Origin of the sequence: Sanguibacter inulinus, assembly GCF_013415325.1 — a bacterium.
Lineage (GTDB): Bacteria > Actinomycetota > Actinomycetes > Actinomycetales > Cellulomonadaceae > Sanguibacter > Sanguibacter inulinus.
This window is the reverse complement of the sequence record NZ_JACBYE010000015.1, coordinates 1-55,217: the sequence shown is the minus strand read 5'-3', so window position 1 is coordinate 55,217 and position 55,217 is coordinate 1. Positions and strand designations below refer to the sequence as shown.

At 69.7% G+C, this 55,217-nt stretch carries 53 protein-coding genes and 1 tRNA gene (1 of these 54 running past the window's edge); 33 read left to right on the top strand and 21 right to left on the bottom strand.

The features are described from left to right. The 12 genes from HZZ10_RS08220 to HZZ10_RS08165 form a co-directional block, all read left to right on the top strand. Positions 1-13, top strand: partial view of a segregation and condensation protein A gene (locus HZZ10_RS08220; RefSeq protein ID WP_179913166.1) — the final stretch only. The gene continues 1,025 nt to the left of window position 1, outside the view; only the last 13 of its 1,038 coding nucleotides appear in the window; its start codon lies off the left edge, out of view; its stop codon occupies positions 11-13. Further along, positions 10-681: an SMC-Scp complex subunit ScpB gene (scpB, locus tag HZZ10_RS08215; RefSeq protein ID WP_179913155.1), complete on the top strand. Its 672-nt coding sequence runs from the start codon at positions 10-12 to the stop codon at positions 679-681. The genes HZZ10_RS08220 and scpB overlap by 4 nt, the downstream gene beginning before the upstream one ends. A 4-nt stretch (positions 682-685) precedes the next feature. Further along, on the top strand, positions 686-1,477 hold the full coding sequence (locus tag HZZ10_RS08210) for a pseudouridine synthase (protein ID WP_056133260.1): 792 nt from the start codon (positions 686-688) through the stop codon (positions 1,475-1,477). 83 nt (positions 1,478-1,560) lie between these two features. Continuing rightward, positions 1,561-1,923 (top strand): chorismate mutase, encoded by a 363-nt coding sequence (gene aroH, locus HZZ10_RS08205; RefSeq protein WP_056133258.1) that lies wholly within the window; start codon positions 1,561-1,563, stop codon positions 1,921-1,923. Between the two features lie 20 nt (positions 1,924-1,943). Continuing rightward, positions 1,944-2,708, top strand: coding sequence for a (d)CMP kinase (gene cmk, locus HZZ10_RS08200; protein WP_373367324.1), 765 nt, complete (start codon positions 1,944-1,946; stop codon positions 2,706-2,708). 245 nt (positions 2,709-2,953) lie between these two features. Then, positions 2,954-3,661, top strand: coding sequence for a lysophospholipid acyltransferase family protein (locus HZZ10_RS08195; protein ID WP_179913154.1), 708 nt, complete (start codon positions 2,954-2,956; stop codon positions 3,659-3,661). 113 nt (positions 3,662-3,774) lie between these two features. Then, positions 3,775-5,346, top strand: a complete 1,572-nt coding sequence (gene der, locus HZZ10_RS08190; protein WP_228087280.1) for a ribosome biogenesis GTPase Der — start codon at positions 3,775-3,777, stop codon at positions 5,344-5,346. A gap of 219 nt (positions 5,347-5,565) precedes the next feature. After that, positions 5,566-6,963 carry a UTP--glucose-1-phosphate uridylyltransferase gene (locus HZZ10_RS08185; protein WP_179913153.1) on the top strand — a complete coding sequence of 466 codons (1,398 nt, stop codon included), beginning with the start codon at positions 5,566-5,568 and terminating at the stop codon, positions 6,961-6,963. A gap of 89 nt (positions 6,964-7,052) precedes the next feature. Further along, positions 7,053-7,126: transfer RNA gene (locus tag HZZ10_RS08180), tRNA-Pro, on the top strand. Between the two features lie 372 nt (positions 7,127-7,498). Next, a complete protein-coding gene (locus tag HZZ10_RS08175; RefSeq protein ID WP_179913152.1) occupies positions 7,499-8,329 on the top strand; it encodes a DUF4747 family protein in 831 nt (276 codons plus the stop codon). After that, positions 8,326-8,988, top strand: a complete 663-nt coding sequence (locus tag HZZ10_RS08170) for a hypothetical protein (RefSeq protein WP_179913151.1) — start codon at positions 8,326-8,328, stop codon at positions 8,986-8,988. The genes HZZ10_RS08175 and HZZ10_RS08170 overlap by 4 nt, the downstream gene beginning before the upstream one ends. Before the next feature lie 539 nt (positions 8,989-9,527). Beyond that, positions 9,528-10,346, top strand: a complete 819-nt coding sequence (locus HZZ10_RS08165; RefSeq protein WP_179913150.1) for a hypothetical protein — start codon at positions 9,528-9,530, stop codon at positions 10,344-10,346. Positions 10,347-10,456: 110 nt separating this feature from the next. Here the strand turns inward: HZZ10_RS08165 and HZZ10_RS08160 are convergent, their stop codons facing one another. Next, complete coding sequence (locus HZZ10_RS08160; protein WP_179913149.1) at positions 10,457-10,780, bottom strand: hypothetical protein; 324 nt, start codon at positions 10,778-10,780, stop codon at positions 10,457-10,459. 521 nt (positions 10,781-11,301) lie between these two features. Between HZZ10_RS08160 and HZZ10_RS08155 the strand changes: the two genes are divergently transcribed. After that, positions 11,302-11,904 (top strand): hypothetical protein, encoded by a 603-nt coding sequence (locus HZZ10_RS08155; protein WP_218928562.1) that lies wholly within the window; start codon positions 11,302-11,304, stop codon positions 11,902-11,904. Between the two features lie 29 nt (positions 11,905-11,933). Here the strand turns inward: HZZ10_RS08155 and HZZ10_RS08150 are convergent, their stop codons facing one another. Further along, positions 11,934-12,737, bottom strand: coding sequence for an SDR family NAD(P)-dependent oxidoreductase (locus HZZ10_RS08150; protein ID WP_179913147.1), 804 nt, complete (start codon positions 12,735-12,737; stop codon positions 11,934-11,936). Between the two features lie 101 nt (positions 12,738-12,838). Here HZZ10_RS08150 and HZZ10_RS20040 point away from each other — a divergent pair, with 101 nt between their 5' ends. Both HZZ10_RS20040 and HZZ10_RS08140 read left to right on the top strand, forming a co-directional pair. Then, a complete protein-coding gene (locus tag HZZ10_RS20040; protein ID WP_179913146.1) occupies positions 12,839-13,705 on the top strand; it encodes a helix-turn-helix transcriptional regulator in 867 nt (288 codons plus the stop codon). Positions 13,706-13,890: 185 nt separating this feature from the next. Then, positions 13,891-14,814 (top strand): LysR family transcriptional regulator, encoded by a 924-nt coding sequence (locus tag HZZ10_RS08140; protein WP_179913145.1) that lies wholly within the window; start codon positions 13,891-13,893, stop codon positions 14,812-14,814. Here HZZ10_RS08140 and HZZ10_RS08135 read toward each other — a convergent pair. From HZZ10_RS08135 to HZZ10_RS08125, 3 genes are all read right to left on the bottom strand, one after another. Continuing rightward, positions 14,811-15,500, bottom strand: a complete 690-nt coding sequence (locus HZZ10_RS08135; RefSeq protein ID WP_179913144.1) for a type 1 glutamine amidotransferase domain-containing protein — start codon at positions 15,498-15,500, stop codon at positions 14,811-14,813. The genes HZZ10_RS08140 and HZZ10_RS08135 overlap by 4 nt on opposite strands. Before the next feature lie 186 nt (positions 15,501-15,686). Next, positions 15,687-18,263, bottom strand: coding sequence for an excinuclease ABC subunit UvrA (locus HZZ10_RS08130; RefSeq protein WP_179913143.1), 2,577 nt, complete (start codon positions 18,261-18,263; stop codon positions 15,687-15,689). A 137-nt stretch (positions 18,264-18,400) separates the two neighbouring features. Continuing rightward, positions 18,401-18,784, bottom strand: a complete 384-nt coding sequence (locus HZZ10_RS08125) for a cupin domain-containing protein (RefSeq protein ID WP_179913142.1) — start codon at positions 18,782-18,784, stop codon at positions 18,401-18,403. A gap of 153 nt (positions 18,785-18,937) precedes the next feature. Between HZZ10_RS08125 and HZZ10_RS08120 the strand changes: the two genes are divergently transcribed. From HZZ10_RS08120 to HZZ10_RS08105, 4 genes are all read left to right on the top strand, one after another. Beyond that, complete coding sequence (locus HZZ10_RS08120; protein ID WP_179913141.1) at positions 18,938-19,999, top strand: ankyrin repeat domain-containing protein; 1,062 nt, start codon at positions 18,938-18,940, stop codon at positions 19,997-19,999. Positions 20,000-20,125: 126 nt separating this feature from the next. After that, a complete protein-coding gene (locus tag HZZ10_RS08115) occupies positions 20,126-20,767 on the top strand; it encodes a CDP-alcohol phosphatidyltransferase family protein (protein WP_179913140.1) in 642 nt (213 codons plus the stop codon). Further along, on the top strand, positions 20,764-21,687 hold the full coding sequence (locus HZZ10_RS08110; protein WP_179913139.1) for a phosphatidate cytidylyltransferase: 924 nt from the start codon (positions 20,764-20,766) through the stop codon (positions 21,685-21,687). The genes HZZ10_RS08115 and HZZ10_RS08110 overlap by 4 nt, the downstream gene beginning before the upstream one ends. After that, positions 21,684-22,889, top strand: coding sequence for a lysophospholipid acyltransferase family protein (locus HZZ10_RS08105; protein WP_179913138.1), 1,206 nt, complete (start codon positions 21,684-21,686; stop codon positions 22,887-22,889). The genes HZZ10_RS08110 and HZZ10_RS08105 overlap by 4 nt, the downstream gene beginning before the upstream one ends. A gap of 33 nt (positions 22,890-22,922) precedes the next feature. Here HZZ10_RS08105 and HZZ10_RS08100 read toward each other — a convergent pair whose 3' ends face one another. Beyond that, entirely contained in the window at positions 22,923-23,591 is a 669-nt protein-coding gene (locus tag HZZ10_RS08100; protein WP_179913137.1) for a phosphatase PAP2 family protein, read from the bottom strand. A gap of 140 nt (positions 23,592-23,731) precedes the next feature. Between HZZ10_RS08100 and HZZ10_RS19465 the strand changes: the two genes are divergently transcribed. From HZZ10_RS19465 to HZZ10_RS08080, 4 genes are all read left to right on the top strand, one after another. Beyond that, a complete protein-coding gene (locus HZZ10_RS19465) occupies positions 23,732-24,949 on the top strand; it encodes a sensor histidine kinase (protein ID WP_179913136.1) in 1,218 nt (405 codons plus the stop codon). Beyond that, a complete protein-coding gene (locus tag HZZ10_RS08090) occupies positions 24,946-25,608 on the top strand; it encodes a response regulator (RefSeq protein WP_179913135.1) in 663 nt (220 codons plus the stop codon). The genes HZZ10_RS19465 and HZZ10_RS08090 overlap by 4 nt, the downstream gene beginning before the upstream one ends. Before the next feature lie 218 nt (positions 25,609-25,826). After that, complete coding sequence (locus tag HZZ10_RS08085; RefSeq protein ID WP_179913134.1) at positions 25,827-26,465, top strand: TetR/AcrR family transcriptional regulator; 639 nt, start codon at positions 25,827-25,829, stop codon at positions 26,463-26,465. Between the two features lie 147 nt (positions 26,466-26,612). Then, entirely contained in the window at positions 26,613-27,455 is an 843-nt protein-coding gene (locus HZZ10_RS08080; protein ID WP_179913133.1) for an NAD(P)H-dependent oxidoreductase, read from the top strand. On the opposite strand, the gene HZZ10_RS08075 is transcribed toward HZZ10_RS08080, so the two are convergent. Continuing rightward, a complete protein-coding gene (locus HZZ10_RS08075; protein ID WP_179913132.1) occupies positions 27,418-27,975 on the bottom strand; it encodes a hypothetical protein in 558 nt (185 codons plus the stop codon). The two genes, HZZ10_RS08080 and HZZ10_RS08075, sit on opposite strands and share 38 nt — an antisense overlap. Positions 27,976-28,145: 170 nt before the next feature. On the opposite strand from HZZ10_RS08075, the gene HZZ10_RS08070 reads away from it, so the two are divergent. After that, positions 28,146-28,646 (top strand): hypothetical protein, encoded by a 501-nt coding sequence (locus HZZ10_RS08070; protein WP_179913131.1) that lies wholly within the window; start codon positions 28,146-28,148, stop codon positions 28,644-28,646. A 94-nt stretch (positions 28,647-28,740) separates the two neighbouring features. Here HZZ10_RS08070 and HZZ10_RS08065 read toward each other — a convergent pair whose 3' ends face one another. From HZZ10_RS08065 to HZZ10_RS08050, 4 genes are all read right to left on the bottom strand, one after another. Then, positions 28,741-29,121, bottom strand: coding sequence for a DUF1801 domain-containing protein (locus HZZ10_RS08065; protein ID WP_179913130.1), 381 nt, complete (start codon positions 29,119-29,121; stop codon positions 28,741-28,743). Between the two features lie 194 nt (positions 29,122-29,315). Continuing rightward, complete coding sequence (locus HZZ10_RS08060) at positions 29,316-30,107, bottom strand: lysophospholipid acyltransferase family protein (RefSeq protein ID WP_179913129.1); 792 nt, start codon at positions 30,105-30,107, stop codon at positions 29,316-29,318. Next, a complete protein-coding gene (locus HZZ10_RS08055; RefSeq protein ID WP_179913128.1) occupies positions 30,104-30,949 on the bottom strand; it encodes an SDR family NAD(P)-dependent oxidoreductase in 846 nt (281 codons plus the stop codon). The genes HZZ10_RS08060 and HZZ10_RS08055 overlap by 4 nt, the downstream gene beginning before the upstream one ends. Positions 30,950-31,004: 55 nt before the next feature. After that, on the bottom strand, positions 31,005-31,883 hold the full coding sequence (locus HZZ10_RS08050; RefSeq protein ID WP_179913127.1) for a T6SS immunity protein Tdi1 domain-containing protein: 879 nt from the start codon (positions 31,881-31,883) through the stop codon (positions 31,005-31,007). Positions 31,884-32,148: 265 nt separating this feature from the next. Here HZZ10_RS08050 and HZZ10_RS08045 point away from each other — a divergent pair, with 265 nt between their 5' ends. After that, the gene (locus tag HZZ10_RS08045) at positions 32,149-34,635 is read left to right on the top strand and encodes a beta-glucosidase (RefSeq protein ID WP_179913126.1); all 2,487 of its coding nucleotides are present in this window, start codon (positions 32,149-32,151) and stop codon (positions 34,633-34,635) included. 220 nt (positions 34,636-34,855) lie between these two features. Then, on the top strand, positions 34,856-35,551 hold the full coding sequence (locus tag HZZ10_RS08040; RefSeq protein ID WP_179913125.1) for a hypothetical protein: 696 nt from the start codon (positions 34,856-34,858) through the stop codon (positions 35,549-35,551). Here the strand turns inward: HZZ10_RS08040 and HZZ10_RS08035 are convergent. Together HZZ10_RS08035 and HZZ10_RS08030 are read right to left on the bottom strand one after the other, a co-directional pair. After that, complete coding sequence (locus HZZ10_RS08035) at positions 35,526-36,710, bottom strand: SGNH/GDSL hydrolase family protein (protein ID WP_179913124.1); 1,185 nt, start codon at positions 36,708-36,710, stop codon at positions 35,526-35,528. The two genes, HZZ10_RS08040 and HZZ10_RS08035, sit on opposite strands and share 26 nt — an antisense overlap. Before the next feature lie 73 nt (positions 36,711-36,783). Beyond that, entirely contained in the window at positions 36,784-37,353 is a 570-nt protein-coding gene (locus HZZ10_RS08030; RefSeq protein ID WP_179913123.1) for a TetR/AcrR family transcriptional regulator, read from the bottom strand. A 309-nt stretch (positions 37,354-37,662) separates the two neighbouring features. Between HZZ10_RS08030 and HZZ10_RS08025 the strand changes: the two genes are divergently transcribed. After that, positions 37,663-38,268: a DUF8467 domain-containing protein gene (locus HZZ10_RS08025; RefSeq protein ID WP_179913122.1), complete on the top strand. Its 606-nt coding sequence runs from the start codon at positions 37,663-37,665 to the stop codon at positions 38,266-38,268. 341 nt (positions 38,269-38,609) lie between these two features. Further along, a complete protein-coding gene (locus tag HZZ10_RS08020) occupies positions 38,610-39,620 on the top strand; it encodes a LacI family DNA-binding transcriptional regulator (RefSeq protein ID WP_179913121.1) in 1,011 nt (336 codons plus the stop codon). On the opposite strand, the gene HZZ10_RS08015 is transcribed toward HZZ10_RS08020, so the two are convergent. Beyond that, a complete protein-coding gene (locus HZZ10_RS08015) occupies positions 39,596-42,304 on the bottom strand; it encodes an alpha-L-rhamnosidase (protein WP_179913120.1) in 2,709 nt (902 codons plus the stop codon). The two genes, HZZ10_RS08020 and HZZ10_RS08015, sit on opposite strands and share 25 nt — an antisense overlap. A gap of 70 nt (positions 42,305-42,374) precedes the next feature. Then, positions 42,375-43,697 carry an MFS transporter gene (locus HZZ10_RS08010; RefSeq protein ID WP_179913119.1) on the bottom strand — a complete coding sequence of 441 codons (1,323 nt, stop codon included), beginning with the start codon at positions 43,695-43,697 and terminating at the stop codon, positions 42,375-42,377. Between the two features lie 235 nt (positions 43,698-43,932). On the opposite strand from HZZ10_RS08010, the gene HZZ10_RS08005 reads away from it, so the two are divergent. Beyond that, positions 43,933-44,829, top strand: coding sequence for an NmrA family NAD(P)-binding protein (locus tag HZZ10_RS08005; protein ID WP_179913118.1), 897 nt, complete (start codon positions 43,933-43,935; stop codon positions 44,827-44,829). Between the two features lie 61 nt (positions 44,830-44,890). Here HZZ10_RS08005 and HZZ10_RS08000 read toward each other — a convergent pair whose 3' ends face one another. Beyond that, positions 44,891-45,124 (bottom strand): putative antibiotic biosynthesis monooxygenase, encoded by a 234-nt coding sequence (locus HZZ10_RS08000; RefSeq protein ID WP_179913117.1) that lies wholly within the window; start codon positions 45,122-45,124, stop codon positions 44,891-44,893. Between the two features lie 90 nt (positions 45,125-45,214). Between HZZ10_RS08000 and HZZ10_RS07995 the strand changes: the two genes are divergently transcribed. Both HZZ10_RS07995 and HZZ10_RS07990 read left to right on the top strand, forming a co-directional pair. Further along, complete coding sequence (locus HZZ10_RS07995; RefSeq protein WP_056133038.1) at positions 45,215-45,802, top strand: TetR/AcrR family transcriptional regulator; 588 nt, start codon at positions 45,215-45,217, stop codon at positions 45,800-45,802. Positions 45,803-45,991: 189 nt separating this feature from the next. Further along, the gene (locus tag HZZ10_RS07990) at positions 45,992-47,038 is read left to right on the top strand and encodes an NAD(P)-dependent alcohol dehydrogenase (protein ID WP_179913116.1); all 1,047 of its coding nucleotides are present in this window, start codon (positions 45,992-45,994) and stop codon (positions 47,036-47,038) included. Between the two features lie 246 nt (positions 47,039-47,284). On the opposite strand, the gene HZZ10_RS07985 is transcribed toward HZZ10_RS07990, so the two are convergent. Both HZZ10_RS07985 and HZZ10_RS07980 read right to left on the bottom strand, forming a co-directional pair. Continuing rightward, positions 47,285-48,262 (bottom strand): NAD-dependent epimerase/dehydratase family protein, encoded by a 978-nt coding sequence (locus HZZ10_RS07985; RefSeq protein ID WP_179913115.1) that lies wholly within the window; start codon positions 48,260-48,262, stop codon positions 47,285-47,287. A gap of 72 nt (positions 48,263-48,334) precedes the next feature. Beyond that, complete coding sequence (locus HZZ10_RS07980) at positions 48,335-48,595, bottom strand: hypothetical protein (protein WP_179913114.1); 261 nt, start codon at positions 48,593-48,595, stop codon at positions 48,335-48,337. Between the two features lie 248 nt (positions 48,596-48,843). Here HZZ10_RS07980 and HZZ10_RS07975 point away from each other — a divergent pair, with 248 nt between their 5' ends. Then, positions 48,844-49,236 (top strand): barstar family protein, encoded by a 393-nt coding sequence (locus tag HZZ10_RS07975; protein WP_179913113.1) that lies wholly within the window; start codon positions 48,844-48,846, stop codon positions 49,234-49,236. A gap of 162 nt (positions 49,237-49,398) precedes the next feature. On the opposite strand, the gene HZZ10_RS19140 is transcribed toward HZZ10_RS07975, so the two are convergent. Together HZZ10_RS19140 and HZZ10_RS07965 are read right to left on the bottom strand one after the other, a co-directional pair. Further along, positions 49,399-50,748 carry a hypothetical protein gene (locus HZZ10_RS19140; protein ID WP_218928560.1) on the bottom strand — a complete coding sequence of 450 codons (1,350 nt, stop codon included), beginning with the start codon at positions 50,746-50,748 and terminating at the stop codon, positions 49,399-49,401. Between the two features lie 161 nt (positions 50,749-50,909). Then, entirely contained in the window at positions 50,910-53,549 is a 2,640-nt protein-coding gene (locus tag HZZ10_RS07965) for a helix-turn-helix transcriptional regulator (protein WP_179913112.1), read from the bottom strand. Between the two features lie 99 nt (positions 53,550-53,648). On the opposite strand from HZZ10_RS07965, the gene HZZ10_RS07960 reads away from it, so the two are divergent. Beyond that, positions 53,649-54,638 (top strand): TIGR03557 family F420-dependent LLM class oxidoreductase, encoded by a 990-nt coding sequence (locus tag HZZ10_RS07960; protein ID WP_056133019.1) that lies wholly within the window; start codon positions 53,649-53,651, stop codon positions 54,636-54,638. A 52-nt stretch (positions 54,639-54,690) separates the two neighbouring features. Here HZZ10_RS07960 and HZZ10_RS07955 read toward each other — a convergent pair whose 3' ends face one another. Beyond that, on the bottom strand, positions 54,691-55,176 hold the full coding sequence (locus HZZ10_RS07955) for a GNAT family N-acetyltransferase (RefSeq protein WP_179913111.1): 486 nt from the start codon (positions 55,174-55,176) through the stop codon (positions 54,691-54,693). Positions 55,177-55,217 lie beyond the last annotated feature (41 nt).

The window sequence follows — 55,217 nt, the reverse complement described above, 5'->3', positions numbered from 1 at the left end:
AGCCACCTCATGACCGTCGACGCCGAGCACGTCCCCTTCGAAGACCGCCCCGGCGGTGTCCTCGCGGCGATCGAGGCGATCCTCATGGTCGCCGACGAGCCCGTCTCAGTCGTGCGCCTGGCGGCGGCCCTCGGCATCCCCGTCGACCGCGCGGCCGACCACCTGTGGCGGCTCGAGAGCGAGTACAAGGCTGCCGAGCGCAGGCCTGGTTTCGAGCTGCGCGAGGCCGGCGGCGGGTGGCGGATCTACTCTGCGCCGGACTTCGCGGACGTCGTCGGGCAGTTCGTCACGGAGGGACAGTCGGCCCGGTTGTCGCAGGCCGCGCTGGAGACCCTGGCCGTCATCGCGTACCGTCAGCCGGTCACGCGTGGTCAGGTCTCGGCCGTCCGTGGCGTGAACGTCGACGGCGTGGTGCGCACGCTGACCATGCGTGGTCTGATCGTCGAAGACGGCTCCGACGAGTCCAGTGGTGCGCTCTTGTACCGGACTACGGGATACTTCATGGAGCGAATGGGCCTGTCGTCACTCGACGAGCTGCCCGCACTGGCTCCGCACCTGCCCGAGATCGACGCCCTGGAGCTGCCCGACGACCCCGGTCGTGGTCAGCTGACAGGTCGCTGGGCGCAGGGTCAGACCGCCGAGGCGGCAGAACAGCCCGCAGTGGCACAACTGGAGGATTGAGTACATGAGCAACACCCGTGGCGGACGCAAGAAAGCCCGCCCGCAGGAAGCGCCCCGCGACGTCCACGTCCCTGACGGTGTGCGCCTGCAGAAGGTCCTCGCGACGGCAGGGCTGGGTTCTCGCCGTGCGTGCGAGAACCTCATCACGGCCGGTCGCGTGACGGTCGACGACGTGCCCGTGCACGAGCTCGGCGTCCGCATCGACCCCGACAAGAACGTCGTGCACGTGGACGGTCTGCGCATCCAGCTCGACATGTCTCTCCTCACGCTGGCGCTCAACAAGCCGCTCGGCGTGGTCTCGACCATGCACGACCCCGAGGGCCGCCCGACGCTCGCGCAGTTCGTCGCGGACCGCCCGGAGCGCCTGTTCCACGTCGGCCGTCTCGACGCCGACTCCGAGGGTCTGCTGCTCCTGACGAACGACGGCGAGCTCGCGAACCGTCTGACGCACCCCAAGTACAAGATCACCAAGACGTACACCGTGCAGGTCGAGGGCCGCGTGCCCGCGAACCTCGGTGCCCAGCTGGTCAAGGGCATCGAGCTCGAGGACGGCGTCGCGACCGTCGACAAGTACAGGCTGATCGACGCGACCCCGCAGGCGAGCCTCGTCGAGGTCGAGCTGCACGAGGGCCGCAACCGCATCATCCGCCGCATGTTCGAGTCCGCCGGGTACCCCGTGACCCAGCTGGTCCGCACGAAGATCGGCCCGATCCGCCTCGGCGACCTGCGCCCCGGGCGCGTGCGCGTCATCGGACAGACCGAGCTCGGCACGCTCATGGCCGAGGTCGGCCTGTAGCAGGACCATCCAGACGGCCGCCGGGAGACCGGCGGCCGTCTGTGCATCACAGCCCCGAACCCGCCTGACCGAACGGAGTCACCATGACGGTGCGCGCGATCCGCGGTGCCACGCAGCTCGACGTCGACGGACGCGAGCACCTCTTCGAGCGGACGACCGAGCTCGTCAAGGAGGTCCTGCGGGCCAACGACCTCGACACCGAGGCGCTCATCTCGATCATCTTCACGTGCACGCCCGACCTCGTGTCGGACTTCCCGGCGGCCGCGGCGCGCGAGATGGGCCTCGGCGACGTGCCGCTCATGTGCGCGACCGAGATCGCCGTGCCGCACGCGCTGCCGCGCGTGGTCAGGCTCATGGCGCACGCCAACCTCGAGGTGCCGCGCAGGGACGTCCAGCACGTCTACCTGCACGGCGCGACGACCCTGCGGAAGGATCTGGCCCAGTGACGGCGATGGTAGGTGGGACTGTGAGCGGTTCTCTGGTCGGCACGACCGACCCTGACGTGGCGGTGGCTGTCGCCGTCGCCGAGGCGTCGGGTCCTCTGGTGATCGCGCTCGACGGGCCCTCGGGCTCGGGCAAGTCGAGCGTCTCCCGTCAGGTCGCGAGCCGTCTGGGCCTCGCGTACCTCGACACCGGGGCCATGTACCGCGCCGCCACGTGGTGGTGCGTGCGCAACGAGGTCGACCTCGCCGACCAGTCGGCCGTGGCCGCTCTCGTCGCAGCGATGCCTCTCGACATCGGTGTCGACCCTGCGGGGCCGACCGTGCACGTCGACGGTGTCGACATCGCCGAGGCCATCCGTGACTCCACGATCTCGACCGCTGTGAGCGCCGTCGCGACCAACCTCGACGTGCGCGCCGAGCTGCGCCGCCGTCAGCGCGAGATCATCGACGTCGAGCGGACCGCAGGATTCTCCGGCGGGTCGGGGGTCGTCGCCGAAGGCCGCGACATCACGACCGTCGTCGCCCCCGACGCCGACGTCCGCGTGCTGCTGACAGCGAGCGAAGAGGCGCGCCTGGCGCGTCGCTCCCTCGACGTTCACGGCGACGCCGACGCGTCCTCGGTCGAGGCGACCCGCGACCAGGTGGTCCGCCGCGACCGCGACGACTCCACGGTCTCGCAGTTCCTCGTGGCTGCAGACGGTGTGGTCACCGTCGACTCCTCCGACCTGGACTTCGAGCAGACCGTCCAGGCCGTCCTGGAGGTCGTCGAGCGTTCAGGCCGGCACTGATGGCTGGTGCAGGGGGCACCGAGAGCACCGGGGGCGCGCCGGGCGGCGACGATGCTGCTCGGACGAGCGAGGCTGCCCGGACGGGCGAGGCTGCTCGGACGGGCGAGGCTGCCCGGACGGAAGATGCTGCTCCGACGGGCGAGGCTGCCCGGACGGAAGACTCTGCCCGGGCGGGCAGCACTGCACTGTCGAGTGACGCTGTCCGATCGGGTGATGCGCCCCGCAAGGCTGCCGTGCGCCGGGACGTGACGAAGCCGCCGCTCGCGACGATCCCGGGTCCCTCAGGCCCCGCGTGGTCGCGCTGGGTCGGGCGGTTCCTCGCCAAGGTCGTCTGGAGCACCCGCGTCGTCAACGGCGCGAACCTGCCGCTCGACGGCCCCGTGCTCGTCGCAGCGAACCACACGGGCCTCATGGACGGCCCCGTGGTGCTCGGCGTCGCGCGGCGCCCGTTGCACATCCTCGTCAAGGACTCGATGTTCCGCGGCCCGCTCGGCCCGGTGCTGCGGGCCGCCGGCCAGATCCCCGTCGACCGGCAAGGCGGGCGCTCTGCGCTGACCACGGCCCTCGCCGTGCTCAAGCGCGGGGGAGCTGTCGGGGTGTTCCCCGAGGGCAACCGTGGCCGTGGCGACCTCGCGGAGGTCCGTGCCGGCGTCGCGTGGCTCGCGCTGACCTCGGGCGCGCCTGTCGTGCCCGTGGCTGTGCTCGGGACACGACGGACCGGGCAGAAGGTCGGTGCGATCCCCGGGTTCCGGCGCCGCCTCTACGTCGAGGTGGGCGAACCGATCGTCGTCGAGCGGACCCCAGGCGTCTCCGGACGGGTGACCCTCGAGGCTGCCAACCGCGAGATCCGGGACGCGCTCTCGGCGCTGGTCGTCGGTGCTGTCGAGCGCAGCGGCATCGCACTGCCTCTCGACGACCCGAACCGCGAGAATGCCCCGCGCCGCGACGTGTGATCGGTGGTCTCCGGCGAGGCGCTGGCTCGGTGTCGCCTCGGGGCGCAGGCGGTGTGATGCGGTCGTGAGCGACCGTGTTACCGATTCGCCGCCGTTCCTGGGAGAATAGGTGTATGAGCACGCCTGAGCAGAACCTTTCAGAGGACACCGCGACGACCGCGGACCCCACATCAGCGCCACAGCCGACGTCTGACGTCCCCGAGTCTGCCCAGCAGCAGGTGCCCCTGAGCGACGGCACGGAGTCCGACGGCGACGACGCACAGCGCGAGCACGCGCTCCGCGTCGGCCTCGAAGACTACGAGCTCGGCGACGAGGACATCGCGCTCCTCGGCGGCGAGTTCGACGACGGCACCGGCGAGTACGCCGGGGTGCCGCTGCCGGTCCTGGCGATCGTCGGACGCCCGAACGTCGGCAAGTCCACACTCGTCAACCGGATCATCGGGCGCCGCGAGGCCGTCGTCGAAGACAAGCCCGGCGTGACGCGTGACCGCGTCAGCTACCCGGCCGAGTGGGGCGGACGCCGCTTCATGGTCGTCGACACCGGTGGCTGGGAGGTCGACGTCGCCGGCATCGAGGCGCGCGTCGCCGAGCAGGCCGAGGTGGCCATCTCCCTCGCCGACGCCGTGATGTTCGTCGTCGACGCGACCGTCGGCCCGACCTCGACCGACGAGCAGGTCGTCAAGCTGCTCCGCAAGTCCGGCAAGCCCGTGGTGCTCTGCGCCAACAAGGTCGACGGACCGCGCGCCGAGGCAGACGCCTCGGAGCTGTGGAGCCTCGGCCTCGGCGAGCCGCACCCCGTCTCGGCCCTGCACGGCCGTGGCACCGGTGACCTGCTCGACGCCGCGATGCGCAAGCTGCCGAAGAAGACCGTGCACGGTGTCGCCGTCCCGAACGGCCCGCGCCGCGTAGCCCTCGTCGGCCGCCCGAACGTCGGCAAGTCGTCGCTCCTCAACAAGGTGGCGGGCTCCGAGCGCGTGGTCGTCGACCCGACCGCTGGTACCACCCGCGACCCTGTCGACGAGCTCATCCAGCTCAAGGGCAAGGACTGGGTCTTCGTCGACACCGCAGGTATCCGTCGCCGGGTGCACCAGACGCAGGGCGCCGACTTCTACGCCTCGCTGCGCACCCAGGCCGCGATCGAGAAGGCCGAGGTCGCCGTGGTGCTCCTCGACGCGAGCGAGAAGCTCACCGAGCAGGACACCCGCGTGATCTCGCAGGTGATCGACTCCGGTCGTTCTGTGGTCATCGCGTACAACAAGTGGGACCTCATGGACGAAGACCGTCGTCCGTTCCTCGAGCGTGAGATCGAGAAGGACCTCGTGCAGGTCCAGTGGGCGCCGCGTGTCAACATCTCGGCCGCGACCGGGTGGCACACCGACCGTCTGGTGCCGGCCCTCGAGCGTTCGCTCGCCTCGTGGGACACCCGCATCTCAACAGGGCGTCTCAACTCGTTCATGGGTGAGCTCGTCGCCGCCAACCCGCACCCGCTGCGTGGTGGCAAGCAGCCGCGCATCCTCTTCGCGACGCAGGCGTCCACGCGCCCGCCGCGGTTTGTCATCTTCGCGACAGGCTTCCTCGAGGCCGGTTACCGCCGCTTCATCGAGAGGCGTCTGCGCGAGACCTTCGGCTTCGAGGGCTCGCCCATCTCGATCTCGGTGCGCGTGCGCGAGAAGCGCAAGCGCTGACGATCTAGCGCGCAAGCGCTGATGGTCTGGCGTTCACGCGCTGATCGTCCGACCAGGCCGGGGCCTGCAGACAGTCGTCTGCGGGCCCCGGCCTTTGTCGTGCCTGGTTGCGGGGCCTAGAGGGCTGCCCGGAGCTCCTAGGGCGGGTTCTGGTGTGATCTGGTGCCGTCCACAGCGTCCCCGCTGTCCGGGAGGGGCCGTTCTCACTACAGTCGGGGCATGAGCGACACAGGACTCTCCCAGGCCCAGCAGAAGATGCGCGACGGCGGTGTGGCCGAGACGGCGATCGACGTCTTCTCCCACTTCTACAGGCTGCTCGAGTCGGGGGAGACGGGTGTGATCCCCGAGTCCGACGTGGATCCCCTCGTCGACGTCGACAAGCAGTCCGAGCTCGACGTCCCCGAGCAGGTGGGGCGCGACGCCCTCGCGAAGACCGCGATCATCAAGCTCAACGGTGGCCTCGGCACGTCGATGGGCATGGACAAGGCGAAGTCGCTCCTGACGGTCCGCGGCGACGAGACCTTCCTCGACATCATCGTCGGGCAGGTGCGGCACGCCCGTGAGACGTCCGGGGCGCGGCTGCCCCTCGTCTTCATGAACAGCTTCCGCACGCGCGACGACACTCTTGCGGCCCTCGAGAAGCACGCTGACGTGGCTGTCGAGGGCGTGCCGCTCGACTTCCTGCAGAACCGCGAGCCCAAGCTGCGCGCCGACGACCTCACGCCGGTGACGTGGGAGGCCGACCCGAGCCTCGAGTGGTGCCCTCCGGGCCACGGAGACCTGTACACGGCCCTGCAGACGTCTGGGGTGCTCACAGCGCTCCTGGAGGCCGGGTTCGAGTACGCGCACGTGTCGAACTCCGACAACCTCGGCGCGTCGCCCGACGCGGCCGTCGCGGGATGGTTCGCGCAGACCGGGGCACCCTTCGGTGCGGAGGTGGCCGTGCGGACGCCTGCAGACCGCAAGGGAGGCCACCAGGTGGTCCGCAAGAGCGACGGGAGGATCGTCCTGCGGGAGACGGCCCAGACCCTCGACAAGGACGTTGCAGCGGCCGCAGACATCTCCAAGCACAAGTACTTCAACACCAACAACCTCTGGTTCGACCTCAAGGCCCTGGCCGCAGAGCTGGAGCGGACGGGTGGGGTGCTGCAGCTGCCGCTCATCAAGAACTCGAAGACGGTGGACCCGGCCGACGCGTCGTCGACCCCGGTGATCCAGATCGAGTCGGCCATGGGGGCCGCCATCGAGGTGTTCGAGGGTGCACGGGTGCTGGAGGTCGACCGGTCCAGGTTCCTGCCTGTGAAGACCACCAACGACCTCCTGGTGCTCCGCAGCGACGTGTACGAGCTGGGGGAGGACTACAGGCTCACAGCGGTCGTGGAGGCCCCGTACGTGGACCTGGACACCGACCACTACAAGACGATCGGGAAGTTCGACGCTCGGTTCGCCCAGGGGGCTCCGTCGCTGGTCAGGGCCACGGCGCTGCGGGTCGAGGGTGACTGGACCTTCGAGGCCGGTGTGACAGCCGTGGGGGAGGCGCGGCTGACCGACCTGGGGGAGCCTGAGACAGTCCCGTCTGGGGCCACGATCAGCGCCGACGGGCTCGACGTGTCGTGAGCACCCCTCAGGATGGGGTAATGTTCTTCTCGGCCCTCCGGGGTCAGTGAGGTTCTCACAGGCGGTCTTCGGGCCGGCTGAAGAACCTTCGGGCTGTAGCGCAGCTTGGTAGCGCACCTGACTGGGGGTCAGGGGGTCGCAGGTTCAAATCCTGTCAGCCCGACCGGTGTTTTGTAAGTGGAGGGTAGTTCTGGATCAGTCCAGAACTACGCTCCACTTTTTTTTGGTCAATCATCCGGCCGAGGCAAGGGTGAAGTTACACCTTGTTCCGGGCACGAGAAACTCCCTTTTCGGGTAAAGCGTCATATTTAGTCACCTGAAATGTCGTAAAACATCCTCTTGTGGAGACGAGCGACCCGTACGCTCGTCTCTGGTGGTTGCCTGTGGCACCCAAGTCGGGCATGGTATCCGTGCTGGCCGGTTAAACGACTGGTCTTAGCTGGTTCACTAAAGCAGGGGGCAAATTGTGGCAGTTCGGAAAGCATCCAGGACTATTCGTGCCTTTGTTTGTCACGGGAGGCACGAGAATGGTGTAATGGATTATAGTAATTTCTTCGATCTGCTTGGTCGGCAAAATGGTCAGACCAGCGCTATTGAACTCAGCCCCGACTATTCTGTGGTGATTGAGCGCGCTGAGTTTGTGGATGGCGTGTGGCGCTTCCGTTTGGTATCAGGCGACCCTAGCGAAGACCCGCTATTCTATTCCGAGAGGACGGGGCGAACAGAAATTGCTGACCTCGGAGAGGGCCGGTGGGTTGCGACTCGGACTCGTTTTGTCGTAGACCCTGAGCGCAGACTGCTAATGCTTGAAGTTCGACGCGGCGGAGTCGGAGTGGTCAGCCTGGAGCGCTACTTCCGCCGCGTGGCGGCTCGGCTCGGAATCGCCGAGAATCTTCAATTCGATTTGAATCCTCTGCCGAGTCCATCTTTCTCCCGAGAGATCGATCGCTTCACTCGTATTCGTGAAGCATCCCTAATTGTGCGTCGACCAAATAATGATTGGGACGACGCAGGCGACGTCCTTTCCGGTCTTGCGGACAATTCTGGCGGGAAAAAGGCTGTCGTTGCTGTTCAGGCGGCTCGCGGCGACAGTCTTCGAAAGGGGAGAGGGATCGTGAACCTAATTCGCGAACACTTGCAGAGGCCCCTCTCGAATGTTGAGGATGCAAAGATAACGGGTACTCAAGAGGGGGCATCCGTGGAAAGCACCGTTTCGCTAAGTCGGCACCAACTGCAGTTGAAGGTACAGGTTCCAAGGGACCCGCGCGGCACCTCTGGAGAGCTCGAGGTATTTGACGCCGCAGAGGCGCTCCTCACGGAGGCGTCGCTGCTTCGAATTCCGGCCGACGAGTCAGTAGACAAGTGACTTGGGCAAAGAAGATATTCTCGAGGACGTTCTTCGCTAAGGATGTGTGGCCAAGGCGAAAATCCGTCTTCAAGCACCGGTACTTCATCGGCTCGGTCTTCGTAGCAATGGCCGTTTCTCTTTTGGCTCCGCATATGCCGGCGGTCGCCGAGGGGCCAAACGTCACTTTCGGACAGGTAGCGACTGCCAATTTGGCGTTTGGCGCCCTAAGCTTTGGAGTGTCTTCAGCGGGCGCGCTAACAGTTCTAACGCTGCCCTCGGATCGTCTTCTCGCGGCGATGATGCTCAATAGTGTCGACGGCGAACCAGTTCGAGTCGTCAAGGGAATCGAAGGGTTTGAGTTTAAGCAGTCCGGCCAGGATATATCAGGCACGCTACCCATACCGAAACAGTCCATCTACGCTGACCTTCTGTTCACTTTACTTTACTCTGCATCCATTCAGATTCTCTTGGCACTAGTTTCGGTGATTCTTCTATTTACGTTGGGTGGGACGGAAATAACAGCCGATCAACCAAGTTTGTCTCAATCTGCGGGCCTTGGGGCTATTTCTGGCCTGTCTTTCTATGTCTTGCTACAGTTAACGGCCGTGATCCGTGCACTTAGTAACATCGGGCGTAACCGTGAGAGATTTGCTCAGGAGGAGCTGTCGTCAATGTGAGTCGCGTTTAAGATTGCGTTTAAGCTCGCCCTTTTAAGGGGAAGCTAAACGCAGTGGACGAATTTACCTTGGTCGACCTGAATGAAGCAAACATGCTCGGGCCCGCAATCGGAAATAATCCTTAGGTTGCGGAATTCAGGGTGATCGTAGTTTGTCGCTGATAAGTCTTTCTTCAAGCTCAGCCAGGTGCAATCTGTGATCGGCTCATCGAGCACGTGAAACTGCCAGTAACGCACATGTTGCCACTCGGCTGCGAGATCGACGGGCTTTGCCTCCAGATCTGGAATATCCTCTAATCTTCGCGTGGACTGATTCGAAAAGAGGGACTAGGTATGATCCCATCAAGTTCGAAAGCGAAACGCGCTGCCCGAGCAGCGAGTATTGCAGATCGAAGCACTCAGAGTTCCGGCCGGATCAAGTGTTACGTTGAGCGTTTCGAAAATACCAGAGGCGCGCCCGATCTTCGCCTACGCGAAAAGTCGACCAGACGGCTTATTCGCGTCCTTACGGATAACCAAAGTTTCAGGTCGTTCGCGCCCTTGTCCAATCTGCTGCAAGACTGCTACGCGCATGGTGGCGGGCTCGTCAAGCCGCGCGGTAGTGACGAGTGCATCACCATCTCAGCGTCGATCGTGGCGCGAAATATTCAAGAGGTCGCGGTCGCTTTTGAAGGTCTTTCAGTGGAGGTCTGCATCGTAACCACAGACATCGCATCTCCTCCGACGTCGGTGTGGGCCTACATCGAGGAGTACTCTGTCGAAGATGGATCCTTCGGCCTGCGTCTTCGACAGAAGTCTTCGGGTCGGAAGATTGAGTTGTACGGCAAGAATCAGGACCATCTGCTCGCGTTCCTCAGTAGCCCACGCGTCTCGGGCGTTGACTCTCACATGTCAAACCTCTACCAAAAAGACGGATTCGACGACTATGTTCTGGTCTCCGGAGCTGCGGCCACTGACTCGTATGATGTGATGCTGTTCAATGATGGTGTTGGACTCACCTACTTGCTTGGTCCCACTCCCGATACTGCATATCGGGATGCGTTCCGCGCGCTTACGGAGGAATCTGCGCCGACGAGCCACGCACGTACCGCACATGTGCACTTCGACACTGGTAGGTATCGCGAAGCGGTGCTCTCAGCGCGACTCGCTGTCGAGACGGCGTGCGGCGGACGTGGGACCGATGTTAAGCGCCGGCTGGCTGATGCTCCGATCGACGTTGCGGCTGCGGGTGCAGCGCTATTTCGAAAACGCAATGTCGCCGTTCATGAGGGTGAAACACGTATCGAGCAGCCTGATGCTGCACAGGCCATCTCGGCGATGTGCATCGTCCTGGCCTACCTAGGCTCAGATGGATCCTAATCGCCGGTCGGCGCGGTGAGATCACCGCGGGAGCATGTGCCTCCACACCTGCCGCTCCCGCCGTAGAGTAAAGCACGAGTTTAAACTGGCCCGCGCGCTTGGGTTGCCGGTCACGTCAACTGATTGTTTTGGGGATGGCGAGATCGATCGTTTAGCCATGACCGGGACATTTCCTTTTCGACGAGCCAGAGGTAGCCACCTGGGTCGATTGCTGCCTGGATGCCTCGAACGGCGTCCAAACGAGACGACGGAGCCTCTGCGATCTCCGCTTCCGGCACTGTAAGTTCATCGGCGGCGAGAATGCGGGTAACTCCAAATAGTTGCTGCCCCGACTTGTTGATGAGGGGACCGCGGAGCGCATCAGATTGCTCCAACTTGGCGCGGAGTGGGATATTCAAATCTGACTCGCTGATATATAAGTCGAGCAGGGCCATGTGACCTGGCTTGGGAATCTGAAGCAGCCCTCCAGCGATCCGGCGCGGCACGTTTCCAGGGCTCGATCCCGGAATCGAGTGAGGCTGCAGGGTTTCTGCTGGAACGCAAATGCGAACTGCATGACGGAATCCGTGTTCGGCGACTAGCTCGCCGGGAAACCACCATGGAAGGCCTTTTCCTGAGTACACGAAGGCGGCTCCGCCTAGACTCGCGGAGGAGTCGATCCCAAACTTGAAACCAGGGCTGGAGTGTCTGGGGTCTGGGCCATGCAGGCTTATCTTCGACTCGGCGAGACCTGGCTCCTTGGTTTTGATGTAGAACGACGTGCCAGCACTCCAAACTCGCCATGTGAGGCCGTACTGGACCGGGTTCCGCTGACCCACAAGAAAGTAGAACCCACTGACGGAGGGCTTGGGTGTCTGTGACATCCTCTGATTATGCGTCAGATTCCGGCAGCGGGACGCTCAGTGTCGGTGCGGGGCGGCGGCACTCGATCGGTGTCGTTCAGAGCGGCTCTGGGGTGGCCATCGGGCGTCCGGGCGCCGACGAGTTGCGTATGGCCGGGTGGGGCGACGTCGTCGCGGTCGCCGCGGGCAACGTGCACACCTCGCCCAGTACTGGACGTTTTCATTCTGTCGGGCTGCGCAAGGACGTAATGGTCCTGGCGCCCGTGTGGAACAATAACGGCCAGTGCAACGTCCACGACTGGTGCGACGATGTGAACATTGCCGGCTGGCGACCCGCGGTGGCTGTCATCACTGACTGGGCCGCCCGAGCAACCGGTCGTCGCACCGAGGGAGCCTGCGACGTCGACGTGTGGCCCGACTTCGTCGCCGTTGCAGGTGACCGATCAGCTGGCATTTACGACACCACTGCTTGGCGTGACGGTACAACGCTGGCGACCGGAAGCCGCCAAATTGTTGCGGTCCTCGCCGACGGGCGGGTGGTCGCGGCAATGGACGGCAGTCATGAGCAGTGCGACGTCGACGGGTGCAGAGACGTGCTCGGTCGCGGCAGGTCGACCCACACGCTCGCGCTGCGCTCGGAGGGCACTGCCCTCGCGGCATGGAACAGTGACGACGGTCAGTGCGACGTCGTCGGCCGGGAGCTGGGGACTCGGTAACCGACGGCGCCGGGACTAGGCCGCAGCCACTAGGCAGTCTGCGCCGCCGTGATGCCTCCGTCGACGGCGATCTCCGCTCCGTGGACGTATCCCGAGCGCTTCGACAATAGCCACGCCACTGCGTCCGCGACCTCCTCGGGCGTCCCAGGGCGCCCAGCCGGTGTCGGGGCGGTCATCGCGGCGATGACGTCGCCGTCGCTGGCGTTGATCGGCGTCCGAGTCGCTCCGGGGGAGACGGTGTTAACCCTCACACCGCGGGGCCCGAACTCTGCGGCCCAGCTGCGGGCGAGCTGGATCTCGGCGGCCTTGGTCGCGGAGTACAGGCCGACGATGGGGTGCCCGATGTGGGCCATCCACGACCCGATGACGACGATCGCCCCGTGGCCGCGCTCGGCCATCGCCGGGGCGAGGGCAGCGGTGAGGACGTGGGGCGCGCGGATGTTCACCGCGAGGGTGGCCTCGAGGTCGGCGTCGGTCAGGGAGACGGTGTCGACGGGTGGGCACAGGGCGGCGTTGTGCACCATCGCGTCGAGCCGCCCGCCGGCTGCCTCGGTGACCGCGGCGGCGAAGTCGCGCAGGACGTCGGGCTCGGCGGACAGGTCGGAGGGGATGAAGACGGCCCTCGGGTCGTTGCTGGTGTCGCGGTGGTCACTGCCGTCACCAGTGCGGGAGAACCCGTTGATCTCCGTGACGATCGCGTCGCCGCGGGTCGTGTCGCGACCGGTGACGATCACGCGCCAGCCCTGGGCGGCGAGGGTGCGGGCGGTTGCGGCGCCGATGCCGCTGGTGGAGCCGGTGACGAGGACGGTGCGGGTCTGCTCGGTGGTGGTCATGCGTCCTAGTGGACCCGGCCCGTAGGCCCAGCACCAGGGCGCGTGCTGCCTAGTCACGGCGTAACCAGGTCCGCGGCTCACCATGCTCCTACGCTAGGTCGGTGCCTGCTGACCGTGCTGCCCTCGGAGCCTTCCTGCGCTCTCGCCGTGACCGCCTCACGCCCTCGCAGGCAGGCATCACGGCGTTCCCGGGCCCGCGGCGCGTCCCGGGGCTGCGCAAGGAGGAGCTGGCTGTGCTCGCCGGGTTGAGTCCGGACCATTACAGCCGCCTGGAGCAGGGGCGCCAGCAGAACGTCACCGACGAGGTGGTGCGGGCCTTGTCGCAGGCGCTGCAGCTGGACGATGTCGAGCGTGCGCACCTGCGGGACCTCGCCGCCCCGACGTCTCGCCGGCGATGGGCCGGGCCCGAAGTCGCGCAGCGCCCGGACCCGGGGATGCTGCGCGTGATGACGACGCTCGAGCACGTCCCAGTGCTGCTCCTGGGCCGCCGTTCGGAGGTGCTGGCGAGCAACAGGTTGCTCGGCAGTGTGCTGGGTACCGCGATGGAGCCGGGGACGTCGTTCGTGCGGTGGCTGTTCCTCGACCCGGACGCGCGGGCGAGGATCGTGAACTGGGCCGACTTCGCTGCGGCTGCGGTGGGGGCGTTGCGCTACGAGGTGGGTCGTCACCCCGACGACCGGCTGCTTGCCGACCTGGTGGGGGAGCTGCGTGCGGGGGACCCGGACGTGGAGCGCTGGTGGGATGACCAGCGGGTCACCTTTCGCACCTCGGTGACCAAGCACATCGCCCACCCGACCGCCGGTCCGCTCGTCTTCGGTATCGAGTCGCTCGTCGGTCCGCACGACCCCGAGCAGCGCCTGGTCGTCTACACCGTGGAGCCCGACTCGCCCACGGCACGGGTGCTGCCGGTGCTGGCCAGCTGGTCGGAGGAGGTGCCCGAGCGGAGCGGTGCAGACGACCGGAGCTGACCGAGGCTCACTGTCTCTCCGGAACACTCTCGACCGGCGCGCTCGAGGGACAGGGGTCGCGCGGCTGACCGAGTCGGCAGCGACGGCGACCGGTGCCCCGGCCACTGGGACCTGGCTCCCGTCAGATGTGGTTCAATTCGTCCACAAGCAGTCGTAACCGGGTAGAACGGGACGGACGAGAGGGTGTGGTCGAGGTGCAGCCGAGCTTCGACTACCTCCGCACCTTCGTCGCGGTGTTCCGGATGGGGACGTTCACGTCCGCGGCGAAGTTCGTCGGGCTGAGTCAGCCTGCCGTCACGAGCCAGATGCAGGCGCTCGAACGGCAGCTCGGGTATCCGCTGTTCGAGCGACATGGGCGCCGCATCGCGCCGACGGCGAGGGCGCAGGCGCTGGCTGCGGAGGTCGCCCCACACATCGACAGCCTCGATGCCATCACCGACCGGGACGGGAACCTCCCCTCTGAGCAGGCTCGTGTCATCTACATCGGCGGACCCGCCGAGTACATGTCTGTCCGCGTGATGCCGCTCCTGGCTCAGATGGCTGATCAGAACGTCGAGTTCAGGGTCACCTTCGGTCTGGCCGAGAAGCTGCTCGTCGATCTGTCCGTCGGAGCTCTCGACGTCGTCGTCAGCTCGATTCGCCCCCGACTTCGTGGGGTCGCGAGCGTTGCTCTCATCGACGAGGAGTTCCTGCTCGTCGCCTCGCCACGATGGCGGGATCTCATCGGCGACGGTGAGACGATCACCGCCGAATCCCTGCGTCACGTGCCGCTCGTCGCCTACTCCGAAGATCTCGCCATCATCCGCAGGTACTGGCGCTCTGTGCTCGGGCAACCTGCCGACGGGCTCAACCTCGCTGCGACGATCCCGAACCTTCGCGCGATCACGGATGCTGTCATCCACGGGCTGGGTATGTCGGTGCTCCCTCGGTACCTGATCGAGGAGCACCTCCGGAGTGGGGCGCTCGTCGTCTTGCTGGACCCTGAGATGGCACCGTTGAACACCCTGTATGTCGCGACGCAGCAGGGCATCCTGCACAAGAACCGCTCGGTGCGGCTCGTGCACGACGCCCTGCTGGCTGACGCTCAGCGCGCGGCCGGGATGTCTTAGCCGGCGGCGAGCAGGGCCACGACCTCACGTGCCACGCCCGTGGCCGACTGCGGGTTCTGCCCCGTCACCAGACGCTGGTCGACGACGACGTTCTCGGTGAAGTTGTCACCGGGCACGTGCGTGGCGCCCTTGCTTGTGAGCTCGTCGGCAAGGAGGAACGGCACGACGCCCGTGAGCCCCACCGCGGCTTCTTCGTCGTTCGTGAAGCCGGCAACCCGCTTGCCGTCGACGAGGTACTTCCCGTCCGTGAGCGTGATGTTCACCAGCGCCGCGGGACCGTGGCAGACCGCGGCCACCACTCCGCCGTTCTCGTAGACCTCTCGGCCGACACGGCTGACTCCCTCGCTGCCCGGGAAGTCCCACATCGATCCGTGGCCTCCCACGTAGAGCACGGCGTCGTAGGAGCCTGCGTCGACGTCTGCGAGGGCCGGCGTGCTGGCGAGCTGGCGCGAGACGTCGGGGTGGTTCAGGAACGCTTCCTGCTCGGTGTCACCGTCCTGGCGACCGTCCTGCGGGGCGACCCCTCCCTGGATCGAGGCGAAGTCAATGTGATAGCCCGCCTTCATGAACACCTTCCACGGGTGCGCCGCCTCGTCGATGTAGTACCCCGTGCTCCGGAGCCCCCCGAGGTCGTCATGGCTCGTCAGTACGAGCAGAACCTTCTTGGCATCCTGCGTCATCGTCATCGCACCCTTCGGTCTGTAGTCAACACGACCTTCGACAAGCTACGCGGGCGATGTAGGCGCGAAAAATAGCTCTTTCGATGATGCAGATCGAGGGTATTGGCTCTGGGCGCTAGCGTCCGGCCAGCCGATCTTCACGGACATCTAGATCCCGAGAGTGGCATTCCGGGGATGGCGAACCACGAGTTCTCAGCTGCGTGCTCGCTCGGGGAGGTACCGAGCCGTCTGGCTCCCCGGGGTGCCTCTGACATCGTCTGGGCTGCCTGCTGCCACCACCTGCCCACCCGCATCTCCGCCCGACGGCCCCAGGTCCACGACCCAGTCCGCAGCTGCCACCACGTCCATGTCGTGCTCGACGATGACCACGCTGTCGCCTGAGTCGACGAGGGACTGCAGCTGTGCGAGCAGCAGCTGGATGTCGGCAGGGTGCAGACCGGTGGTGGGCTCGTCGAGCAGGTACAGCGTGTGACCGCGACGGACGCGCTGCAGCTCGGTCGCGAGCTTGATGCGCTGGGCTTCGCCACCCGACAGCTCCGTCGCGGGCTGCCCGAGGCGCAGGTATCCAAGACCCACGTCGAGCAGCGTGCGCAGGCTGCGTGCTGCGGCGGGGATACCAGCCAGTGCCTCGGCTGCTTCCTCGACGGTGAGTGCCAGGACGTCGGCGATGTTGCGGCCCTGATACCTCACCTCGAGGGTCTCCTCGTTGTACCGGGTGCCGTGGCACTCGGGGCAGGTGCCGTAGCTCCCGGGGAGGAACAGCAGCTCGACGGAGACGAATCCCTCGCCCAGGCACGTCTCGCAGCGACCGCCGGTGACGTTGAAGGAGAATCGGCCGGCTGTGTAGCCGCGCTCGCGGGCGAGGTCTGTCGCGGCGAAGGCTGACCGCACGGCATCGAAGAGGCCTGTGTACGTCGCGAGGTTCGACCGTGGTGTGCGGCCGATCGGCTTCTGGTCGACCTGCACCAGTCGGGCCACGTGCTCGAGGCCTGTGGCCTTGCGGACTGTGAGCAGGTCGGCACGAGCGTCGGGAAGCACTGCCTCGGACAGGCCGGAATCGTCCGATTCTGGGGGCTCGCTCTCGGCTCCATCGACGTCGTCGTCCGCAACCGCCCCTCCAGGCAGCCCGGCACCGTTGAGGTGGTCGCGCACGACGTCACGCAGCACCCGGCTGACGAGCGTCGACTTGCCCGACCCGGACACCCCGGTGACGGCGACCAGCATCCCGAGAGGCACTGTTGCATCGAGGTTGTCGAGGTTGTGGACCGTCACACCCTCGACGGTCAACCAGCCCTTCGGCTCGCGGGCCTGACGCTCGACCGCGACGGCATCCGCCTCGGTCTCCGGGAAGAGGAATGGTCGCGTCACCGACTTCTTCACGTCTGCCAGCCCAGCAACGGCCCCGCTGTACAGCACCTCACCACCACCGGTCCCCGCCGCTGGACCGACGTCGACTACCCAGTCGGCTTTCCGCACCAGGTCCATGTTGTGCTCGACGATGAACACCGAGTTGCCCGATGCCTTGAGCTGCTCGAGCACCTCCATGAGCGGCTCGGCGTCGGCGGGGTGCAGCCCGGCGGAGGGCTCGTCGAGGACGTACACGACCCCGAACAGCCCAGACCGCAGCTGCGTCGCGAGCCGGAGCCGCTGCATCTCGCCGGGGGAGAGCGTCGTCGTCACGCGCCCCAGCCCGAGGTACCCGAGCCCGAGGTCGGTGAGGACACCGATCCGTCCCAGCAGGTCGGTCGTGATCGCGACGGCGACGTCGGTGTGCTCACCGGACCGGTTCGTCGGCAGTGCCGGCGCAGCATCCTTCAGCTGCGTCGTCGGCCGGATGACCTCCGCGAGCTCGGTGAGCGGCAGTGCGTTCATCTCGGCGATCGTCCGCCCGGCGAAGGTCACCGCGAGCGCCTCCTGGCGCAGACCCGTCCCGCCGCACACCGGGCATGGCCCGGACTTCACGAACTGCAGGACCTTGGCGCGCATCGTCTGGCTCGAGGAGTCCGCGAGGATGTGGAGGACGTATTTCTGCGCGCTCCAGAACCGACCGTTGTACGGCTTGGCCACGCGGTCGCGCTGCGGGGTGATCTGCACGACGGGCTGCTCGTCGGTGAACAGCAGCCACTCGCGGTCCTTCTTCGGCAGGTCCCGCCACGGGCGGTCGACGTCGTAGCCGAGCGCGATAACGATGTCCCGCAGATTCTTGCCCTGCCACGCACCGGGCCATGCGGTGATCGCGCCGTCGCGGATGCTCAGCGACGGGTCGGCGACGAGCGTGTCTTCGGTGACCGTCCGCGCCACACCTACGCCGTGGCACTCGGGGCACGCTCCGGCGACGGTGTTGGGGGAGAAGGCGTCCGAGTCGAGCCGCGTCGCGAAGCCCTCGGGGAAGGTGCCCGCGCGGGAGAACAGCATCCGCAGCGAGTTCGAGAGCGTCGTGACAGTCCCGACGCTCGATCGTGAGCTCGGTGCTCCGCGTCGCTGCTGGAGCGCGACCGCCGGCGGCAGACCGGTGATGGACTCGACGTGCGGGTCGTGCCCCTGCTGGATCAGGCGCCGCGCGTAGGGCGCGACAGACTCGAGGTACCGGCGCTGTGCCTCGGTGAAGATCGTCCCGAAGGCCAGCGACGACTTCCCCGACCCTGACACCCCAGTGAACGCGACGATCGCGTCGCGCGGCACGTCGACGTCCACGTTGCGCAGGTTGTTCTCGTTGGCACCGCGGACGCGGACGAAGGTATCGGGGGTGGTGGGGGTGTTGTCGAGCATCGGGCGACTCTAGGCCGCGGGGATGGAGCGGGCGACCGGAGCGAGCCAGTCGTCGGACACGTCACACCTCACCCGTGGTTTCTGCTTGCCCGACCTGGCGGCCGTGGCACGAGCGGTGGTCCCTGCGTGTGGACCTGTCAGCGGAAGCTGGCTACCTGCTGCTCGACCGGCACGGTGCCCTCGACGACGACCTCGCCGGTGTGCCTCGTGGTGACGGTCTCGATCAGGACGATCTCGACCTCCTCGTCGGCGACAGGGTTGTGCTGCACGCCTCGCGGTACGACGTAGAACTGCCCCGGGGTGAGCACGACCTCCTGGTCGTCGGGCAGCTGGATGCGGAGTCGGCCAGAGACGACGAGGAACATCTCGTCCTCGGCCTCGTGGGCGTGCCACACCAGCTCACCGAGCAGCTTGGCGACCTTCACGTACTGGTCGTTCACCTGCCCGACGACACGCGGCGTCCAGTGTGCCTCGACCTGTCGCAGCTCGGCAGCGACGTCGATCCCTTGAAGAGCAGTCATGGGTCCATCCTCACGCACGGGCGCTGTCGATGGGCTGCGGGATCCTCAGTAACAGTGGTGCTGAGGTGTCGACTCTGCACAGGGGCGGCCATGTCCTTGGCCGTCGCATCGTTCCGACCGGCCGCAGCGACCACCTCCTGGCATCATCTCCCTATGGCTCGCCGACGCTCGACTCTCCCCAAGGACTTCGCTGACCTCCTGCGCTCGTCGTCGCTCGACGAGCTCGTCGCGGTGTTCGACCGCTGCGAGGTCGAGGCCACCGGTGGCTACACCAAGAGCACAGCTCTCGGGTTCCTGGACTGTCCCGACGGTCTGGTCCGGTGGCTCGTCGACCAGGGGGCCGACGTCGACGCTGTCGACACCTACGGCGCGACACCGCTGTGGACCCGTGCCGCGAGGGGCAGGCACGAGCAGATCCCGCTGCTGCTCTCCCTCGGTGCAGATCGTGACCACGCGTGCCGGGGCGGCGTGACGCCCCTGCACGCGGCGGCCGAGAACCAGCGCGACGCCACGGTCGAGGCGCTCATTCGCGCGGGGGCGGACGTCCACGCGACGACCGACCGCGGTGACACCCCCCTCAAGCGCGGTCTGGCCAGCACGACCAACGCGTCGATCGCCGCGATGGCCGACGTCGCGAGACTGCTCCTCGAGGCGGGCGCGATGATCGACGACTCCATGCGCGCCCTGGTCGAGCGCATCGGGGAGCGCTTCGAGTTCCACCGCGCGGGCTTCAACGCCGACCTCTTGCCCGAGACCGATGCCAGCCTGCAGGAGCTGTACAGGCTGTTCGGTGCGACGCCGGCGCCGCAGCGGGTCGTGCACGACGGTGTCGCTCCCATCGAGGTGCCTGCTGGCACCTGGCAGGCCCAGCACGCGGCCCTGTGGGAGCTGCTCGTCCCGTCGAAGGGAGCGGCGCAGACCGCGCAGGGGGAGGCGATCCGGATCACCGGTCGGGTCCACGACGAGGTGTTCCGCAACGGCGGCGGCAACTGGGACCGCGACTACCGCCGGATGCTCGACGTCCTGGTCGAGCTGTGCGGGTCGGGAACGCCGCTCGGTGCTCGGGACCTCGACGAGCTCCGTGCTCTCACGCACCAGTTCGTCCGGGGGAGCGCGGAGGACGAGGTGCTCGACAGGCTCGACGAGCTCGCCGTGCTGTGGGTCGCGCAGAACCCCACGCCGATCCCGTGCCCGCCGGTTCCCTACAAGCGCTGACCGGTCGGGAGGTGATGCTGCCGGCGTCCCTCCGAGTGCATCCCGGCGCACCCAACACGCGGGTCTCGGCCGTCCCGCGATAGATCTCCCCATCCAGGTGAGAGCGTCTTCCGCTACGTTGACCGGATGCGCGGACTCTATGCACTCAAACCCTGGTACACGAACCGGCTGGCGTCCGTCCTGCGGTTCGCCGTCGCCCGGGACATCTCGCCCGACGTGTTCACGGCGGTCGGCGTGGTCTCCGCCCTCGGTGCCGGGGTCGCGATCGCCTACGGCAGCTGGGTCCTCGCCTTCGTCCTGCTCGCCGGACGCCTCGCCGGGGCAAACCTGGACGGCGCCGTCGCGCGCGCCCAGGGTGTCAGCCGGCCATGGGGCTTCGTGCTCAACGAGCTCGGCGACCGGGCCGGAGACTTCGCCATGTTCGCCGGGCTGGCCGTGCTCGCGACGCGGAACGGTGACATCGGTTGGGGGAGCGACTGGGCGACGGGGTGGGTGCTCGTGGCCACGATCTGCGCGACGCTCCCGACCTTCGTCTCCGTCTCCGGTGCTGGCGCCGGAGCGCAGCGGCTCAACGGCGGGCCCTTCGGCAAGACCGAGCGCTGCGCCGCCGTGATCCTCGCGACCGCCGTGCCCGCGTGGATCCCGGTGATCAGCATCGTCATCATCGCCGGTTCCGTGCTGACGGCGTGCACCAGGCTGAGGAGCATCCACGGGGCGCTCAGCGCCTCGCCCAGCGACCCCGCCGCGACGTCGGCAGGTCACCGGTGAACCCCTTCGGGTCGGGGGCCGACCCCGTCGCCGCGTGGTTCGGGCTCGACAGGTCGGCCTTCGCCATCGACGTCCACCTCGGGCCGTGGCACCTGTTCCTCGAGGGACGAGCGGTGTTCCTGCTGCTCGTCTCGGTGGTGATCATCGCCGTCGCGGCCGTCCCGGTCTTCCTCTCCGGCAAGATCGAGCTGCGCCGCCGCTGGACCACGTGGGCTTGCATCTTGCCGATCATCGGCGTGCCGATCTGGCTCGGACCCGGCACCACAGCGGCCCTCGCCGCGGTGATCGGCATCCAGGCGGTCCGCGAGTTCGCGAGGCTGGCATCGCTGCCCAAGCCTGAGACGTGGATCTTGTTCGCGCTCGCGGTCGGTTACCCGGTCTCCGCGTGGCTGGACCCGAGCCTGCTCGCCCTCGTCCCGCTCATCGCCCTGCTCTGCGCAGCCCCAGCGCTGCTGAGCGCGGACACCACCGACGGTGTGCGGCGCGGCGCGATGACGGCCTTCGGGTCGATCTGGATCTGCTGGTCCCTGTCGAACCTCGTGCTCGTGTGGGGCGACGCCTACCTCATCTGCTTCGCGGCAGCGGCAGCCGACGTCGCCGCTTGGTGCGGGGGCAACGGGTTGCGGCGCTTCGCCTGGGCGCGGCGACCGCTGTCGCCGCTGAGCCCGAGCAAGACTGTCGGGGGAGTGGTCGGCGCCCTGGTCGGTACTGTCCTTGTCCTGGCCCTCCTCGGCTCTCTGTCGGTCGAGCTCGTCGTTGCTGTCGTCGTCGGAAGCGTAGGAGGAGACCTCTTGGAATCCATGGTCAAGCGTCATGCAGGGGTCAAAGACGCCGGGGACTGGCTCCCGGGCTTCGGCGGGATCCTCGACAGGGTCGACTCGTTGCTGCTCGTCCTGCCGCTCGCGGCGGTCCTCGCGTGAGCGCGCGTCGCCGGGTCGGCATCCCGCGCGGCCGGAGCATCTCCGGGGCTGTGCGTCGTGGGATGTGGCGTCAGGTGTTCACGGCGGTCGGCGGGTACAGGGTGCGGGGGAGCGCGCCCTACGAGGCGATGGTCATCGTCGCCAACCACTCCTCCCACGCGGACACGCCGGCGCTGCTGGCTGCCTTCCCCTCGCCCTACAAGCCTGTGGTCGTCGCTGCTGACGACTACTGGTTCACCGGGTTCTGGCGCCGTGCGCTGCTGCACGTCGCGATCGGCGCGGTCCCCGTCCGGCGCTCCGGGGGCGCCTACGACGACCTCGTCGAGAACGCGCAGAAGGTGCTCGGCACCGGCTCGAGCCTGCTGATCTTCCCTGAGGGCACACGCAGCCGCGACGGTGAGCTCGGTGAGTTCAGGTCCGGAGCGCTGCGGATCGCCAAGGAGTTCGACGTCCCGCTGCTCCCCGTCGCTCTCGTCGGCACGCGGGGCCTGCTGCCCAAGGGCGGGAAGCTCAACCCCGGACCGATCGAGGTGCGGCTCGGCGAGCCGATCCAGCCCGAAGACCTCGTCGACGGCGACATGAGCCCCGTGGTCGACCAGATCACCGACCTGCTGTCCCGCGGAGACGCGACAGCGCCCGACGACCCCGCGTGGGAGGCGCTGCACAGGCTCATGGAGTCCAAGGCCGGCATGGGGGCCGCCGCCGCGTGGGGCTTCGCCGAGGCGATCAGCTGGCCCGTGACGGCCGAGATGTTCCTCGCGGTCTTCGCCGCCGCGCACCCGCGCAAGGTGCTCCCCGCCGCCGGGTGGCTGGCAGTGGGTTCCGTGGCTGGTGTGGTCTTCACGGCGGTCTGCGCCCGTGACGGCCGCACACCCCCGGCGCCGCTCACGACCGAGGGCATGCGGACGACGGCCGCCGAGCACATGGCCGCCGGCGCTGCGGGGATCTGGCGGCAGGCGCTCAACGGGATTCCGGTCAAGGTGTATGCCGCCGAGGCCGGGCGTCGGCGGATCCCGCTCGGACCGCTCGCCGCGCACGCCCTCGGAGCGCGAGGGGCTAGGGCACTGGCGCTCGGGGCTGTCGTGGCCGGGGTGTCCTACAAGGCGCAGCCGTTGCTGCGTCGGGCGTACAGGACCTACCTCGGGACGTCGGGGGTCGGGTATGCGGCGGGGTTGTCGCTCGTGATCCGGCGGTGGAGGTGACCTCGGGTTGAGCGCGGCGCTCGTGCGTGGTTGCTAGTGCGGGTCCGTCGTTGTCGACCGCGCTAGCCGGCCTCGGACACCCCGTCCCAGGACGACCGCGAGAACCACCACGAGAGACCCGAGCGCGAGCCCGGCGAGCACGTCGTGGGCGTAGTGCACGCCAGCGGCGACCCGGGCTGAGGCGACGAGGAGCGCGACAGGTCCAGCGACGACGAGCAGCCGCGGGACAGTCAGCACCACTGCGGTCGCCGCTGCGCCAGCCAGCGTGGCGTGGTTCGACGGCCACGACCAGTCGCCCTGGCCTGGGCAGGCGAGGACCGTGGCGAGGTCGTGCACGCTGCACGGTCGGTCCTCCTCGACGAGCAGCTTGATGCCCTCGCTGAGCGCGTAGGCGGTGACGACGCCGATGCCTGCGGTGACGAGGGTCCAGAGTGCCGGGCGGTCCTGGACGAGCGCCCGCAGTCCGACGACGCCGACGAGGGCGACCAGGACGAGCAGCCCGTACTTCGCCGTGAGCATCACGGCTGGTTCGAGCGGGCTGCCCTCGGCTGCGCCTGCCAGCCCGCGGAACAGCGGGTCGCGGAACGGGACGCTCGCCAGGGCGAGGACGGCGAGGACCCCGCCGATCCAGGTCATGACGGCGGGCGTGCGGTGAGCGGCTGAAGGGCGGGCTGGGGGAGCGGAGGCTGGGGTCGAAGTCATGCGGTCCAGGCTCGTCTGGCGCGTGCATCGAGCACCTCTGCCCGTGGGCCTCGGCACCTCTGACCAGGGGTGGAGATACCGCAGCGGATCTCTGACCACGGTCTGATGTGCACCGCTGGCTCCGCGTCCAGGATGGACGGGTGAACCATGAGCTCCGGACCCGCACGCAGGCCGATCCGTCTCGCGCACAGCCGGGCACCCGAGTGCTTCTCCGTGATGCCACGCTCGCCGTAGGCCTGGCGCTGCTCGCCCTCGTGCCCAGGCCGGGGATCGGCGTCGCGCTCGCGGTCCTCGTCGTCGCGCTGGTCGTCGGTACCAGGGCTGGGGGCATCCGGCGTGGTGCCCTGACGCTGGGAGCGATGGCCGTCTTCCAGGCATCCGCTGTCGTCCTCGACGCCTTGGGTGGTCCCGTCGTGCTCCCGCTCGCCGAGCTCCCCTTTGCCCTCGTCCGTGCAGGAGTGCCGTGGTTGGTCGCCGTTGCATGGACGCAGCAGGCACAGATCCGACGCAGCGCTCGGCTCATGGCAGCCGAGCACGAGCGACAGAGACACATCGATGCGGAGAGGGAACGGCAGGACGGGCGGATGGCGCTCGCGGAGGGGCTGCACGACGATCTCGGGCACGCGCTGAGTCTTGTCGCGCTCAACCTCGGGGCGCTCGAGGTCCGCCGTGACCTTGGACCCGACGTCGTGGCGCAGGTCAGGACCGCTCGGGAGCAGGTGGGCACCGCGGTCGAGAGGCTCGGTGTCTCGGTCGCGACCTTGCGGACGGGGACTGGACGCCCGGCGCCGGGGGCGGCTGTCGGCGTCCTGCTCGACGGTGCGCGCCGCTCGGGGATGACCGTGACGCTCAAGGGGGCTGACCTCGTGGCGGGGCAGGGCAGCGGACTCGGTGGGGTGCTCGGTGCGCGGGTGCTGCAGGAGGCGCTGACCAACGCGGCCAAGCACGCGCCAGGGCAACCGGTCCGTGTGGTCGTCGAGACAGAAGCTGGGGACCTGCTGCTCACGGTCTCCAACCCGAGATCGCGTCAGGACGGTGGACCGTCGGGCACGGGTCCCGGCGCGGGGAAGGGCGCCGGGTCCGGGACCGGGCTCGGCGCGCTCGCCCGCGAGGCTGCGCGGCACGGTGGAATGGTCAGCTGGGACGACTGTGCCGATGCCTTCGTCCTGTCGGCTCGTGTCCCGCGAGTGAGCAGCGCAGAGTCACCGACGACCCCACCTGCCGAAGAAGGCACCACCTCGGTCTTCGACCTAGCGTCTGCAGCACACCGTCGTGGCGTCATGGTGCTCGTCGGTGCGGCCGCCGTCATCGTCCTGGCGCTCGCAGCCGTCGAGCTGACCGCGAGGGGGCTCGGATGAGCGCGGCACGGCGGTTGCGCGTCCTGGTCGCGGACGACGAGCCGATGGTCAGGGTGGGCATCGCGGCGATCCTCACGAGCGACGCCGACATCGAGGTGGTGGGTGAGGCCGGTGACGGTCAGGCGGCACTCGCCCTCGCCCGGTCGACGCCGCTCGACGCACTCGTCCTCGACATCCGGATGCCCGTGCTGTCGGGCCTCGACGTGCTCCGGGCGCTGCGCGCCGACGGATCCTCGTTGCCCTGCGTGCTGGTCACGACCTTCGGGGAGGACGACTACGTGGCCGAGGCGCTCGCGCTCGACGCCGACGGCTTCGTCCTCAAGTCCGGCGACCCGCGCGAGCTGGTCCTCGCCGTGCATGCCGTCGCGACAGGTGGTGCGTTCTTCTCCCCGACGATCGCCCGCCGCATGCTCGGCCGACCTCTCGGGACGGATGCCATCCGGGTGTGGGACGCCCGTCGGCGCTTCGCGGCGTTGACCCCGCGGGAGCAGGAGATCCTCAGGCTCGTCGGTCTCGGACGCTCCAACCCGGAGATCGCCGCGGAGCTGTTCCTCGCGCCGGGGACCGTGAAGACGCACATGACGTCGATCCTGCGGACGACGGGAGCACGCAACCGCGTGGAGGCGGCACTCGTCGCCGTCCATGCTCGTGAGGCGTGAGGCGTGAGGCGTGAGGCGTGAGGCGTGAGGCGTGAGGCGTGAGGCGTGAGGCGTGAGGCGTGAGGCGTGAGGCGTGAGGCGAGCCGCGACGCGACGAGACGAGACGAGACGCACGAAGGATCACGTGGACTTCTTACTCATCGTAAGTTACGGTCTGTAAGTAGAGGTGGCCGGGGAGATCGGCCGCCTGAGACTTGCCAACCATCAGGAGGACCATCGTGACCGCTGACCCCGTAGTGCCTCCTCGCAAGCGCCTGTCCCGCGACGAGCGCCACGCCCAGCTGCTCGACGTCGCCCGCGACCTCATCCGCGACGACGGCACCGACGAGCTCACGCTCGCGCGGCTCGCCGACCGGGCCGGGGTGACCAAGCCGCTGGTCTACGACCACTTCGGCGGCAGGTCCGGGGTCCTCGCCGAGCTGTACCGAGCCTTCGAGGCACGTCAGCGTGACACGCTCGCCGCCGCCCTCGACGGTGCTGAACCTGCACTGCCTGCGGTGGCCTCGGTCGTCGCGAGCGCCTACGTCGACTGCTGCATCGCCGAGGGTCGAGAGCTCGCCGACGTCGTGTCGGCCCTCGCCGGGTCGCCCACCCTCGACGCCCTGCGCCAGGAGGCCCAGGACGAGTACCTCGGCATGTGTCGCGACGCCCTGACGCCGTACTCACGCACCCTCGACGGCGCAGGGCTCGTGGGGATCGTCGGCGCGGGCGACGCGCTGGGCCGCGCCGCCATCACAGGCCGGATCAGCGCCGACCGAGCCCGCGCCGCTCTGACCAAGGTGGTCACGGCGCTGGCGGCCGCGGACGGCTCCGTCGCTGCTGGCGAGACCTCCATCGGGGCCATGCCTACGGCCTGAGACCCGTCGAACGCGTCACCGGAGAGCGCGACCGCCCGGCAGTACCGCGGTCCGCTCAGCTCCGCCGTGCCCAGAAGCTCCGCCCACGGCCCTACCACCGCAGCCCCCGAGACCACCGACCGCCCCGTCGCACCCCAGGAGACCCCCATGATCGAGAACCCGCCGACCCCAGGCACAGCCCTCTGGGTCCACGCCCACCCCCGCCAGCAGTCCCTCGGCAACCACCTGTTCCGTGCCGGGGCAGGGGCCCTCTCCGCCACCCACGAAGTCCTGACCTCCGACCTCTACGCCGAGGGTTTCGACCCTGTGCTGAGCGAGCGCGACCTCGGCGACCTCGCCGGCACGCCGGGCAACATCGCGGAGCAGGTCGGTGAGACCTTCGCCGCTGGCCAGCTCCCTGACGACGTCCGCGCCGAGCAGGCCAAGCTCGCCGCAGCCGAGCTGCTCGTCATCCAGTTCCCGCTCTGGTGGTACGGCCCGCCGGCAATCCTCAAGGGCTGGTTCGATCGTGTCTTGACAGCGGGCTTCGCCTACGGCGACATGGACCCGGAGCTCGACGTCCCGCGCCGTTATGGCGACGGTGGCCTCGCCGGACGCAGGGCGCTCGTGGTCGTCACGGCGGGGGAGGACGAGCGCACCATCGGGCCGCGCGGCATCAGCGGCGACATCGACTCGCTGCTGTTCCCGCTGACCCACGGCACGCTCTGGTACACCGGCATCGAGACTCTCGACCTGCACGTGATCACTGACGCTGACTCCCTCGACAGAGCGGCCGTCGAGCGCGAGACCGAACGGCTCCGCAGCAGGATCGCCTCGCTGAGCACCGAGACCGTCAGGCCGTACCGCCGACTGCGGGACGGCGACTACCAGGGGACACGTGCCCTGCGCGACGACCTCGCGTCGGGCCGCACCGACCTCGGCATCCACCGGGCAGACCGTCCACGAGCAGTCGCTACATCGCTGGGACTGGAGCGCCAGACTCAACAGTGACAGGCACACCAGTCGACTCTGAGAGACGGATCTCCATGGCGGCCAGCGACTGGTGGGACGGGCTGCCGTGCACGAAGGCGTCCAGCCCTGAGCCGTCGGGACGGACTGAGACCGCTCCGACGCCTGACGCCTCCTCGGTGATGAGCAGATCGCTCGCAAGGTCCTGCAGGTCGCGAGGGAGGTAGTCGGTGCCGTGCACCTCGACAACCACCTCGGGATAGGTCGCCGCCAACGCCGAGAGCTCCGAAGCAGGTTCCGGGCCGTACCAGTAGAGGACGAGCCCGGTCCCGGCCCGGTCGGTCGCGACGGACGAGAGCTCGGGCCGTCCGAGCAGGTGCCAGGAGAGGTCTGACGCGGCCAGTGTCGAGTCCGTCGTGGAGCTCGGTGTCGGCTCCGGACTCGTCAGGACGAGCGACGGCGGAGTCGGCGCCGCTCCGGCAGGCGACTCCGGGGTCCGGGCCAGGCAACCCGCGGGGAGCAGAGCCGAGATGAGCACAGCAGCACCCAGTCTTCGTGTCATGTGAGTTGTCATCGCACGATCCCTCGCTCGAGTCTGCTTCGTGAGAGCGTCTCATGAGTTCTGTGCACGACGGTGTCGACTGGTCTCGCCGAGCAGCTTTCGACGCGACGACGGGCTCTCCGCGGAGCAGAGCCTGGATGCGTGGTCACCGTCGACGCTAGCCTGACCCGGTGGACGATCACGCAGCCGCCGAGCACCCGGGGCCACGCCCCTCCGCCCCGCCGAGGACCGTCGAGGCCGGATCCACCTCGTCGGCCGCGGACGAGGACCGCGCAGGCCGGGTCATCCTCCGCACCGTCTACGGCGGCCCCACTCCTCAGGACGGGATCATCGAAGAGGTCGCCCGGATCCGGCGGGTCCTGCGAGACGAGCCGTTCTCCTACGACCTCGACCTCGTCCTGATGATCGGAGGTGACGTCACGCCGGGCTCCGGGCCCTCAGGTCTGCGGTCACCGCGGGTCTCCCTCGCGCGGCGCACCGCGACGGCACAGGTGCACGTGACCCGAGACGACGCCAACCACGCACCAGACCCGGTCGCCTTCCTCAGGACGACGGTCCACGAGGCGCTCGTCCAGCTGGTCGCGCGGGTCGCGGCCCGCGACCCAGAGGTCGATGCCGCCGCCGAGCGGGAGGGGCTCTCGTCCCTGGTCGCCGACGACCCGGCGGCCTGAGCGCTGGGCTAGATGCTGATGGCAGGGAGCCCTCTCGCTGGTGAGGAAGGTCGTGCGGGTGACCTGCCCCACCAGCGGGGCCGACAGTCTCAGCTCAGGAGAACGCCGTCCGGACGAGCTCGCTGACCTTCGCGAGCGTCGCGTCGTCGATCTCGCTGAGGAACCACGCCGAGGGGTGCAGCGTCGTCCCTGGTTCGCGGGCGACCGTCGCCTTCTCCGAGAGCCCGAGCGACATGGTGTCGCCGTCGAGCCTGAAGAACACGACGACCGGCGCCGTCCGGCTGGTCGCGTAGCCCGGCATGCCGTACCAGATCCGCGGCTTGAGCTTCGGGCCTGCCGCGAGGATCGTCTCGTGCAGACGGGTGCCGATGGTCGCGTAGGGCTCGGGCCATCCGGAGATCTTCGCGACGACGTCCTGGAGGTCCTGCGTCGCCTTGTCGGTCTTGTCGGTCTTGCCTGTCGTGGTGGTGGACATGGTGTCCGCCCTTCGCTCGCGCCGCGCAGCGGCATGGTGATGACAACCGCCCCGGTCGGTTCGGTTGCGCAATCTCCACCGCGGACGTGTCCTGGCCGGGGCCAGTCCTCTCTGCGGACGTGTCAGACGAGCACTTCGTCATCGACTGCGTGAGGGCACACAAGGTGCCACCACCACGATAGCAACGCGACCCTCTAGCCGGGACCGTCGACCGTCGGCCGCTCGGCGGTGACCTTGGTGACCTCTGCGACCTCGGTGCGCGAGGGCCTCGGCGCGCGGGTGCCCGACGGCGCCGGCGGGACCGTGTCGTCCTGGACGAGGACCGGCGTGGTGGCCACCGAGGCGTGGAGCCTGAGGACCTCCGCGGAGAGCCGAGCGGTGAAGGTCACGGGAGTGTCCTCGGGCCCGGGGAGCATCGGCGCGCCGATGACGACGTCGACGGGCGGGCGCCCCCGCGTGGGCCAGGTGGCCCCGCTGGGCATCGCGGCTGAGGTCCCGACGAGCGCGACGGGCACGCACGGCACCTCAGACATGATCGCCAGGGCTGCCGCGCCACGCTTGAAGGGGCGGACGGCACCCGACTTGGAGCGGCCCCCCTCAGGGAAGATCAGCAGCGGGACGCCGCGATCGAGCAGGCTGCGGGACACTCCGCCGCGCTTGCGCTCGCCCTTGCGCTCGATCGCGAATGCGCTGAAGAACAGCATGGTGAGCCACTTGCGCCACCACACGTCGAAGAAGTAGTCCGCCGCGGCGCCCGCCGCCAGGTAACGGGAGTGCCGGCGAGGCAGCCACCCCAGGATCACCGGTGCGTCCAGGTGGCTCGCGTGATTCGCGACGACGATGAACGGCGGCCGCAGGTCGGTCAGCTGGTCCTCGCCGTGCACGGAGACCTTGACGACGCATCGCACGACGGGCTTGAGGAGACCGCGCTGGGCGACGAAGCGGACGGCGGCGACGGTCTTGGACCTGAAGCGGTCGAGCCTCACGAGCCCTGGCCCCGTCCGTCGTGCGGCGCGGCTGCCTGCACGCTCTGCTGGGACTCGCGCCTGCTCTGCTGGGAGTCGCGCCTGCTCGACGAGATCCTAGCGGAGACCCAGCGGACGACCGGCCGGGGGAGGTGGCGTGCCCACCAGCCGATGACGGCGTACCGCCAGGTGGGGATGCAGACGGCTCGCCCGCGGGCACTGGCCCGGAGCGCTGCAGCAGCGACGACCTCGGGCTCCGTCCAGAGCCATCCGGGGACGGAGCTGCGGCGGTCGCCGTCGGGGGAGTGCCACGCCGTCCGCACCCACCCCGGGAGGACAGCGGTGACGGTGACGCCCGTGCCCTGGAGCTCGACGGAGAGGCCCTGGGAGTACGAGGTGACCCAGGCCTTCATCGCGGCGTAGGACCCCGTCGTGAACAGGCTCTGCAGGCTCGACACGTTGATGATGGCCCCCGAGCCGCGCGCGGCCATCGACCGCCCGGCCGCCCCGCCGAGGACCAGGACGGCACGGCACATCACGTCGAGGCCGAGGTCGTGCGAGGCGAGGTCGCGCGAGACGAGCGGGGTGCGCACACCCGCCCCGGCGTTGTTGACGAGCAGGTCGACAGGACGGTCCTCGTCCTCGAGGCGGTCGGCGACCCGCAGGACGTCTGCGCGGTCGGCCAGGTCGGCGCTGAGGGTCTCGACCTCGATGCCGTGCGCTGCGGTCAGGCGCTGCGCGGCGACCGCGAGGCGTGCCGCGTCTCGCGCCACGAGGACGAGGTGGACGCCACGGGAGGCCAGCGCCTCGGCGAAGGCCGCACCGATGCCTGACGTGCCGCCCGTGATGAGAGCAGTAGCCATGTCGGAGAGCGTACGGCACCCCGACCACCGCTCCCGACGACAGAAGGCCTAGGGATCAGAACTTCTCCGGTGCAGTCCGCATCCCGCTCCGGAAGGCGCGCACCCCGTCGTCGAAGCTGAGCGACGAGCCGCTGTAGAGCACGGTCTGGTCCGGTCCGACGAAGATCGTGCCCCCGCCGCGGACGGCGCGCACGACGGCGACGCCGTCGTCGACGGGCACGAAGGTCAACGGGTCGGTCATCCCCTGCCCCGTCTTCGTCGCGAGCTGCCTGAAGAGGCTCTCGCCGCGGGCGGCCAGCGGCTCGAGGGTGGGGGAGAGCTGGGACCTCTCGACGGGGACGGGTGCCGGGACCGGACGGTCGGTCTCGGGTGTGCGCAGGTCGCCCCGGACCGTGGGCACGCCGGCCATCTGCGCGATGATCGCGAGGTGCTCCCACAAGCCCATCCGCTGCAGGTTCGCCGCGACGGGAGCCCCGCCCATCGCCAGCATCGGCACGAAGCCGAGGACCTCGTCCATGCTGGGCACACCGGTGCGCTGACCGGCCTCCAGGTACGGGGACCACTCGAAGGAGAGATCGCGGGCGGCCGGGTCCTCCATGAGGCGCAGGAGGTCGGGGAAGCCTGTCCCCACGGGCGTCACGTCGATCACGCCCCAGCGGAACTTGACCACGAGGTACCGTCCGCCGAGGTGCACGACGAGGTCGCCGAGGGCTGTCGTGAACAGGACCGTCGACCCCACGGGCAGGTTCATGGTGCCCTCGAGCATCTGCGCGGCGTGGCCCGGGTCGACGAACCTGAAGTACCCGTCCGACACGTAGCCCGACCCGTGCTCGCGCCACGCCGACACCACCTCGGCGGGGACCGTGGGCGCGAACCGTGCGACGGTCTGCTCGTCGATCGGCGCGTGGGCCATGAAGTGGGTGAAGGTCGGCATCGGTGTCTCTCCCGGGGGCAGCGGCACGAGTGGGTCGGGTCGATCCCACCACCTGGGCACCGGGGAGGTCGATGGAGAGTTCTCTCCGTCGCCCCGGGAGCACCGCCGAGCGGTCGGTGCTCGAACCTGAGAGACGCACCCGGGAAAAACACCTTTCGCTCGTTCAGTTGGGTATCGTGACGTGCGACGTCATCTCACGGGCGTCGCGGCCCGCGCACCAGACGGGTCCGCCGCCAGCACCCCCGACCACCAGGAGCCTCATCACATGAACACGCCGTCGGACACCCCCACCACGGAGCTCTCGGCCGGTGAGCAGGAGCTGGCGCAGGCGTCGACGAGCCTGGTCGACACCGACACCTGGGTCGACCCCGAGCTCGCCGCACTCTGCCGTGAGGCTGCCGCGGACGGCGCTGTCCTGCTGCGCAACGACGGCACGCTCCCGTTCGCACAGCGTGCGCGCGTCGCGCTGTTCTCCCGCGTGCAGGTCGACTACTTCACCGTGGGCTACGGCTCGGGTGGCGACGTGAACGCCCCGTACTCCTGGAACCTCCTCGACGCCCTGCGCGACGCGGCCGTCGTCGACGTCGACGCCGAGCTCGCCGGCCTCTACACGCAGTGGTCCAAGGACAACCAGCCTGACGAGGGCACCTGGGGCAACTGGCCCCGGTACTTCGAGGAGATGCCGATCGAGCGCGAGACCGTCCGCGCCGCCGCGTCGCGCACCGACGCCGCTGTCGTCGTCATCGGCCGCGCCGCGGGCGAGGCCCGCGAGAACACCCTCGAGCCCGGCAGCTACTACCTCACCGACGACGAGCGTGCGCTCCTCGACTCCGTGACTGCTGAGTTCGAGCGCACAGTCGTGGTCCTCGACTGCGGCAACGTCATCGACCTCGCCTGGCTCGAGGAGTACGGCGACAAGATCTCCTCGGTGCTCTACGCGTGGCAGGGCGGCATGGAGGGTGCGCGGTCGGTCGCCGACGTGCTCACGGGCGTCCAGGTGCCCGGTGGGCGCCTGACCGACACCATCGCCCGTCACTACGAGGACTACCCGAGCGCACCGAACTTCGGCGGCCTCGAGCACAACGACTACGCCGAGGACATCTACGTCGGCTACCGCTACTTCGAGACCTTCGCCCCCGAGAAGGTGCTGTTCCCCTTCGGCTTCGGCCTCGGGTACACGACCTTCGACGTCGCGACGACGGTCGAGACGTCCGAGACCGACGTGACGGTCTCGGCGACCGTGACCAACACCGGGTCGGAGCACCCGGGAGCCGAGGTCGTCCAGGTCTACGTCCAGGCGCCCGACGGCAGCCTCGGCAAGCCGGCCCGCGTCCTCACGTCCTTCGCGAAGTCCCGCCAGCTCGCACCGGGTGAGGACGACACCGTCGACCTGTCCTTCCCGGTCGCCTCGCTCGCCTCCTACGACGACTCGGGCGTCACCGGCCACAGGTCCGCCTACGTCCTCGAGGCCGGCACCTACACGGTCTACGTCGGGACCGACGTCCGCACGGCCACCGAGTCCGGGTCCTTCACCCTCGACGAGCTGCGCGTCGTCGAGCAGCTCGCCGAGGCCTGCGCCCCCGAGGCCGAGCACGCCTTCCAGCGGATGACCCTCGACCGCGACGCCGCAGGCCAGGCTGTCATCGCCTGGCAGGACGTCCCCACCCGCCAGTCCTCGCGCCGTGAGCGCATCGAGGCCCGCCAGGTCCCCGCCGTCGAGCAGACCGGCGACCAGGGCATCACCCTCGCCGACGTGGCCGCGGGCACCGCGACCCTCGACGCCTTCGTCGCCCAGCTCACCGACGACGAGCTCGAGGCGCTCACCCGCGGAGACCGCGTCATGGGCAGCGAGCTCGGCGCCGCCGGCAACGCCGGCGTCTTCGCCGGGATCAGCGAGTCGCTGCGTGCCAAGGGCGTCCCGCCGGTCACCACGACCGACGGACCCTCCGGCATCCGCCTCTCCGCCTACGCGTCGCTGCTGCCCTCGGGCGCTGCGCTCGCCGCGACGTGGAACACCCCGCTCGTGCGCCGCCTCGCGGCAGCCCACGGCCAGGAGATGGTCCGCAAGAACACGCACGTGCTCCTCAGCCCGGGCATGAACATCCACCGCGACCCGCTGTGCGGACGCAACTTCGAGTACTTCTCCGAAGACCCGCTCGTCACGGGCCTGGTGGCCGCCGCCGTCATCGGGGGAGTCCAGGAGGCCGGCGTCGCAGCCTGCCCCAAGCACTTCGCGGCGAACAACCAGGAGACAAACCGCAACCTCAACGACTCGCGCGTCTCCGAGCGTGCGCTCCGTGAGATCTACCTGCGCGGGTTCCAGATCGCGATCACCGAGTCGGCTCCCCGCACGATCATGACCTCGTACAACAAGATCAACGGCGTCTGGTCGCACTACAACGACGAGCTCTGCACGCAGATCCTCCGTGACGAGTGGGGCTTCACAGGCACCGTCGTGACCGACTGGTGGATGCAGCACGACACCGACCCCGACTTCCCCACGGTCACGGACGACGCGTACCGCGTCCGCGCGCAGGTCGACGTGTTCATGCCCGGTGGCTGGTTCGACCACATCACGGGCGAGTTCGACCAGGTCGCCCAGGCGTCGCTGCTCACCTCGCTGGCCCAGCCTGACGGGATCTCGCTCGGCGAGGTCCAGCGGACGGCGCGCAACGTGCTGCAGCTGACCCTGGGTCTGGGGACGCTGCGCGACACGGTCACGGCGCTGTCGGCGGGACGCGACGAGGCGTGACCTGGGCCAGCGCCCGCAGTGCGGTCTGACCAGGGCTGAGCCTGAGCTCGGCGTCGCACACAGCCAGCGATGCTCGAGCTGGAGATGACCTGAGACACGAGGCGCGTCGACCGGAGACTGTCGGCGCGCCTCGTGCGTCCTGTTCGGACGCTGTGGGCTGCCCGGTGGACGCAGTGGGCTGCCCGGCCGGGCGTCGGCTCACCGCCCTAGGATGCTGCGCATGACGTCGAGCGAAGCCGCCGGACCCCTCCAGGTCGTGACCTACGACGGGCTGCCCGCAGCATCCGGGGGAGCGCACGCCCTCCGGGTGAAGACCCCCACGAGCGCCAAGGAGCGGGTGGAGCGGTTCCTCGACGCCTGCACGCAGACTGAAGGACCACCGACCTGGTCCTTCCAGGTCTCGACCGCTGGTGACGCGGCCCCGACCGACAGGCTCAGGGCCTTTGCGACCGAGCGTCTCGGCGGACCGCGCCACCGCTCTCAGACGCACACCGAGTGGGTGGTCCGCAGCGACACGGTCGACGAGGTCCTCGCCGAGCTGGTCGACGTCGGTCCGCAGACCACGCGATACCGGGCACCGCTCGCCGTGCTCACGCACTCGCTCGCGGTCACCCTCGTCGACCCGGGCACGGGTGAGCCCTGGGCCGACATCGCCCCGGAGGTCTTCGGCGGCTTCGCGGTCGACGGCTACGGACGCCTCCTGGGCGCCTCAGGGATCCGCGCGATCTACGGCACCTCGGGCTCGACGCTCTCGCTCTGGATGAACCTCCCCGCAGACGAGCGCCTCGCCCCGGCGGCCCGCCACGTCCAGGAGCACGCCCCTGTCACGCTGTCGACCAAGCACTGGCGGCGCTGGCAGCCGACCCGGTCGGGTGACGGGTTCAGGTCGATCAAGATCCCGTCGCCGCTCGGCTGAGGCTGAGCCTCATCCCACGCTCGACAAACCTCTCGCCCATCGTCTGGTGCGTCGCCGCGTCGGGGTGCAGGTTGTCGGGCAGGGGGTGCTCGGCGGCGTCAGCCTCGGAGTAGAGCTCGCGGCCGTCGAGGTAGTGCAGGTTCGGGTCGTGGGCCTGGCGCTCGTGGACGACCCGGGCGAGCTCGTCGCGGATCACAGCGAGCGTGAGCCTGCCGGTGGGGGCCTCGGTGGCCTCGGCCGGGTCACCTGTCGCCGCGAAGGCCATCCGTCCCTCGGCGAGGGCTGCGACGTCGAAGGCACCGGGACCGGGGGTGGTCTCGTGGATCGCGCAGTAGATCGGCGAGATCACGAGCAGCGGGGTTGACGGGTGGCCGTCGCGGATGGTGTCGAGGTACCCGTGGACGGCGGGACCGAAGGCACGGCGCCGCATCAGGTCGGAGTTCACGAGGTTGATGCCGAGCTTGAGGCTGATCAGGTCGGCGGGGGTGTCGCGGATGACGCGGGCCACGAAGGGGTCGAGGAGGGCGCTGCCCCCGAAGCCGAGGTTCACGAGGTCGACACCGGAGCGACGGGTCGCGACGACGGGCCAGATGCCCGTGGGGTGCGTGGCGTTGGAGCCGTGGCTGATCGAGCTGCCGTGGTGCACCCAGACCGGACGCTCGCTGGGGGTGGGCTCGACGGGAGCATCCGCCCGGAGATCGAGGAGCTCGAGGGTCTCGCTGTGCGGGAGCCACAGCTCGACGTCCTTGGCGGTGCTCGGCAGGCCGTCGAACCGCGCCGTGAAGGCCGGACCGTCGTCGACGCTCGGGGTGCCGGTGGTCATGTCGACGGTGACCGTGGTGCCCCCCGACGTGGTCGCCTGCGCGACGACCTCGCCGTCGACGGCCAGCTCGACGATCCCGTCGGGGCGCCCGGGCAGACCCGCGTAGACGGTGCGGGTCCTCATCAGGTCGAGCTCGACGACGGTCGCCGTGGTGCGCAGGGCGATCCTGACGCCCGAGGCCTGCGCCTCGACCATCGCGAGCTGCGGGTCGGCGCACTGTGCCCGCGCCCAGGCCGGCAGACGGTGGATGCGCACGCCGCGGCCTGTCGGCTCGAGCTCGGCGGCGCCACGGACTACGTCCTGGGTCAGCGGGATGGAGGTGAGGGCGGAGGTCATGCTGTGCTCGTCTCTGCTGGTGCTGGTGCTGGTGCTGGTGCTGGTGCTGATGGGGTGCGGCGGGCCGACGGGGTCAGCGGGTCGGCCAGTCCGAGAGCAGGGCGTCGAGGGCGTCGATGATCTGCTCCCAGCTCTCGCCGGGGTCTGGCGAGCTGTGGTCGAAGCTGCCGCCTGCCTCGAGGGTGATGAACCCCCGGATCGTGCTGCCGAGCAGCCGGGTGGCGTGCACGTGCACGGCTCCGTCGAGCGCGTAGCCGCGCAGCACGGCCTCGATGAGGCGCGCGTGCCGTGGGCCGGCGCTCGCCCGGGCGGTCTCGGGGGACAGCGGGACGACTGTCGCTGCGAAGCGTCCGGGGTGCTCGCGGGCGTAGTCGCGGAAGGCGTCGGCCAGGCCGGCGAGGGCGTCGCGACGCGTGCGTCCGAGGACGGCTGCCTCGGCACGGTCGGCGAGCTCGGCGAGGGCGAGCAGCGACACGCTCTCGCGCAGCGCGGGGGTCCCGGCCACGTGCGAGTACAGGCTCGCGGTCTGCACGCCGACGCGCCGCGCGACCTCGGCGGCCGTCACGTGCTCGAAGCCGGCCTCGTCGGCCAGCTCGGCGGCGGCCTTGGCGAGGCGAGCCGGGGTGATGCCTGCGCGTGCCATGTCGGTCCTCTCGAAGATCTCTTGTCCTACAGACCATAGCATCGAACCTAATGGCTGTAGGTAACGAGGGGTGCGAAGCCGTGTGGGTATCCGCGAGAGACGAGGGAGGGCGGCTCCGGGACGCCTCGGTGCTGCCAGCCGAGAGCTTCGCTAGTCTGCTCCGATGAGCATCTCGACGACGCCCGGCCGTGCTGTCGGCCTGGGCGGTCTCACTTGCGGCGGGCGGTCTCGACGTCTCCGTCGGCCAGCAGTCCGAGCCCTGGCGCACACGACCACGCCCGCCCCCGAGCCGACCCCGAGAAGGGCCTCATGAGCCAGCGCTCGACGCTCCACCAGCTGGTCCTGTTCCTCACGTCCGCCGACGAAGACTCGCTCGCCGACGAGCTGCTGTCCCGTGTCCCCGAGCTGCGGTTCGTCGACACCGCCGACCAGGAGTCGACCCCGCGCCCACGGTTCCGGACCACGCTGCGGGAGTGCACGGGGCGGCACGTGACGATCGTCGACACGCGCATCGTCTCCGAGGACAGGTTCCACGACGACTACGTGGTGCCCAACCCCTCCGGGCGGTACTGGGTCTACGCCATGGTCGGCAGCGGCCTGGCGAACCTCCTGCGGTGCGTCCCCACGGACGGCGGGCTGCTCAACGGTGAGCTGCGTGCCTCGGTGCCCACAGGGGACGCCGAGACGGCTGCTGTCGTCGACGAGATCTTCGGCGCAGCGCGTGCCGGAGGGACGAGGGTCGTGCCTGTCGACGTCGAGACTGGCGAGGTCGGGAGTCGCAGCGACCGGAAGATCCTCGCGTGGCCCGACGCGGCAGGACGCTTCGACGGCGGTCCGTCGGGTGTGCTCGTGAACAGCGCGACGGCACGGTTCGTCGCGAGGCGTAGCCGACGTCAGGTGGACGCGCCCGGCTGAGCGCACCTCTGCCGGTCGTCTGGCAGCCCGACGGAGTGCTCGCCACCGAGAGCACGGCTCGACGAGCGGTGGTGGAGAGTGCCGGTCGACTGCCGCCCCCGGCCTATGCTGGGCGGGTTCGCAGGTGAGCGGGCGAGAAGCGTGGCTCACCGACGGGAGGCGGGGGACAGGTGAGTCAGCGCGACGCGCAGCACGACGGTGGTGCTGACGGCTCGGCACCCGTGCCTGCCACGACCCCGGGCCGGACTACTCCGCCCGCCTTGCCTCGACCAGCCTTGTCTCGACCCGCCTCGTCCCCACCGGCCTCGTCGCCCCCAGGCACAGTCGGGTCTCGGCCTTCGATGGCCGACGTCGCAGCCCGCGCCGGTGTCTCTCTCGGGACCGTCTCGCACGTCCTCAACCATCCCGAGCGCGTCACCGACGCCACCCGAGCGAAGGTCGAGGACGCCGTCGCTGCCCTCGGGTACCGGCCGAACCGCATGGCCCGGTCCCTCGCCGGAGGACGCAGCTCGGCCATCGGTCTGGCGATGACCGACCTCAGCAACTCGCTGTTCGTCGACATCGCGCGCGGTGCCGGTGAGCACGCCGAGTCCCTCGGGATGAGCGTCCTGCTCGCCGACGGCGACAACGAGCTCGGTCGCGAGGTCCGCAACCTCGAGCTCTTCGACGAGCTGAGCGTCGCCGGCAGCATGATCACCCTGAGCGACGAAGAGCACATGGCGGCCCTGGTCGGAGCGCGCTCAGGCGGGCGCCCGGTCGTCCTGCTGAACTTCTCGGCCCCCGAGGCCTGGTTCTGCAGCGTGGCCGTCGACAACGAGCTCGGCGGGTACATCGCGACCGAGCACCTGCTCGGCACGGGTCGCACGCGTCTCGTCTTCGTCGGCGGTCCCGAGGTCCTGCGACCGGTCCACGACCGCCGTGACGGCTTCAGGCGTGCGCTCGCGGGTGCTGGTCTGGTCGCAGTCGACGAGCTCCGCCCGGACGCGATCAACCGTGAGGACGGTGTCCAGATCGGCAGACGCCTCGTCGCCGACGTCCGGGCCGGGCGGGTCGACGGGATCGTCGCGGCCTCCGACCTGCTCGCGGCCGGCATCGTGCAGGCGCTCCTCGCCGAGGGGATCTCTGTGCCCTCGGACGTGGCGGTGGTCGGCTACGACAACAACCAGGCTGTCTGGGACCTCCCCGTCCCGCTGACCACTGTCGCGCAGCCCGGTGAGGAGATGGGTCGACGCGGCGCGCGCCTGGTCATCGACGAGGCACGCACCGCGGGGCACGTCCACGAGGCTGTGCTGCTCCAGCCGCACCTCGTGGTGCGCGCGTCAGCGCCTCACGCGGGGGCCCGCACCTCGTAGGTCCCGTGCCCGACCTCGACGTGGTCGACCCCGACGACGTCCACCTGGGCTGTCGCTCCGACGGGGACCGTGAACCTGACGACCAGCTCGTCGCCGCTGATCTCCCAGCTCACCGTGGCCTCGCCGTAGGGGGTGATCTGGCGTGACGCTGCCGAGGTGAGCCCGCCGCCGGGACGCGGCGCGACCCGGATCCGCCGGTATCCAGGCTCGACGGCCTCGAGGCCCGCGACCACCCTGTGCATCCAGTCGGCGACGGACCCGAGGGCGTAGTGGTTGAAGGAGGTCATGTCGCCGGGGTTCACGGTGCTGTCGGGCAGCATCGAGTCCCAGCGCTCCCAGATGGTCGTCGCGCCGAGGTCGACCGTCGCGAGCCACGAGGGCGAGGTGCGACCGAGCAGCAGCTCGTAGGCGACGTCGGTCTGGCCCGTCGAGCTGAGCGCGTCGGTGAGGACAGGCGTCCCGGCAAAACCGGTCCCGATGGTGCCACCGCCTGCCCGGACGAGCTCCGCGAGGCGCGCTCCGGCGCTGAGCCGGGCGTCGTCGTCGGGCAGGAGGTCGAAGGCGATCGCGAGAGCGTGCGCGGTCTGGGTGTCGTGCATCGGGTCCTCGCCCAGGTACCGGCCCTGATAGGCGGCACGGATCTCGGCGGCGAGGGCGTCGTAGCGCTGCGCGTCGTCGACCCGGCCGAGGATCTCGGCCGTGCGAGCCACCGCCCAGGCCGACCTGGCGAAGTACGCCGTCGCGACCAGGTGCGGGTCGGTCTGCGCCTTGATGGGGTCTTCGGGTGGTGCGGTCGGGTCGAGCCAGTCGCCGAGCTGGAGCCCCGTGTCCCAGAGCCTGGAGGGGCCGGCGAGCCCGGCCACCAGGTCGACCCAGGAGGTCGCGCTCGGGTACTGCCGCTCGAGCAGCGCGCGGTCTGCCGAGCGTCCGTAGAGGGCGAGCGGCGTGAGGGAGGCGACGTCGCCCCAGGCGGCGATCGCCTGCTCAGGGCTCCAGAAAGATCGGGCCGGGACCCAGGGTGCGTACACCGGGGCGACTCCACCGAAGCGTTCCTGCTCCGACGCCAGGGTCCGCAGCCAGTCGGCCAGGAAGCCGTGCACGTCGTACAGGGTGGCGGCCGTGGGGGCGAACACCTGGATGTCGCCGGTCCAGCCGAGGCGTTCGTCGCGCTGGGGGCAGTCCGTGGGGATGTCGACGACGTTCGACCGCAGGCTCCACACGACGTTCTCGTGGAGGCGTTCGACGTCGGGGTCAGAGCAGCGGAACCAGCCCGTGCGCTCCATGTCGGAGTGGATCACGCGAGACACGACGGCGCCGGGCGCGAGGTCGCCCGGCCAGCCGGAGACCTCGGCGTAGCGGTAGCCGTGGACCGTGAACCGTGGTTCCCACTCGACGGCGTCGCCAGCCGTGACGATCTCGTCGGTCGACGCCGCCTCCCGCAACGTCCGGGTGTAGATCGCGCCGTCCTGCAGCACCTCCGCGTGGCGGACCCGCACGACCGTCCCTGCGGGTGCTGCGGGGATCCGCAGCCTCGGGCGCCCCGAGTGGTTCTGCCCGTAGTCGAGCAGGTAGGTGCCCCGCCCCGTGCAGGTGACGGAGACAGGGGCGATCTCCTCGACGCACCGCACCGGCGGGCCGTCCGGGGCACCGAGCACGCCGACGTCGAGCGCGTGCTCGACCACGGGGTGCCAGGTGGAGTCGTCGAAGCCTGGCTCGGACCAGCCCGTCGGGTGGAGCCGCGCGTCGTAGGTCTCGCCGTCGTAGAGGCTCGACCGGGTGAGCGGTCCTGGGGTGCTGCGCCAGGATCCGTCCGTGACGACTGTCGTGGTGCCCTCGGCCGTGGTCACCTCGAGCTGGGCGAGCAGGCCGACGTGCGAACCGTAGACGTCCCAGGACCCACCCTCGAAGCCGAGGCGACCACGGAACCAGCCGTCGGCGAGCCATGCACCGATCGCGTTGTCGCCGGGCACCACGAGATCGGTCACGTCGTAGGTGAGCACACGCAGCCGGTCCTGGTACGGCGTCCAGCCGGGGATCAGCTCGTCTGCGCCGACGCGCACCCCGTTGATCTCGACCTCGGCGACGCCGTGGGCGGTGACGCTCAGGCGGGCCCTGCGGACCTCGCCGGAGCCGGCCGCCTCGGTCGAGCTGGCGTTCTCCGCAGGGCTCGCGGCCTCCGCAGTGCTCACGGTCCCGACAGAGCCGGCGGCATCGACCGGGCGGTCCGAGACGGCTGGGCCAGGGGGCAGCGTGAACTCGCGACGCAGCAGCGGGGCGCGACGGTCGAGCCCTCGGCCCTCGTCGTAGCCCGGGCCGACGAGCCGCGCCTGCCAGTCGGCGGGGGAGAGGCCGCGCTCGGCCACCACGGGCTCGCTCAGCGGTCCCCAGACGCCAGAGTCAGCGTCGCGGGTGCGCACCCGGACCACGGCCCGCTCGCGCGGGGCGAGCGACGGGCCGGGCCAGGCGACGAGCACCTGCTCGCCGGTCTCGACGACGTCCCTCGCGGCGTCGACCACCGAGCCGTCGGGCGCGGTGATCTCCCACGACACCTCGGCGGCCCCCTGCCTGTAGCCGGCGGGCGCCTCGGCGAGCGACCAGGAGAGCCGAGGGCGTTCTTCGTCGATGCCGAGGGCAGGCTGCGGGTGGTGCTCGATGCGGACCGTGGGTGCTGCGAGGGACGTCATGCGGGGCCTCCGGGTGCTGCTGGTGCGGGACTGCGGGACTGCCGGACTTCGGGACTTCACGTGCGTGGGACTACCGGGCTGCGGGTGCGGCGGAGACCTCCTCGACCTCGTCGTCGGCCACGCGGGGATACCTGTTGATCCAGAAGATCCCGATCAGTGCGCCGCAGGCGATGCACGCGGCGACGAAGAAGAACAGCAGGCTCGGGCTGGAGTCGAGGAGCGTCGGCGTCCACAGCGCGACGACCGCGGCGACCACCCGGGTGATCGCGATCATCACACCCTGGGCTGTGCTGCGGTAGACGGTCGGGAACAGCTCTTGCGCCCAGATCTTGAACATCGGCTCACCGGCGATGGCTCCGGCGATCGAGCCGACGACTCCCATGGTGACGAGCGTCCAGAGGTGCACGCCCAGGATCGCCGGGACCAGGTAGCCCGCCGTGTAGAAGACGGCCATCACGGTGAACCAGCGCATCCGGTTGCTGCCGTCGACGATCCGCATGAGCAGGTACGTGGCACCGAAGGCGATGCCGAAGGTGATGAAGGAGACCGTCGAGGCGAGCTGCACAGTCGACCCGGCGAGGTTGACGTACATGTAGGTGTTGAACTGCCCGCCGGTGTTCGCGCCGATGTTGACGAGCGCGTAGAAGAGGGCGACGGCGAGCATCGGGGCGAGGAACGGCCCGCGGAGCAGCTGCTTGAGGGTGCCGAGGTCGACCGAGTCGCCCGGCGCGGCCTGACCCGGCCCACCACCGGTGGCTGCGGGGGCCAGAGCCGGGTCGCCCTGGTGGGCGGCGGCCCACAGGTGGGACTCGGGCAGGCGGGCGCGCAGCACCATGGTGACGATCGCGACGACGGTGAGGTGCACATAGAGCGCGCGGCCTCCGGTCTGGCCCATGTTCCCGACGATGATCCCGAGCAGCTGGGCGGCGAGGATCCCGACGAGCCAGAGGATGTGCGAGAACGAGACGAGCCTGCCGCGGGCCCCTTCGGGAGCCTCTTCGGCGATCATCGCCAAGGAGACCGGGAGGTCTGCGCCGACGGCGATACCGAGCAGGACGACGCCGACGTAGAGAAGTGCCGGTCCGCCCGCCACCACCATGAGGGCTGCCCCCACGGTGTAGAGCGCCATCGTGACCATGAAGACGCGCTTGCGACCGTAGAGGTCGCCGAGCCGGCCGCCGACCAGCGCGCCCACGGCGATCATGAAGGTCAGGAGAGCAGACAGCCGGCCGATGTCGCCGACGGTGAGCCCGAGAGGCTCTTGGTAGAGCACGAGGGCCGTGCCCGTGCTGATGATGGCCGCGGCGTCCAGGTACGACGCCATGCCGGCCACCGAGGTGCGGAACCACACCTGTCCGGGGATGCGGGGCTCTGCGGCCCGTGAGGTCTCCATCGAGCTCAAGTCTCCTTCGTCGATCGGCGGTGATCGTGCGGGGGCTCCCGCGGCTTCGTCCGTCTCAGCCTTGAAACGTTTCAAATGAAGCGCTTCAAAGTGTGCTCCGATTCGGGCGGGGTGTCAACGCCGACGAGCGGCGGGGTGAGGCGGGTGGCAGGGTGTGCTCTGCACGGCGTCCGACCGCCCCGTGCTCTGCACAGCGACCGACTCCCACCACAGAACGAGGCCCCTCATGACCAGCACAGTCCTCGTCGCAGGGGCGACAGGAGACCTCGGACGCCGGATCGTCCGCGAGCTCCTCGGCCTCGACGCCCAGGTCCGCGTCCTGACCCGCCCGGGCAGCAGCGCCGCGGGCGACCTCTTCGGCGGCGACGGGCGTGTCGAGGTCGCCGCTGCGGCCTACTCGGACCACGCGGCCCTGACCGCAGCTCTCGCAGGTGCCGATGTCGTCGTCTCGGCTGTCAGCGGCACCCGCCCGGTGATCGTCGACGCCCAGCGGGCCCTGCTGCGCGCTGCGGTCGCCGCAGGTGTCCCGAGGTTCGTCCCCTCGGACTACTCGGCCGACTACAGGCGGATCTCGCCGGGGAGCAACCGCAACTTCGAGCTGCGGCGCGAGCTCGCCGCGGAGGTCGACGCCGCGCCGGTCCGTGCGACGTCTGTCCTCAACGGCATGTTCGCCGAGCTGCTGCTCGACGAGGCGCCGATGATCCTCTTCGGACGGCGACGCGTGCTGTTCTGGTCCTCGGCCGACCAGGTCCTCGACTTCACCACGAAGGACGACGTGGCGCGCGCGACAGCGCTCACGGCCCTCGACGACGACGCTCCGAGGGTCCTCGAGATCGCCGGGTCCAGCATCTCGGCCAGGGACCTCGCGCAGACTCTGTCAGAGCTGACGGGGACCCCTTTCCGGCTGCAGTGGGCTGGGACGACGCGGACTCTGTCGGCGATGGCCGCCGTGGGGCGGCGGCTGTCGAGGGGTCCCGAGGAGACCTTCCCGGCCTGGCAGGGGATGCAGTACTTCGTGAGCATGTTCAGCGGCGAGGCACAGCTGAGGCACGTCGACAACGAACGCTTCGGCCCGCACGACTGGACGACGGTCCGCGACGTCCTCGCGGCCCACCTCGCCTGATCGCTTGTGCTGGACGTCGGTCCTGGACGGTCGTCCGGCTGACGCAGGTGCGGGCGCAGAGTCATCTGTCCCGGACGCGACGCTGCAGCATCGTCAAGACCTTGATCAGGCGGGGGACCGCCAGGCCGACGGCGAGCGGGACGACCACGGCGGTGAGCACGGCTGCTCGGAGCACAGGGTGCCACGCTTGCGCCAGCGGCGTCATGGCGATCTGGCCCAGGGCGACGAGGGGGAAGATGACCAACCACGTGGCGAGGATGCGCACGGGCAGGCTGGGTGGGGTGATCTGAGGCATAGGGGCTCCAATTCCAACTACGTGGTTGGGTAGAAGGTATGCCGCGACGGATCAGATGGCAACTGTCTGGTTGGCACGTAGCATGGCCGGATGGTCAGAGATTCCGGACGCACAAAACGGCTCCTCCTCGACGCGGCGACTGAGGAGTTCGCCCAGCACGGCCTCGCCGGCGCCCGGGTGGACCGGGTCGCGGCCGCGGCAGGGGTCAACAAGGAGCGCATCTACCAGTACTACGGCAGCAAGGACTCGCTCTTCGGTACGGTCCTCGAGCACCACCTGGCCGCGGTCATGGATGCCGTGCCCCTCGAGGGAGAGGGTCCGGAGGCGATCCTCGACTACGCAGGCAGGGTCTTCGACCACCACGCCGCGAACCAGACGCTGGCTCGGCTGACCTTCTGGGAGGGGCTCGAGCGGGAGTCGCACGTCGCCGAGGCTGCTCGGCGTGAGCACTCCGAGCGCAAGGTCGACGCTGTCGTGCGCGCGTACCCGGCGCTCGGGCGCGAGGGCGCTCAAGACCTGCTGCTCACCGTCGTGACGCTGTGCAACGCCTGGCCTGTGCTCCGCGGGACCGACACCCTCTTCGGCTCAGCCTCGAAGGACCCCGCACGGACGGCGCGGCGCCGGCGTGCCGTGATCGCTGCGGTGCAGGGCACGCTCGACGCCGTCGGCGACAGCTGACCCGGAGCCCGCTCCGCGGCGCCCAGGGGAGGGGCGAGCAGCACGGGACGGACTGAGGGGGTTCGGACAGTACCCCCTTCCCCGGTGGCGGACCGGGGGCTCGGCACTGCACGATGGACGCAGGTTCGACGACGCGGCCCAGTCCCGTCGGCCTGACCCACCCCCACCTCATCACCGGATGGAGCACCCATGCCCACCACAGTCTCCGCTTACGCAGCGACAGCCCCCGACCAGCCGCTCGAGCTCACCACCATCGAGCGCCGCGACGTCGGGCCGCTCGACGTCCGCATCGACATCAAGTTCGCCGGCATCTGCCACTCTGACATCCACACCGCCCGCGGTGAGTGGGGCGGCGTCCAGTACCCGATCGTCGTCGGCCACGAGATCGCCGGTGTCGTCGCCGAGATCGGCTCCGACGTCACGAAGTTCTCCGTCGGCGACCGCGTCGGCGTCGGCTGCATGGTCAACTCCTGCGGCGAGTGCGCCCAGTGCCAGAAGGGCCTCGAGCAGTACTGCCTCAAGGGCAACATCGGCACCTACGCCGGGACCGACGTCGACGGCACGCCCACCCAGGGTGGGTACTCGCAGCAGATCGTCGTGACCGAGAAGTTCGTGCTCAACATCCCGGACGGCCTCGAGCTCGACGTCGCCGCCCCGCTGCTCTGCGCCGGTATCACCACCTACTCGCCCCTGCACCACTGGGGTGCCGGTCCTGGCAAGAAGGTCGCCGTCGTCGGCATGGGCGGGCTCGGCCACATGGCCGTCAAGCTCGCGCACGCCCTCGGCGCTGACGTGACCGTGCTCTCGCAGTCCCTCAAGAAGCAGGAGGACGGGCTGCGCCTCGGCGCCGACAGCTACTTCGCGACGAGCGACCCTGAGACCTTCACCGAGCTCGCGAGCTCCTTCGACCTCATCATCAACACCGTGAGCGCCGAGATCGACCTCAACGCCTACCTCGGCCTCCTCGCCGTGGACGGCACGATGGTCAACGTGGGCGCCCCGCCCACCCCGCTGCCCGTCCAGGTGTTCTCGCTCATCCCGTCGCGCCGCTCCTTCGCAGGCTCGGCCATCGGGTCGATCGGCGAGACCCAGGAGATGCTCGACTTCTGCGCCGAGCACGGCATCGGCGCCGAGATCGAGGTCATCTCGGCCGACAAGGTCAACGAGGCCTGGGAGCGCGTGCTCGCCTCCGACGTGCGCTACAGGTTCGTCATCGACACGTCGACGCTGGCCTGAGGCCTGCTCGATCCGTCAGCATGGTGCGCGGTGCGCGCCGTGTGCACGCCAGCGAGGCCCGGGACGCTTCCAGCGTCCCGGGCCTCGCCCGTCGGGGGCACAGGGGTGAGGCCCGGTCGAGACAGGCCGAGCCGAGCACGTCGTCATAGCTGGGCCGGGCCCGCCCGTGCCGGGGTCGAACGGGTCTGGCGCGAACCGATCGGCGTGGGTGCCGTCTCGTCGATGAGCAGCCGTCGGACGGGGACCTCAGCGCCCCATCCTCGACGGGTGCTCCGCGAGGAGCGCAGCCTCTTCGCCCAGCGTCAGGCCTGACCGACGCTCGCGGTCGAGACCGCGGTGCCGCTCGTCGTCGAGCACACGCCGGATCGTCTCCTGGAGCGGGCGGACAGCCCCGCCGCTCGCCCTGTACGCGCGGTTGCTGCGCCGTGAGAAGCCGGAGTCCTCGACGGGGATCCACAGCGGCAGCGACCTGGGCCCTGCCCACCACCGGACGTCGCGGACGAGCAGCCAGGCGTCGTCGGCCTCGACGATGTCGCTGGTGGACCCGGTGACAGCCTGCGCCTGCACCAAGAAGTCGTCGAAGGTGTGCGTGTCTCCGACAGCGTTGATCGTCCCTGTCGTCCTAGTAGCACCCGCACGGACGACCCAGGCGGCGAGGTCAGCCACGTCGATCACCTGGACGAACCGTCCAGCGGCGGTCGGTGCGAGGACAGGTGCGCCGTGGGCCAGGCGCGCGGGCCAGTAGCCGAAGCGGTCGCTCGGGTCGCCAGGTCCGACGATCAGACCAGGGCGGGCGACCAGCAGCCTGTCGCCGACGTGCTCGGCGGTCGCACGTTCTGCGGCCACCTTGGCCTGCCCGTAGTCGGTCAGGTCGACAGGGTCGAGGACGGCGGCTGACTCGTCTGCGCCGGGTTCGTCGTTCGTCGCGTACACCGACACTGTCGAGACGAACGTCCAGTGCCGCGCTCGTCCGGCCAGCGCCTCGAGCGCGGGGACGACGAGCTCGAGGTCGTAGGAGAGCTCTACGACGTCGTCCCACTCGCCCGTGAGCGCGTCGTACGCGCCGGGCGCTGTGCGGTCCGCGGTGACCAGCCGCACGCCCGCAGGGACCGCCCCGGACTCTCCGCGGGCCAGGCAGACCACCTCGGCGCCGTCGTCGAGGGCCGCCCGAGCGATCTTGTGGCCGAGCCAGGCCGTCCCACCGAGGACCAGGATGCGTCGCATGCCTCCAGTAGACAGGACGTGCTCAGACCTGAGGCAGAGATCTGCTCAGAGCAGAGGGCACACCGGGCGCAGTCACCACCTGTACGGCTCGGCCACGACGGGCGCCGGCGCCGTGGTCTGGGCGCGGCGCGCATGCTCGCGGGCGCGCTCACGTCTCCGTCGGGCGAGCAGTCCCGTGACGACAGCCTCGAGCGTGTGCCCGCCGACCACGAAGACCAGCAGAGCCGTCAGGCGCGGCCAGCCTGCGGCATGCACCACGATCTCGGCGACACCGATGAGCGTGAGCATGACGACCAGCGACCGGACGGTCTCTCGGACAGGTGGACGGGGCATAGACCTCGGCTCCTTCGGCGGGGGACGTGTCGATCCGACGGACGCTAGCACGCTGCTCTGCTGGGGGAGAGGTGAGTGCTGGGACCCGTTGGCGGTCCAGCGTGCTGCCGCTCGTGCGCTGACGTGACGTGATCGGGCGGCCGGGTGCACACCGTGGCACGATCGCTCAGCGGTCGGGCCGGCACCGGTAGCCGCGAAGACGACTGGCGTCGCAGGCAGACGTCGACGACGAGAGGACACCTGACCAGATGACGACGACCCTGACGATCGACGGATCGGCGGTCCACGACATCCCGTCGCTCTACGCCGAGCTGAACCGTGTGCTCATGCCGGACGAGGAGTGGACGCTGGGGGAGAGCCTCGACGCTCTCGACGACCTGCTGTACGGCGGGTTCGGGGTCCTCGACGGTTCCGCGCCCGTGAGCATCTGCTGGCAGGACCACGGCAGTGCGCGTGACGCGCTCGGCCTCGAGACCACCCTCGCCTACTACCAGGCGAAGCTGGCACGGCCGGAGGTGTACTCGGTCTCGGTGGCGGAGGCCGCGATCACGGCCCTGCGCGCAGGCACGGGTCCGACGTACTTCGAGCTGGTCCTCCAGGTGTTCGAGAGCCACCCGAACATCGACCTGATTCTCGTCTGAGCCCAGCGCGGCCTCGCCCGCAGCGGTGTGCAGGCGCCGCGATGCAGCGCGCACCTCACCGAGCGGGGCGGACTCGTCAGAGAGCACAGAGCAGGGCGTCGCGTCCTGACCTCGGGAAGGTCAGGACGCGACGCCGTGAGGGGCGGTCGGCTGCGGTGCGGCCTACCGCTGCTTGGTCTTGCTGGCCAGGGCCATCAGCCCGCCGCCGATACCGAGGGCTGCTGCTGCGGCGAGGAGCGACTTCGCCCCGGCACCGAGGCCGGTGACGGCGAGAGCTCCAGGCGTAGCGGTCTCTGCATCGGTTGCAGCCGTGGCAGTCGTGTCAGCTGCAGGAACGCTCTCGCTCGCGGTGCTGAGCGGGACCTCCGCGACGGGGAGGGTGCTCTCCGGCACCTCGGTCGATGCGTCAGGTCCGGCAGGGGTCACCGGCTCCGCGGGGGTCTGCGGCTGGTCCGGCACGTCAGGGCTGTCTGGCGTGCTGGGCGTGTCGGGCTCGACAGGCTGGTCGGGGTCTCCCGGCACGTCTGGCACGTCCGGCTCGTCGGGGTCTGGCACGTCAGGCTGGTCCGGCTCGTCAGGGTCTGGCACGTCAGGCTGGTCGGGCTCGTCGGGGTCCGGGACGACAGGCTCGTCGGGGTCGGTCGAGCCGGGGACGCAGAACTCCCAGTCTTTCTCGTCGACGCCGCCCCGGCCGGAGTTGTCCTCGCCGAAGTGGTAGCTGAACCCGTTGGACTCGGTCCAGGAGATGCACATCCCGGGCTGCAGGTTGAAGTACGACCACGGGATGAAGGTCTGGCCGATGAGCTCGCGGTGGCTGTCGATGCTGACGTTGTCCGCGCCCGGCACGTTGATGTTGACGTAGCCGTTGGCGGGGATCGGGTCGCGGAAGTGCAGCCCGTCCTCAGCCCACCAGAACGGCCTGTCGTAGCCGTCCTCCTGGTAGCCAGGAGCCACGACCAGACGCGGGGTGACGTCGGCCTGCTCCGCCACCTCGCCGTCCGCCGACTCCGCGGCGGGCTCCACGGGTGCCGTCACAGCCTCAGCCGGGTCTGCCGAGCCTGCCAGCTCGTCGACTCCTGCCAGCTCCTCTAGGTCGCCCGCGACCTCGGTCGCGTCGTCGACGGCCTCGTCGGTCGTCGTGCTCTCGTCGGTGACGACCGCTCCAGGGGTGGTCTCGGTACCGGTTCCCTCCTCGGTGGTGTCTTCTGCGACGTCGGCGCCGGAGACGCCCACCTCGGTGCTCGGCCCAGAGCCGGTCTCGGTCTCTTCTGCGGGGGCCTCGTCGACGGCCGGGCTGCTGGCGTCAGGTGTGCCGGTGTCCGTCGTGCTCGACGCGGTCGAGCCGACGCCGACGGCTGTCACGTCGTCAGGTGCTGCGGGCGTGATCGGGACGACGTCGGTCGCGGTCGTCGGTGCCGGGTCCGGGACGTCTGCGTCGAGCGGCTGTCCCGCTGCGGGGACTGTGGCGAGCAGCAGCGCCAGGGCTGCGGCCGTCACTGTCGGCGTGGTCATGGTCTCCTCCTCGGGTGTCGGGTGGTGCGCTGGATCAGCGACACCTCCATGACACCTCTGAGAGGACTGTGCTCAGGCGGTCTGCGAGCAGCAGTGAGCCTCGGCCAGAGCACCGTTGAGCACACCCCGGTGCACGGTGAGCACCCGTCTGAGGACAGCCGTCAGAGCAGCGCGGCGACCTCGTTGCGCGACCGGATGCCGAGCTTGCGGAAGATCCTGTAGACGTGGTTGTCGACGGTCCGCTCGCTCACCACGAGCCTGTCGGCGACCTCGCGGTTGCTCAGCCCCTCGGCCACCAGACGGGCCACCTCGAGCTCGCGCCCCGTCAGGCTCAGGGCGGGTGCCAGAGACGGGACGACCAGGCTGAGCTCTTCGCCGGCCTGCTCGACCGCCTCGCGCAGCCGAGCGCGTTCTTCGGCCGCCCGGGCGCCGGGACCTTCGCGGCTCAGCAGGGTGACGGCTCGGGCGTGGGCGGAGGTCGCGTGGAGCACCAGGCCGTGCGAGCGGAGGTCGGCGGCGGCGACCAGCAGACCGTCGGGGGCGCCGTCTGCGGCAGCACGCAGATACCTGCCTAGGGCCGGCAGCACGGCTCCCTGCGCGGTCAGGGTGAGGTCGGCCACAGCCGTCGCACGCTCCTGGTCGACCCACAGGTCGACCAGAGACGTCCCGTCGGTCACCGCCGCGAGCACGGCTCCACGCTCGACCAGTGCTGCGACGTCGTCCCAGGCCGCGCGGGTCGCCTGGTGCGGGTCTGCTCCTGTCGCGATGTGGAGAGCGGCCCGACGAGGTCCGGGGCGGGCCGCCGGGGTGAACATCGCGGCGAGGTCCATCTCCTCGAGACGGGCGAGCGAGGACCGCGCGCTCGGGAGATTCCCCTCGAGGAGCGCGAGCGAGACCGAGAGCGACAGCAGACCAGCCCGGGTGGTCGTGCGCAGCGGAGCCGGCGACCCGAGTGCGAAGAGGCTCGTCAGGTGCTCGCGCAGCGTCGTGAGGCGGCCTGCCACGTAGAGACCGAGGGCGACGACGTAGCCGTGAGGCTCGATCTCACCCTGGGCGAGGGTGCCCCGTGCCTCGCCCAGAGACCGCATGGCGCTCCGGGTCGCGGTGTCGATGTCTCCGGAGAGCAGGACAGCCTGGTCGACGAGGGAGATGGCGTCGTGCCGCGGTGCGTGCGCGGGCAGCACACCGCCGACGAGCTCTGCGTGAGCGTCGACCGGCAGCCCGCGGGCGAGCAGCACCTCTCCGCGCACGAGCCTGACGAGGGCGTTGGTCGGACGGCCGGTGTCGTCACGCAGGCCGGCGGGAGGTGGCAGGGTCGCCGGAGCCGGAGCCGGAGCCGGAGCCTCGGTGGGAACAGGCGCGTGGGGATCTCCGTTGGTGAGCCGCAGGTGCTGACGGACGGCGTCGGAGGTCGCGCGGACCCGGGGGTCGTCGTCCCCGTCGAGGTCGGTGAGGAGCGCGTACGCCCCGGTCACGTCGTGGAGCACGTGGGCTCGGTAGACCGCGTGCCAGGCCACCACGAACCCTCGGTGCTCGTGGGCGGCCGGGCGGAGCCTGCGCAGGGCCACGCCGACGGCGTCCTCGATCACGTCCACCTCCGCGTGGCTGGCGAGCAGGGCGTCGAGGTAGAGCACGGTGCTGTGGACCGTGGGGTCGCGCTCCCAGGTGTCGTGGGCGACCAGCAGGTGCGCGGACGCCCTGTCCTCGAGCCGCCGGCCGAGGATCGCCGCCGACTCGGGGGAGCTCGACCAGGATGGCGTGGTCGGCGGTCGTCGTCGGGATCCCTGCTCCGGTGCTGAGCCCGCGAGGGTCTCGGTGATCCTCTCGGCGACCCGGAGACCGCGGGCGTCCTGGGCGAGGTGGAGGAGGTGCTCGGTGAGCATGGGAGGGAAGAGGGCGACGAGGATCTCGCCGTCGTCCTCGACCATCCGCAGGAGCCCGTGGTCGTCGAGGGTCTCCACGACCGACCACGGCACGAGGCGGCGGACCTCGGCCGTCGGTGCCGGTCCCACGGCCGCGAGCGTCCGGAGCCCACCACGGGCCGAGTCGTCGAGCCCGGCGAGCAGGCGGTCGACGACCACGGCCCACCCGGGCGTCCACGACCAGTGCTCCGCCCCGGGATGCAGGCCGGGCTCGGCGAGGTCTGCAGACCGCCGTGCTTCTCGGGCGATCGCCCGGGTCAGACCGGGCATCCCGCCGGAGAGCGCGTAGAGACGCCCAGCGGTGTCGGGGTCGACGTCGGTGCGCAAGATCTCTGCGACGGTGCGGTGCAGCTCGTCGAAGGGGAGCGCGGGCATGGTCAAAACTGTCGAGTCTGGACCTGCCAGGAGACGGGCGACCGAGGTGCCCGAGGCGGGCGGCCGTGCTGAGGCGAGCACCCGTGCGCCTGTGCGAGCCACGACAGTCGCGACGACCGACGCCGAGGCGTCGTCGAGCAGGTCGGCGTCGTCGACGACCACCAGGACGCGCCGGTCGGCGGACGACCGCCGGGCTCCTCCAGCAGCGACGGTGACGCCCTCGAGCGCGGCAGCGAGCGCACCCAGCGTGCCCGTGGGGCCTGTCGTGAGGCCCGCGAGCACGAGCGCCTCGAGCGGGCGATCACCAGCGCCACCGCTGGTGCCGGCTCCGGTGCCGCGCAGCGTCACGACGATCCAGCCGTCGTCGTCGGCCTCGACCTGGGCACCTGCCAGGACCGTGCTGCGACCCGATCCGGGCAACCCGACCAGCAGCACCGACGTCCCCGAGGCGAGGGTCTGGACGACCGTGCGCACGAAGGTCGGGCGAGGCGTGAGAGCGCTCATCTGCCCACCCTAGGGAGCGGTGCCTCGTCACGCCTCTTGTCGTCGTGCGTCCCCAGCGCCCGGAGTGCGGGCGGGCGGGTGCGGTCGCAGGATCGGAGCATGACGAGATTCGGCTACACACTCATGACAGAGCAGTCCGGTCCGAAGGCCCTCGTGGACTACGCGGTGGCGGGGGAGCGGGTCGGCTTCGACTTCGAGGTCTCCTCCGACCACTACTTCCCGTGGTTGACGAGCCAAGGGCACGCCTCGTACGCGTGGACGATGCTCGGCGCCGTCGCCCACGCGACCGAGCGCGTGGACCTCATGACCTACGTGACCTGCCCGACCGTGCGCTACCACCCGGCCGTCGTCGCGCAGAAGGCCGCGACGATGGGGATCCTCTCCGACGGCAGGTTCACCCTCGGGCTGGGCTCGGGCGAGAACCTCAACGAGCACGTGGTCGGGCGCGGGTGGCCCGCGGTCGACGAGCGTCACAGCATGCTCGTCGAGGCTGTCGAGATCATCACCGAGCTGTTCTCGGGCGACCTGCTGTCCTACCGAGGCGAGCACTTCCAGGTCGATTCCGCGAAGCTCTGGGACCTGCCTGACCTGCCCGTCGAGATCGGTGTGGCAGTCTCAGGTCGTCAGTCTGTCGAGACCTTCGCGCCGCTCGTCGACCACCTGGTCGCGACCGAGCCGAAGGCCGAGCTGGTGAGCGCCTGGGACGCGGCACGCACCGAGGCGGACAGGCCGGGGTCGCGCAAGATCGGCCAGATCCCCATCTGCTGGGACACCGACGTCGACCGCGCCGTCGCGCGGGCGCACGACCAGTTCCGCTGGTCCGGGCTCGGGTGGCCTGTCAACGCGAACCTGCCCACGACCGAGGGCTTCGCCAGCGCCACGTCCTTCGTCCGGCCCGAGGACGTCGCGGAGTCGGTCCCGTGCGGTCCGGACCTCGACGCGATCGTCGAGGCTGTCTCGGCGTACTGGGAGGCGGGGTTCACCGACATCGCTCTCGTGCAGGTGGGTGACGAGGGCCAGCAGGAGTTCCTGGACACTGCGGCCGGGCCGCTGCTGGAGAAGCTGCGCGCGGCCGCGCCGAAGGGCTGAGCCTAGAGGGCCGCAGGGCTGATCAGCTGAGAGGCCTGGAGGGCTGACCAGCCTAGAGCTCGCCGAGTGGGCGCTCGACGAGCACGAGGCCGCCCCGGCGTGCGACCTCGAGGAAGCCGTTGGCGGCCAGGACACGCCTCGAGGCGAGGTTGTCCGCCTCGGTGTCCGCGGCGGCCACGGTCGCCCCGGCGTCCCGGGCCATCCGCAGCGCCAGCCCTACGGCCTGCTTCGCGAGCCCGGCGCCTCGGGCGCCCGGCACGAGGCCGTACCCGAGCTCGACCCGGCCGTTCGAGTCCGGGGGCCCGAAGAATCCCAGCCCGCCGACGGCCAGACCGTCTGAAGACCGCCGCACGAGGTACATCGTGAAGACCGGGTGCGGGGCGGTCGACCGGGCGAGCGAGCGCAGCGGGTCGAGCTCGTCGACGAAGGGGTACTCGGGGTGCCAGTCGTCGCCCGGGATCTCGGTGCGGTCGACGATGCGCTGCGCGAGCGCCGGCGAGATCGGCTCGAGGGTCACGCGAGGGTGGTCGTGAGTCATCGGACGAGCATCGCACGGGTCGGGTCGGGTCGGGTCGGGTC

What these genes read in the sequence shown, in the direction of transcription:
- scpB (WP_179913155.1), top strand. Translation starts at nt 10, where the DNA reads ATGACCGTCGACGCCGAGCACGTCCCCTTCGAAGACCGCCCCGGCGGT.
- HZZ10_RS08210 (WP_056133260.1), top strand. Translation starts at nt 686, where the DNA reads ATGAGCAACACCCGTGGCGGACGCAAGAAAGCCCGCCCGCAGGAAGCG.
- aroH (WP_056133258.1), top strand. Translation starts at nt 1,561, where the DNA reads ATGACGGTGCGCGCGATCCGCGGTGCCACGCAGCTCGACGTCGACGGA.
- der (WP_228087280.1), top strand. Translation starts at nt 3,775, where the DNA reads ATGAGCACGCCTGAGCAGAACCTTTCAGAGGACACCGCGACGACCGCG.
- HZZ10_RS08185 (WP_179913153.1), top strand. Translation starts at nt 5,566, where the DNA reads ATGAGCGACACAGGACTCTCCCAGGCCCAGCAGAAGATGCGCGACGGC.
- HZZ10_RS08175 (WP_179913152.1), top strand. Translation starts at nt 7,499, where the DNA reads ATGGATTATAGTAATTTCTTCGATCTGCTTGGTCGGCAAAATGGTCAG.
- HZZ10_RS08160 (WP_179913149.1), bottom strand. Translation starts at nt 10,780, where the DNA reads ATGGCCCTGCTCGACTTATATATCAGCGAGTCAGATTTGAATATCCCA.
- HZZ10_RS08150 (WP_179913147.1), bottom strand. Translation starts at nt 12,737, where the DNA reads ATGACCACCACCGAGCAGACCCGCACCGTCCTCGTCACCGGCTCCACC.
- HZZ10_RS08135 (WP_179913144.1), bottom strand. Translation starts at nt 15,500, where the DNA reads ATGACGATGACGCAGGATGCCAAGAAGGTTCTGCTCGTACTGACGAGC.
- HZZ10_RS08130 (WP_179913143.1), bottom strand. Translation starts at nt 18,263, where the DNA reads ATGCTCGACAACACCCCCACCACCCCCGATACCTTCGTCCGCGTCCGC.
- HZZ10_RS08125 (WP_179913142.1), bottom strand. Translation starts at nt 18,784, where the DNA reads ATGACTGCTCTTCAAGGGATCGACGTCGCTGCCGAGCTGCGACAGGTC.
- HZZ10_RS08120 (WP_179913141.1), top strand. Translation starts at nt 18,938, where the DNA reads ATGGCTCGCCGACGCTCGACTCTCCCCAAGGACTTCGCTGACCTCCTG.
- HZZ10_RS08115 (WP_179913140.1), top strand. Translation starts at nt 20,126, where the DNA reads ATGCGCGGACTCTATGCACTCAAACCCTGGTACACGAACCGGCTGGCG.
- HZZ10_RS08100 (WP_179913137.1), bottom strand. Translation starts at nt 23,591, where the DNA reads ATGACTTCGACCCCAGCCTCCGCTCCCCCAGCCCGCCCTTCAGCCGCT.
- HZZ10_RS08090 (WP_179913135.1), top strand. Translation starts at nt 24,946, where the DNA reads ATGAGCGCGGCACGGCGGTTGCGCGTCCTGGTCGCGGACGACGAGCCG.
- HZZ10_RS08080 (WP_179913133.1), top strand. Translation starts at nt 26,613, where the DNA reads ATGATCGAGAACCCGCCGACCCCAGGCACAGCCCTCTGGGTCCACGCC.
- HZZ10_RS08075 (WP_179913132.1), bottom strand. Translation starts at nt 27,975, where the DNA reads ATGACACGAAGACTGGGTGCTGCTGTGCTCATCTCGGCTCTGCTCCCC.
- HZZ10_RS08065 (WP_179913130.1), bottom strand. Translation starts at nt 29,121, where the DNA reads ATGTCCACCACCACGACAGGCAAGACCGACAAGACCGACAAGGCGACG.
- HZZ10_RS08055 (WP_179913128.1), bottom strand. Translation starts at nt 30,949, where the DNA reads ATGGCTACTGCTCTCATCACGGGCGGCACGTCAGGCATCGGTGCGGCC.
- HZZ10_RS08050 (WP_179913127.1), bottom strand. Translation starts at nt 31,883, where the DNA reads ATGCCGACCTTCACCCACTTCATGGCCCACGCGCCGATCGACGAGCAG.
- HZZ10_RS08045 (WP_179913126.1), top strand. Translation starts at nt 32,149, where the DNA reads ATGAACACGCCGTCGGACACCCCCACCACGGAGCTCTCGGCCGGTGAG.
- HZZ10_RS08040 (WP_179913125.1), top strand. Translation starts at nt 34,856, where the DNA reads ATGACGTCGAGCGAAGCCGCCGGACCCCTCCAGGTCGTGACCTACGAC.
- HZZ10_RS08035 (WP_179913124.1), bottom strand. Translation starts at nt 36,710, where the DNA reads ATGACCTCCGCCCTCACCTCCATCCCGCTGACCCAGGACGTAGTCCGT.
- HZZ10_RS08030 (WP_179913123.1), bottom strand. Translation starts at nt 37,353, where the DNA reads ATGGCACGCGCAGGCATCACCCCGGCTCGCCTCGCCAAGGCCGCCGCC.
- HZZ10_RS08025 (WP_179913122.1), top strand. Translation starts at nt 37,663, where the DNA reads ATGAGCCAGCGCTCGACGCTCCACCAGCTGGTCCTGTTCCTCACGTCC.
- HZZ10_RS08020 (WP_179913121.1), top strand. Translation starts at nt 38,610, where the DNA reads ATGGCCGACGTCGCAGCCCGCGCCGGTGTCTCTCTCGGGACCGTCTCG.
- HZZ10_RS08015 (WP_179913120.1), bottom strand. Translation starts at nt 42,304, where the DNA reads ATGACGTCCCTCGCAGCACCCACGGTCCGCATCGAGCACCACCCGCAG.
- HZZ10_RS08010 (WP_179913119.1), bottom strand. Translation starts at nt 43,697, where the DNA reads ATGGAGACCTCACGGGCCGCAGAGCCCCGCATCCCCGGACAGGTGTGG.
- HZZ10_RS08005 (WP_179913118.1), top strand. Translation starts at nt 43,933, where the DNA reads ATGACCAGCACAGTCCTCGTCGCAGGGGCGACAGGAGACCTCGGACGC.
- HZZ10_RS08000 (WP_179913117.1), bottom strand. Translation starts at nt 45,124, where the DNA reads ATGCCTCAGATCACCCCACCCAGCCTGCCCGTGCGCATCCTCGCCACG.
- HZZ10_RS07995 (WP_056133038.1), top strand. Translation starts at nt 45,215, where the DNA reads ATGGTCAGAGATTCCGGACGCACAAAACGGCTCCTCCTCGACGCGGCG.
- HZZ10_RS07990 (WP_179913116.1), top strand. Translation starts at nt 45,992, where the DNA reads ATGCCCACCACAGTCTCCGCTTACGCAGCGACAGCCCCCGACCAGCCG.
- HZZ10_RS07985 (WP_179913115.1), bottom strand. Translation starts at nt 48,262, where the DNA reads ATGCGACGCATCCTGGTCCTCGGTGGGACGGCCTGGCTCGGCCACAAG.
- HZZ10_RS07980 (WP_179913114.1), bottom strand. Translation starts at nt 48,595, where the DNA reads ATGCCCCGTCCACCTGTCCGAGAGACCGTCCGGTCGCTGGTCGTCATG.
- HZZ10_RS07975 (WP_179913113.1), top strand. Translation starts at nt 48,844, where the DNA reads ATGACGACGACCCTGACGATCGACGGATCGGCGGTCCACGACATCCCG.
- HZZ10_RS19140 (WP_218928560.1), bottom strand. Translation starts at nt 50,748, where the DNA reads ATGACCACGCCGACAGTGACGGCCGCAGCCCTGGCGCTGCTGCTCGCC.
- HZZ10_RS07965 (WP_179913112.1), bottom strand. Translation starts at nt 53,549, where the DNA reads ATGAGCGCTCTCACGCCTCGCCCGACCTTCGTGCGCACGGTCGTCCAG.
- HZZ10_RS07960 (WP_056133019.1), top strand. Translation starts at nt 53,649, where the DNA reads ATGACGAGATTCGGCTACACACTCATGACAGAGCAGTCCGGTCCGAAG.
- HZZ10_RS07955 (WP_179913111.1), bottom strand. Translation starts at nt 55,176, where the DNA reads ATGACTCACGACCACCCTCGCGTGACCCTCGAGCCGATCTCGCCGGCG.